The sequence below is a fragment of the Mangrovibrevibacter kandeliae genome (assembly GCF_024519155.1).
Lineage (GTDB): Bacteria > Pseudomonadota > Alphaproteobacteria > Rhizobiales > Rhizobiaceae > Mangrovibrevibacter > Mangrovibrevibacter kandeliae.
Genome location: NZ_JANIFJ010000002.1, coordinates 395,529 through 452,299 on the forward strand (window position 1 = coordinate 395,529; position 56,771 = coordinate 452,299).

The 56,771-nt window shown below is 67.4% G+C and carries 51 protein-coding genes, 1 tRNA gene and 3 pseudogenes (2 of these 55 cut by a window edge); 15 read left to right on the top strand and 40 right to left on the bottom strand.

Features of this window, described 5'->3' with window-relative positions; genetic code table 11:
* From NPA30_RS08150 to NPA30_RS08165, 5 genes and pseudogenes are all read left to right on the top strand, one after another.
* Positions 1-229, top strand: the 3' portion of a protein-coding gene (locus tag NPA30_RS08150; RefSeq protein ID WP_372338769.1) for a HigA family addiction module antitoxin. It extends 116 nt beyond the left edge of the window; only the last 229 of its 345 coding nucleotides appear in the window; its start codon lies beyond the left edge, outside the window; it ends in the stop codon at positions 227-229.
* Between the two features lie 327 nt (positions 230-556).
* Positions 557-1,180, top strand: a complete 624-nt coding sequence (locus NPA30_RS19605) for a zinc ribbon domain-containing protein (RefSeq protein ID WP_372338770.1) — start codon at positions 557-559, stop codon at positions 1,178-1,180.
* Positions 1,173-2,533: pseudogene (locus NPA30_RS08155) on the top strand (tyrosine-type recombinase/integrase). The gene NPA30_RS19605 and the pseudogene NPA30_RS08155 overlap by 8 nt, the downstream one beginning before the upstream one ends.
* A 113-nt stretch (positions 2,534-2,646) precedes the next feature.
* A complete protein-coding gene (locus NPA30_RS08160) occupies positions 2,647-3,240 on the top strand; it encodes a DUF6088 family protein (RefSeq protein ID WP_256802120.1) in 594 nt (197 codons plus the stop codon).
* 127 nt (positions 3,241-3,367) lie between these two features.
* Positions 3,368-4,270 (top strand): annotated as a pseudogene (locus tag NPA30_RS08165) (nucleotidyl transferase AbiEii/AbiGii toxin family protein).
* A gap of 461 nt (positions 4,271-4,731) precedes the next feature.
* Here NPA30_RS08165 and NPA30_RS08170 read toward each other — a convergent pair.
* From NPA30_RS08170 to NPA30_RS08295, 26 genes and pseudogenes are all read right to left on the bottom strand, one after another.
* Positions 4,732-8,007, bottom strand: coding sequence for a hypothetical protein (locus tag NPA30_RS08170; RefSeq protein ID WP_256802121.1), 3,276 nt, complete (start codon positions 8,005-8,007; stop codon positions 4,732-4,734).
* Positions 8,004-8,837: a hypothetical protein gene (locus NPA30_RS08175; RefSeq protein ID WP_256802122.1), complete on the bottom strand. Its 834-nt coding sequence runs from the start codon at positions 8,835-8,837 to the stop codon at positions 8,004-8,006. The genes NPA30_RS08170 and NPA30_RS08175 overlap by 4 nt, the downstream gene beginning before the upstream one ends.
* 16 nt (positions 8,838-8,853) lie before the next feature.
* Positions 8,854-10,932, bottom strand: coding sequence for an AIPR family protein (locus NPA30_RS08180; RefSeq protein ID WP_256802123.1), 2,079 nt, complete (start codon positions 10,930-10,932; stop codon positions 8,854-8,856).
* Positions 10,929-11,906: a PD-(D/E)XK motif protein gene (locus tag NPA30_RS08185; protein WP_256802124.1), complete on the bottom strand. Its 978-nt coding sequence runs from the start codon at positions 11,904-11,906 to the stop codon at positions 10,929-10,931. Before NPA30_RS08185 ends, NPA30_RS08180 begins: the two co-directional genes overlap by 4 nt.
* A complete protein-coding gene (locus tag NPA30_RS08190) occupies positions 11,903-14,623 on the bottom strand; it encodes a Z1 domain-containing protein (protein ID WP_256802126.1) in 2,721 nt (906 codons plus the stop codon). Before NPA30_RS08190 ends, NPA30_RS08185 begins: the two co-directional genes overlap by 4 nt.
* 29 nt (positions 14,624-14,652) lie before the next feature.
* Positions 14,653-16,137, bottom strand: coding sequence for an ATP-binding protein (locus NPA30_RS08195; RefSeq protein ID WP_256802127.1), 1,485 nt, complete (start codon positions 16,135-16,137; stop codon positions 14,653-14,655).
* 45 nt (positions 16,138-16,182) lie between these two features.
* Positions 16,183-17,661, bottom strand: a complete 1,479-nt coding sequence (locus NPA30_RS08200) for a DNA cytosine methyltransferase (protein WP_256802128.1) — start codon at positions 17,659-17,661, stop codon at positions 16,183-16,185.
* A 5-nt stretch (positions 17,662-17,666) separates the two neighbouring features.
* A complete protein-coding gene (locus tag NPA30_RS08205) occupies positions 17,667-18,074 on the bottom strand; it encodes a very short patch repair endonuclease (RefSeq protein WP_256802130.1) in 408 nt (135 codons plus the stop codon).
* Between the two features lie 151 nt (positions 18,075-18,225).
* Positions 18,226-19,395, bottom strand: a pseudogene (locus NPA30_RS08210) (IS3 family transposase).
* 104 nt (positions 19,396-19,499) lie between these two features.
* Positions 19,500-19,576, bottom strand: a tRNA-Arg gene (locus NPA30_RS08215).
* Positions 19,577-19,890: 314 nt separating this feature from the next.
* Entirely contained in the window at positions 19,891-20,586 is a 696-nt protein-coding gene (gene trmB / locus NPA30_RS08220) for a tRNA (guanine(46)-N(7))-methyltransferase TrmB (protein WP_372338782.1), read from the bottom strand.
* A gap of 19 nt (positions 20,587-20,605) precedes the next feature.
* Positions 20,606-21,814 carry a methionine adenosyltransferase gene (gene metK, locus NPA30_RS08225; RefSeq protein WP_256802133.1) on the bottom strand — a complete coding sequence of 403 codons (1,209 nt, stop codon included), beginning with the start codon at positions 21,812-21,814 and terminating at the stop codon, positions 20,606-20,608.
* Between the two features lie 189 nt (positions 21,815-22,003).
* Positions 22,004-22,432 carry a helix-turn-helix domain-containing protein gene (locus tag NPA30_RS08230; protein WP_256802134.1) on the bottom strand — a complete coding sequence of 143 codons (429 nt, stop codon included), beginning with the start codon at positions 22,430-22,432 and terminating at the stop codon, positions 22,004-22,006.
* 136 nt (positions 22,433-22,568) lie between these two features.
* A complete protein-coding gene (gene lnt, locus NPA30_RS08235; protein WP_372338771.1) occupies positions 22,569-24,173 on the bottom strand; it encodes an apolipoprotein N-acyltransferase in 1,605 nt (534 codons plus the stop codon).
* Positions 24,174-24,373: 200 nt separating this feature from the next.
* The gene (locus tag NPA30_RS08240; RefSeq protein WP_256802135.1) at positions 24,374-24,508 is read right to left on the bottom strand and encodes a hypothetical protein; all 135 of its coding nucleotides are present in this window, start codon (positions 24,506-24,508) and stop codon (positions 24,374-24,376) included.
* Positions 24,505-24,840: an MmyB family transcriptional regulator gene (locus tag NPA30_RS08245; protein ID WP_256802136.1), complete on the bottom strand. Its 336-nt coding sequence runs from the start codon at positions 24,838-24,840 to the stop codon at positions 24,505-24,507. Before NPA30_RS08245 ends, NPA30_RS08240 begins: the two co-directional genes overlap by 4 nt.
* A gap of 104 nt (positions 24,841-24,944) precedes the next feature.
* Entirely contained in the window at positions 24,945-26,015 is a 1,071-nt protein-coding gene (locus NPA30_RS08250; RefSeq protein ID WP_372338783.1) for a hemolysin family protein, read from the bottom strand.
* A gap of 23 nt (positions 26,016-26,038) precedes the next feature.
* Positions 26,039-26,572, bottom strand: a complete 534-nt coding sequence (ybeY, locus tag NPA30_RS08255) for an rRNA maturation RNase YbeY (RefSeq protein ID WP_256802142.1) — start codon at positions 26,570-26,572, stop codon at positions 26,039-26,041.
* Positions 26,569-27,570, bottom strand: a complete 1,002-nt coding sequence (locus tag NPA30_RS08260; protein WP_256802413.1) for a PhoH family protein — start codon at positions 27,568-27,570, stop codon at positions 26,569-26,571. The genes ybeY and NPA30_RS08260 overlap by 4 nt, the downstream gene beginning before the upstream one ends.
* A 41-nt stretch (positions 27,571-27,611) precedes the next feature.
* Entirely contained in the window at positions 27,612-29,030 is a 1,419-nt protein-coding gene (miaB, locus tag NPA30_RS08265; protein WP_256802143.1) for a tRNA (N6-isopentenyl adenosine(37)-C2)-methylthiotransferase MiaB, read from the bottom strand.
* A complete protein-coding gene (locus tag NPA30_RS08270) occupies positions 29,027-29,926 on the bottom strand; it encodes a lysophospholipid acyltransferase family protein (protein WP_256802146.1) in 900 nt (299 codons plus the stop codon). The genes miaB and NPA30_RS08270 overlap by 4 nt, the downstream gene beginning before the upstream one ends.
* The gene (gene rimI / locus NPA30_RS08275; RefSeq protein ID WP_306228831.1) at positions 29,923-30,411 is read right to left on the bottom strand and encodes a ribosomal protein S18-alanine N-acetyltransferase; all 489 of its coding nucleotides are present in this window, start codon (positions 30,409-30,411) and stop codon (positions 29,923-29,925) included. The genes NPA30_RS08270 and rimI overlap by 4 nt, the downstream gene beginning before the upstream one ends.
* 152 nt (positions 30,412-30,563) lie before the next feature.
* Positions 30,564-30,821: a ribonuclease toxin HepT-like protein gene (locus NPA30_RS08280; protein ID WP_256802149.1), complete on the bottom strand. Its 258-nt coding sequence runs from the start codon at positions 30,819-30,821 to the stop codon at positions 30,564-30,566.
* Positions 30,808-31,173: a nucleotidyltransferase domain-containing protein gene (locus tag NPA30_RS08285; RefSeq protein ID WP_256802150.1), complete on the bottom strand. Its 366-nt coding sequence runs from the start codon at positions 31,171-31,173 to the stop codon at positions 30,808-30,810. Before NPA30_RS08285 ends, NPA30_RS08280 begins: the two co-directional genes overlap by 14 nt.
* Before the next feature lie 42 nt (positions 31,174-31,215).
* A complete protein-coding gene (tsaB, locus tag NPA30_RS08290) occupies positions 31,216-31,905 on the bottom strand; it encodes a tRNA (adenosine(37)-N6)-threonylcarbamoyltransferase complex dimerization subunit type 1 TsaB (protein WP_256802153.1) in 690 nt (229 codons plus the stop codon).
* A gap of 57 nt (positions 31,906-31,962) precedes the next feature.
* Positions 31,963-32,532 carry a NifU family protein gene (locus tag NPA30_RS08295; protein WP_256802154.1) on the bottom strand — a complete coding sequence of 190 codons (570 nt, stop codon included), beginning with the start codon at positions 32,530-32,532 and terminating at the stop codon, positions 31,963-31,965.
* Between the two features lie 180 nt (positions 32,533-32,712).
* Here NPA30_RS08295 and NPA30_RS08300 point away from each other — a divergent pair, with 180 nt between their 5' ends.
* Both NPA30_RS08300 and NPA30_RS08305 read left to right on the top strand, forming a co-directional pair.
* The gene (locus NPA30_RS08300; protein ID WP_256802155.1) at positions 32,713-33,009 is read left to right on the top strand and encodes a ribbon-helix-helix domain-containing protein; all 297 of its coding nucleotides are present in this window, start codon (positions 32,713-32,715) and stop codon (positions 33,007-33,009) included.
* Positions 33,006-33,317 (top strand): type II toxin-antitoxin system RelE/ParE family toxin, encoded by a 312-nt coding sequence (locus NPA30_RS08305; RefSeq protein ID WP_256802156.1) that lies wholly within the window; start codon positions 33,006-33,008, stop codon positions 33,315-33,317. The genes NPA30_RS08300 and NPA30_RS08305 overlap by 4 nt, the downstream gene beginning before the upstream one ends.
* A 26-nt stretch (positions 33,318-33,343) precedes the next feature.
* Here the strand turns inward: NPA30_RS08305 and NPA30_RS08310 are convergent, their stop codons facing one another.
* The 5 genes from NPA30_RS08310 to NPA30_RS08330 form a co-directional block, all read right to left on the bottom strand.
* Complete coding sequence (locus NPA30_RS08310) at positions 33,344-33,835, bottom strand: universal stress protein (RefSeq protein WP_256802157.1); 492 nt, start codon at positions 33,833-33,835, stop codon at positions 33,344-33,346.
* A gap of 72 nt (positions 33,836-33,907) precedes the next feature.
* Positions 33,908-34,969 carry a tryptophan--tRNA ligase gene (gene trpS, locus NPA30_RS08315; protein WP_256802158.1) on the bottom strand — a complete coding sequence of 354 codons (1,062 nt, stop codon included), beginning with the start codon at positions 34,967-34,969 and terminating at the stop codon, positions 33,908-33,910.
* Between the two features lie 87 nt (positions 34,970-35,056).
* Entirely contained in the window at positions 35,057-35,452 is a 396-nt protein-coding gene (locus NPA30_RS08320; RefSeq protein WP_256802159.1) for a VOC family protein, read from the bottom strand.
* Positions 35,449-37,056 carry a murein biosynthesis integral membrane protein MurJ gene (gene murJ, locus NPA30_RS08325; RefSeq protein ID WP_256802162.1) on the bottom strand — a complete coding sequence of 536 codons (1,608 nt, stop codon included), beginning with the start codon at positions 37,054-37,056 and terminating at the stop codon, positions 35,449-35,451. The genes NPA30_RS08320 and murJ overlap by 4 nt, the downstream gene beginning before the upstream one ends.
* The gene (locus NPA30_RS08330) at positions 37,053-39,923 is read right to left on the bottom strand and encodes a [protein-PII] uridylyltransferase (protein WP_256802163.1); all 2,871 of its coding nucleotides are present in this window, start codon (positions 39,921-39,923) and stop codon (positions 37,053-37,055) included. The genes murJ and NPA30_RS08330 overlap by 4 nt, the downstream gene beginning before the upstream one ends.
* A gap of 313 nt (positions 39,924-40,236) precedes the next feature.
* Here NPA30_RS08330 and NPA30_RS08335 point away from each other — a divergent pair, with 313 nt between their 5' ends.
* Together NPA30_RS08335 and NPA30_RS08340 are read left to right on the top strand one after the other, a co-directional pair.
* Positions 40,237-40,542 carry a hypothetical protein gene (locus tag NPA30_RS08335; protein WP_256802164.1) on the top strand — a complete coding sequence of 102 codons (306 nt, stop codon included), beginning with the start codon at positions 40,237-40,239 and terminating at the stop codon, positions 40,540-40,542.
* Positions 40,543-40,580: 38 nt separating this feature from the next.
* Positions 40,581-42,263, top strand: coding sequence for a methyl-accepting chemotaxis protein (locus NPA30_RS08340; protein WP_256802165.1), 1,683 nt, complete (start codon positions 40,581-40,583; stop codon positions 42,261-42,263).
* A 4-nt stretch (positions 42,264-42,267) separates the two neighbouring features.
* Here NPA30_RS08340 and mutS read toward each other — a convergent pair whose 3' ends face one another.
* Positions 42,268-44,970 (bottom strand): DNA mismatch repair protein MutS, encoded by a 2,703-nt coding sequence (mutS, locus tag NPA30_RS08345; protein ID WP_256802166.1) that lies wholly within the window; start codon positions 44,968-44,970, stop codon positions 42,268-42,270.
* Between the two features lie 296 nt (positions 44,971-45,266).
* Between mutS and NPA30_RS08350 the strand changes: the two genes are divergently transcribed.
* Positions 45,267-45,539: a DUF1236 domain-containing protein gene (locus tag NPA30_RS08350; RefSeq protein ID WP_256802167.1), complete on the top strand. Its 273-nt coding sequence runs from the start codon at positions 45,267-45,269 to the stop codon at positions 45,537-45,539.
* Between the two features lie 43 nt (positions 45,540-45,582).
* On the opposite strand, the gene NPA30_RS08355 is transcribed toward NPA30_RS08350, so the two are convergent.
* The 5 genes from NPA30_RS08355 to NPA30_RS08375 form a co-directional block, all read right to left on the bottom strand.
* Positions 45,583-46,512, bottom strand: coding sequence for a GNAT family N-acetyltransferase (locus NPA30_RS08355; protein WP_372338772.1), 930 nt, complete (start codon positions 46,510-46,512; stop codon positions 45,583-45,585).
* A gap of 119 nt (positions 46,513-46,631) precedes the next feature.
* Positions 46,632-47,642, bottom strand: a complete 1,011-nt coding sequence (gene acuI, locus NPA30_RS08360) for an acrylyl-CoA reductase (NADPH) (protein ID WP_256802168.1) — start codon at positions 47,640-47,642, stop codon at positions 46,632-46,634.
* Positions 47,643-47,694: 52 nt separating this feature from the next.
* A complete protein-coding gene (gene lspA / locus NPA30_RS08365; protein WP_256802169.1) occupies positions 47,695-48,204 on the bottom strand; it encodes a signal peptidase II in 510 nt (169 codons plus the stop codon).
* An 86-nt stretch (positions 48,205-48,290) separates the two neighbouring features.
* Positions 48,291-49,163, bottom strand: coding sequence for a TrmH family RNA methyltransferase (locus NPA30_RS08370; protein WP_256802170.1), 873 nt, complete (start codon positions 49,161-49,163; stop codon positions 48,291-48,293).
* On the bottom strand, positions 49,156-50,289 hold the full coding sequence (locus tag NPA30_RS08375) for a class I SAM-dependent methyltransferase (RefSeq protein WP_372338773.1): 1,134 nt from the start codon (positions 50,287-50,289) through the stop codon (positions 49,156-49,158). Before NPA30_RS08375 ends, NPA30_RS08370 begins: the two co-directional genes overlap by 8 nt.
* A gap of 114 nt (positions 50,290-50,403) precedes the next feature.
* On the opposite strand from NPA30_RS08375, the gene NPA30_RS08380 reads away from it, so the two are divergent.
* Positions 50,404-50,874, top strand: a complete 471-nt coding sequence (locus tag NPA30_RS08380) for an SRPBCC family protein (RefSeq protein ID WP_256802172.1) — start codon at positions 50,404-50,406, stop codon at positions 50,872-50,874.
* A gap of 7 nt (positions 50,875-50,881) precedes the next feature.
* Here NPA30_RS08380 and NPA30_RS08385 read toward each other — a convergent pair whose 3' ends face one another.
* From NPA30_RS08385 to sppA, 3 genes are all read right to left on the bottom strand, one after another.
* Entirely contained in the window at positions 50,882-51,250 is a 369-nt protein-coding gene (locus NPA30_RS08385; protein ID WP_256802173.1) for a lipopolysaccharide assembly protein LapA domain-containing protein, read from the bottom strand.
* A gap of 160 nt (positions 51,251-51,410) precedes the next feature.
* Positions 51,411-51,692 (bottom strand): integration host factor subunit beta, encoded by a 282-nt coding sequence (locus NPA30_RS08390; RefSeq protein ID WP_444875219.1) that lies wholly within the window; start codon positions 51,690-51,692, stop codon positions 51,411-51,413.
* 96 nt (positions 51,693-51,788) lie between these two features.
* Positions 51,789-52,745 (bottom strand): signal peptide peptidase SppA, encoded by a 957-nt coding sequence (gene sppA, locus NPA30_RS08395; RefSeq protein WP_256802174.1) that lies wholly within the window; start codon positions 52,743-52,745, stop codon positions 51,789-51,791.
* Between the two features lie 361 nt (positions 52,746-53,106).
* Here sppA and lptC point away from each other — a divergent pair, with 361 nt between their 5' ends.
* From lptC to rpoN, 4 genes are all read left to right on the top strand, one after another.
* Positions 53,107-53,679, top strand: a complete 573-nt coding sequence (gene lptC, locus NPA30_RS08400) for an LPS export ABC transporter periplasmic protein LptC (RefSeq protein ID WP_256802175.1) — start codon at positions 53,107-53,109, stop codon at positions 53,677-53,679.
* Positions 53,676-54,293, top strand: a complete 618-nt coding sequence (locus NPA30_RS08405; RefSeq protein ID WP_256802176.1) for an LptA/OstA family protein — start codon at positions 53,676-53,678, stop codon at positions 54,291-54,293. Before lptC ends, NPA30_RS08405 begins: the two co-directional genes overlap by 4 nt.
* A gap of 85 nt (positions 54,294-54,378) precedes the next feature.
* Positions 54,379-55,137: an LPS export ABC transporter ATP-binding protein gene (gene lptB / locus NPA30_RS08410; RefSeq protein ID WP_256802416.1), complete on the top strand. Its 759-nt coding sequence runs from the start codon at positions 54,379-54,381 to the stop codon at positions 55,135-55,137.
* 239 nt (positions 55,138-55,376) lie between these two features.
* Positions 55,377-56,771, top strand: partial view of an RNA polymerase factor sigma-54 gene (gene rpoN, locus NPA30_RS08415; RefSeq protein WP_256802177.1) — the 5' portion only. It continues 48 nt past the right edge of the window; only the first 1,395 of its 1,443 coding nucleotides appear in the window; it begins with the start codon at positions 55,377-55,379; its stop codon lies beyond the right edge, outside the window.

The window sequence follows — 56,771 nt, forward strand, 5'->3', positions numbered from 1 at the left end:
GCCCATGGGGCTGACCAAGAACGCGCTGGCCACAGCCATTGGTGTGCCGGCTACGCGTATCGGTGAGCTGGTCCGCGGGCGCCGTTCCATCACTGCGGACACCGACCTGCGCCTGTCCCGCTACTTCGGCACGTCGGAGGGCTTCTGGCTGCGCCTGCAGAACGCCTATGACCTGATGGAGGCTCGGCGCTCCGGGCACTATCAGGAGATCGAGCCGCGAGCAGCGTGATCCATCGCTGAGGACTGACACCCGCCAGCCCACCACGGTACGTGAACTGCTGAGCGCCGAATACCTTGAATCGCTGGCGATGGGGCGTGAAGAGCTCGTCGCTAGAATAGGGATAGGGACCGCCGTTGTTGATGGCCTCATCCCCGGTGAGCGTGGACCTCGCGGATAGGCTGACGGCAATGCTCGCTGGCTCGGGTGCCTTCTGGTTCGATGCGCAGGCTGCCAGCGATGGGTGGGCGGATCGGGTCAGGAAAACGAAAATCTCGCTCTTTCACTGGCCGCACTAGACCGTGAGGGCCGAACTATCGCTCGCTGCGGTCGGAATTGATGCCGGCAAGTGGCACGAGCTCGATTACAGGATGGCGAGGATACTCCGCTCCCCATATCTCATCTCCCGGCTCCGCCACTGGTGTCATACGAAACCTGGTACCGCGTGCAGGACCGGATCAACGGCATCAACCTGCGCTGGAGCGCCATAACCTCAACCAGGACTTTCCGCTGCGCGGGTTCGTCGTCTGCGCGGAGTGCGACACGCCGCTCACGGGATGCTGGTCGGCGGGCTCCCATGCCCGCTATCGGTACGACCTCTGCCACAAGCGCGGCTGCAGCAGCTATGGCAAGTCCATCGAGCGCGAGGATCTGCAAGGCGAGTTCGAAGCGATGCTCCGCTCGATCCAGCCGCCCGAGACGCTGTTCAAAGGTGCTGACAGAAAAGGATTGGCGCACCCGACAGGATTCGAACCTGTGACCTCTGCCTTCGGAGGGAATATCGCTGGCTCCGCCAAAAAGCGCACGGAGCCGCCAATGACCGCCTATCCTACTGTAAAACCTAAACAATTTGCATTCGGCCTCCGCCGAACTTACTCTTCTGTTCGCCACAGTTTTCGCCCGCGTGCTTACGTGGTGCTTACGCGAGAGGAAGCAGTAGGGTCGGAGGAAGCCCATGTCTAAGCTCACAAAACGCGTCGTAGACGCCGCAGAAAGTCGCACCAAAGATTACGTCATATGGACGACGAACTGCCCGGCTTCGGCCTCCGCGTGTTCGCGTCCGGCAAGCGCAGCTACGTGATCCAGTATCGGCTCGGTAAGCGGTCACGGCGCTTCACAATCGGATTGCACGGAGTCTGGACACCTGAGCGCGCGCGCCAGGAGGCAAAGGTGCAGTTGGGACGGATCGCGCAGGGCGAAGATCCGGCCGAAGAGAAGCAGCTCGACAGCAAGGCGATCACCGTCAAGGAGCTGTGTGAGCTCTACGTTGCTGATCTGAAAGCCGGCCTCATCCTCGGCAAGGGAGGTCGCCCCAAGAAAGCCAGCACCATCCTCTCCGACACGGGGCGCATCGAGCGTCACATCATTCCCTTGCTTGGTACGCGCAGGGTCAAGGATCTGGTGAAGGCGGATATCACCAAGGCCCTGAAGGACATCATGGCTGGCAAGACTCGTTGCAGCGTCAAGACGAAGAAGCTTCGCGGTCGTGCCATCGTGCGTGGTGGAGCGGGGACAGCGACGCGCACGATAGGGCTCTTTGGCGGAATACTGACCTACGCAGTCGAGGCTGGCATCATCGATCAGAATCCGGCGCACGGTGTCAGGCGGCCGAAGGACAACGTCCGGGCGCGGCGTCTGACCGAAGCAGAGTATCGGTTGCTCGGCGAGATATTGGATAAGGCAGCCAAGACAGAGAAATACGAGCTATCAGTTGAAATCATACGCCAGCTAGCGCTCACCGGATGCCGGCGGACTGAGATGGTGACGCTCGCGTGGGCGGAGGCGGACACGAGCGCGAGTTGCTTGCGTCTGGTCGACAGTAAGGAGGGAAGCTCCATCCGCCCGATCGGACTCCCTGTCGTCGAATACCTCGAAGCAAGTCGGAAAGCTCGCACAGGCACGTACGTGTTTCCCGGACACGGAGACGACAACGCGTTCGGAAGCCTTCCGAACCACTGGGAGCAGATATTCAGAGATACGCCGCTGGCCGACATCACACCCCATGTCTTGCGGCACAGCTTTGCCAGCATTGCAAACGATCTCGGCTTCACAGAGGTGACGATCGCTGCTCTGGTTGGTCACTCAAAGGGCTCAGTCACCAGCAACTACATACACACGCTCGATACAGCGCTTATCATGGCCGCCGACACGATCGCCGGTTACATCCAGGGCTTGCTCGACGGCATCGAGTTCAAGCAAACGGCCTACGCCGTGGACCGCGACTCTCGCCGCGCTGCACTCGCTCGCTTCCTTCAAAAAGCCTCGGCGCCGGATGCCGCTGAGGCGGCAAACGAGCAGCAACGCGCCGCTGCATAGCAGACAAGGTGGCGGCGCTGCCAACCTAGGCAAGCCGCTACTTGCATGTCAGAAAAACATACCTTATTTTCTGACATATGAAGACGGTAAGCGCCTCAGTTCCGGATCGGGTCATGAAACGCGTTCGCGCTAGCGGACGCGGCAGTGTCTTCACGCCCAGCGACTTCCTCTCTGTCGCCACTCGATCCTCGGTTGATCAGGCCCTTTCGCGGCTGGTAAAGGGCGGACAGCTCCGTCGGCTTGCGCGCGGGCTCTACGACTTTCCAAAGCTGCATCCGACGCTCGGGCCACTGTCGCCCGCGCCGGACGATGTAGCACATGCGCTTGCTAGGGAGACCGGCTCCCAGGTGCAGATCGCCGGCGCGCGGGCAGCGAACGCGCTCGGTCTTTCGACGCAGGTCCCGGCCCAAAGCACCTATCTCACCGATGGTCCCTCGCGGCGCGTCGTGCTGGGAAAGCGCGTCGTGGATCTTCGCCACGCTTCGCCCAAGCATCTGATCGCGCCGGGTAGCCCCGCCGGCACGGTGGTTCAGGCCCTTCGCCATGTCGGCCCCGTTCGGGCGGCTGACGTCGCGCAGGTTGCGGCGCGCCAGCTGTCGGCCAACGACAAGAAGACATTGGCCTCAACCGCCCTTCAAGCGCCTGCCTGGATGAGGCCAACGCTCGTCTCGATCGCCAACGCATCGATGGCCAATATCGATGGATGATGTCGCCCGCCTTCCCAGCGCCGATCGCGCAGCTCTCTTCGGGGAGACCGGCGCCGGCCGAGGCGTCGCCGACACGATCATCGAAAAGGACTTCTGGGTCTGCTGGAGCCTGAAACGCCTGTTCGGCATGCCGAAGGGCACCACGGCAACCCTCGTCTTTAAGGGCGGCACATCGCTCTCCAAGGCGTTCAACGCCATCCGCCGGTTCTCCGAGGACATCGACCTATCATTCGACCGGGCCGAACTCGGATACACCGGCGAGCGCGACCCCGAGAAGGAGGGGATCAGCAGGAAGCAGGCGGCTCGACTTATCGACGACCTGGTCGGCGACGTCGAGCGGCACATCGCCGGGAAACTTCTCCCGGCGCTGCGCGCCGCGATCGTGGAACAACTCGGCGAGCCAACCCACGGCGAGTGGTCGCTGGAGATAGACGCGAGCGACGCCCAAACCGTCAACTTCCACTATCCGACCGCGCTGCCTGCCGCCGAATACGAAGGCATGGCCTACATCACCCCGCGGGTAAAATTCGAGCTGGGCGCACGCGGCGATCCCTGGCCGACCGAGGAGAAAGTCATCCGTCCCTACGCGGCCGACGACTATCCGGACTTCTTCGCCGATCCCGAAACCAGTGTCACAGTGCTTTCAGCGCGGCGGACCTTTTGGGAGAAGGCGACCGCGCTCCATGCGGAAGCGCATCGCCCTACTGAGTCACCTACGCCGCCGTAGTTCTCCCGGCATTACTACGACCTCGCCATGCTCCTCGACACGGACGAGGGTCAAGCCGCCATCGCCGATCTCAGTCTGCTGGCGCAGGTGGCGCATCACAAAGCCACTTTCTTCCGTTCGGGCTGGGCCAGCTACGAAACGGCTCGGCCAGGCGCGCTCCGGCTGATGCCCAACGACGCACGGGTTAAAGACCTCCGAGCCGACTATCGGGCTATGGCGCCGATGACGTTTGACCAGACGCCGCCGTCATTCGACGACATACTTGCGAAAATTGCCGCGCTTGAAGAAACGATCAACAGCTAGCTCAAGGCTGTCTGCTGGGGAAGACGAATATCAGTTCAATTTCGATCGATAAACCTATGCCTCATCTACGACCTGATCGACTTCGTTCGGGGCCCCGCCACTACCACGTCGAGTGCCCGGCGATTTGGTCAGCCGTTGCTGCTGCGGTCCCTGCGTAGAAGACGGTGGCAATCGGCGGTATTTGGCGCCCGCCCTGGATAAACATAACGAATATAAGTCGCTGTTTGCACTACGCCAGAACTGCCTCTGCGCGCCAATTGCCGACGCGCCTGGCTGCGGCGCCGCTGATTGTTCGATGGGTGCTGATCGGTTCCGCAAGGGCGGCTTGGCTCCTGACCCGACGCAAGCTGATGTCGGCGGCCGCCGACATAGCCGCCATTCGAACAACAAATCTGGCTAACCAAAAGCTGCCCGACATTCATCGCCCTGCACACGGCATCTGAGCGCGCTCACTCCTGAGTTCAGGATGGGGGTAGCTTTTCCAGCGTCACGCCGAGTGCGTCGCCAACCCACTTGGCGAATTCCTCATTGGACGTGAGGACTTCATCGAGATTTGCATGCCCGGAAAAACGTCGCATCGCCTTGGCGCGGACGCCGGTCGCTGGCATGGCCAGGGCGTAATCTGTCGGGCAGCAGGCTTCGAGCCAATCTTCCATGTTCGGGGAGATCAGCACGAGATAGCCGCCGCGATCATCGATCAGCATCCGCACTTCATCGATCAGGCGCTGCGATGCGTCCTCGCGGTCCAGCAGCACAGCGAGATTTTCATGGCCGGCGTCGCGGAGGTTGCGCAGCATGCTGGGAATGCTGCTGCTCCCGCCGGCCGACCAAATGCGGATCTGATCGGTGCGATGCGAGCTAAGCCGTTCGATGATACCGCGCAGGCCGATCTCATCATTGGGACCTTCGACGACCACGTCCCAGGTTTCGGTGTCCGCTCGCGGTCGATCGGACAGCCAGCGGTCCGAAAATCCCTCGCCAGCCCGGTAGTCATCGGCTCCAGCATTTCGGTTCATGTCGACCAAGCGTTCCAGAAGATCGAGATCAGAAACATCCGGCGGGAGACCGATCATGTCGAGCAGGCTGGCTTCCACCTCGCTGAAATAATCGCGTCGATCGCTCGCAAGATCAGATGTCCGTCCTACCTGCGAATATTCCATACGCAGCATGTCCGGATCGTAATTCTTCAGCAGCGCGGAAAGCGACTTCGACCTCGGGCTGGCGCGCAGACTCGCGCGATCGCCTTCGCCGTCGTTCAGGACCATGAACTGATCGGGCAGCGGAAATGTCTCGTAGGTCCGGGTGATTGAGAAGCGCGATGACCAGCTCGGCGAACGGGTCAACGTCGCGCGCGCCCACACGCGAAAGAGGCGCGAGGAGAAGAGCAGCGGCACGCTCGCATCACCGTCGATCGTGAAGAACTTCTGTGCAGCGACCTCATGATGGTCGACAGGCCCGAAGTGGACAGGCAGCTTTCCATCTTCGAACATGAACCTCGCGGCGCCCTTGGCAGGTTCCGACCAGGACGCCCTGAGATCAGCCGTCCGCTTCGCGCGCACGCCCGCGGCGACGACATCGGCATGATCGCGCAAAAAGGTAGCTGCGGGTTCGTTCTGCATCTCGCCTTGAAAAAAGAGCTCGGCCGGAACCGCTGCAACGCCCGCCGCCTCCGGGGGATCATCATAACGGTTGATTATACTGCGATACCATCGAAACGAGGCCACGAGATCCGATCCACTGAAGCGCTTGCGCCAATCCTCCAGAACGTGGATCGGCATGCGCACGACATCGCGTGGATCGACTCCTCTGATCGCCAGCCCGCGGTTGCGCCCGAGCCGATTGAGATCGGGCATCGCAATGTCTGCGGGCAGGTCGGCGGTCCGTCTGCGGCGGTCAGAGGCCAGCGAGCGCAGACTTTCCTCGTCGGAATAGCGGATCACCGACCAGCCAATCTTCGCGGCTGCGCGCAAGGCCTTCAGTCCGGGTGCCTCGGCGGCGACGACGCAGATTCTGTCACCCCGCTTCGATTCGGCTCGGAAAGCTGCAGCGAGGTAAGGATAGATGAGAGCGTTCGCGATGGGATCGGGCACTTCGCCGAGAAGCTTGCTGTCGCGCTGCAGGGGCCTCGACGAGGGCATATGCTTCGTCACGGCCTCGGCAAAGGGCTGGAAATCGGGTTGGTGGCGGCGCACGACCGCCATGCCCTGCAGCTCCTTCGACCTTTCACCGCCGCGCGGGATCTCGCTCCAGGTAAATTCTTCGACTTCGCGGCGTCGCCGGCCTTCCGCGAAGACCCCGGCCGAGGATACCTCGGAGAACAGTCCAGATGAATCCCGGCTCTGTCGGATGCCGGAGGCTATGGATAGGAGCAGCGGTTCGTAGCGGGGCCGATCCTCAGTCAGCCACGCGTGGAGCGGCGAACGGGGCGCGGCAAGCAGCGCGGTGGCAGACACTAGGTCCGCAACTCGACGATCGATCGAGCGCCGTGAATTGCCGGGCCAGAAGGGCGACCGAACCACCGCCGTGTCGAGAATGGTGTCGAACAGCGGCAAGTCGGAGGCCGCTGACCGGTCGGCAAGGATCGCCGGCGGCTGCTGGGCCGGCAGCATGGGTGCGATGATGCACAACGGCATGGCGCCATGTCCCAGCGCGGCCTGGAGCTGCGCGCCCGTGACACGACCCTGATCGTTCAGGAAGGCCTCGTCATCGACCAGCCAGATGATGACCTCGTAAGGGCTGAGATCAGGAAGGCCGTTCAGGTCATCCACCACATCGACGCGCGCGAAATCTGGATCGAGCCGGCCTGACGATTGGCGACCGCGCCGCGGGCGCGGCGCATCCTCCCAGTGAGGCTGCCAATCAGGTCGCTGGATGTGGCGCAGCAGCAGTCGTGCCCGGGCACCCGATGCCAGCACCAGCACGTTCGCCGCCCGCGCATCGGCTGAGCTGGAAGGACCGGGCGCCTCATCAGCGAGCGGCTCTGCGGCATCTGCAGCGTCATCCGATACTGGGTCACGCTCGGCGGCCGGGCCGCCCGGTTCGGGGACCGGTGCGAGAGGAAGATGGGTCTCCTGCGCCAGAGTGGCCACACGCGCGGCGAAGCGGGGGAAGATGCCATGCTCCTGGAGCAGCTGGACAAGTGCCGCCGGAATGTCTGCCATAAGCCCGGAACCGGTGCGTTCGACCTCGATCCCCCGGACGACGCCGGCACCCTCTGCGCCGGCGGCTGCAAGCAGCCGACGGGCTTCGAGCATGAGCTGCTGCCGCGCAAACCCATCGGACTGCCAGCGGTCTGCTTCGGCTTCGCCCCACTGGGCGCGGACATGGGCGTAGGCGGTCGCCGCCAGCGCCGCACGATCAAGCCCCTCGCCTGCCATGGCGAGATCGAGCAGCGTCAGCGGCGCTTCTGCCGCCAGCTCCGCCGCCGTCTCGCCCAGCTGGGCGATGATGATCGCCGGCGTGCCGACGTAGAACTCTTCCTTCCACAGCAGCACGTCATGCCACGGATCACCGATGGAGACGGTGCGGGCGGCGGCGGCAGGCAGCCGGATGATGTCGTCGGACTCGAAGGGTTCGAACCCGATTACCGTGCCGGTGTGATCGCCATCGATCGAGCAGACCGCGCAGTACCACGCGTTCGAGAGCGGCCCGGAGGCATAGCATGGAAGAGCAAGGCCCTGGGCGCGCAGCGGCACGAAGCCGGCCAGCAGCAGCTCCGGAATGTCTTCGTCCATCATATCAGCAGCCCGGTGTCGGCGAAGTAGCGGCGGACGATCCTGGCAATATCCTCCTGCAGTTCGTTGGGCACCATGTTGGGTGCCCATTCATAAGTCCGCCATTCGATCTTCAGCGCCTTCAGCTGGTTGATGAAGGCCGTGTTCTCCGTGCCGTTGTCATCCAGATACTGGCGCGGGATGACCGCCAGCAGGACATTGTCCTTCAGCGGCACGTTCCGGGACGTGGCGATCTCGATGGCCGACGCGCGCTTGTCCGGCTGATTACTGCCAGAGCGGGCCATCCCGGCAATTGCGTGATAGCCTAGCGTGACCGTCTCATGCGCGGGGACATCGGCGACGAGGTCGTTGCGCAGGCTTCCGTCAAAATAGTCGTGGAGCGTGCCAAATGCCCAGCCGATCTGGCCGGCAGCAGCCGCATGGCTGGTGTCCAGCTCGAAATCCTCCAGACACACGAATTCGTCCGCCTGATCGGCGAAAACGCCGGCATCGGCGCCGCCGGTGTCAAACGGATAGACATGGAACGGCGCCACTGCATCTGGCGACACGATGAAGACGAATGGAAACCGGTTGATCTTCTCGGATTTGGCATCGCCGCCCTTCTGGCGATAGGCGGGCCTCATCACGAAGAAATAGACCAAGTCGCGGTTGAACACCTTGCAGCGGCGCACCTCGAACTGACCGCTCTCGACGATTTCTCGCGCGAACCCGGTCGCCGTGACATGCACCAGCGGCAGCTTTTCCGGGAGAGCGCCGCGACTGGCACGAGGCCGCAGTTGGCGCTGCGGCGGCAGGCCCTTGCGCCGCCGCATCTTCTGAGGCGCCTTGCTCATCTGTGGCGCCCCGCCGTCATGCCTCGGGCTCCGCTTCGACTTCCAGAGCGCCGGAAGCCTCCATGGTCGCCAGCGCCTCCAGGCCATAGCGCGCCTGCTTGGGCGATGGCCGCTTTTCCCAGCCGCCTGCGGCGTAACCTGCCAGCGTCCGGCAGATGCCGACCGACGTGCGGTGGAGGAGGCGGCGATTCTGCCCGATCTCCGCCGCGCGGAGCCAGTCGCTCGCATCGATCTCCATGCACCGAGTGATGCGGTTGAAGTCCTCGACCGAAAGCTGGGCTGCGGGCGCATCGGCGCTTCCATCACCGAGCGTCAGGGCACCGGCGCTGGCGACCTCCGGTGGCAGTGGATCGGAGAGCGGCGGCAGCTGATCGCGCAGCTCCTTCCAGCAATCCTCCTTCTTGAACCACTCGCCAGGATTGCGCTGGCCCGCCGTGGTGCGCAGCAGGCGGTCGATTTCGGGAGCCCAGGCCCGCAGCAGCTGTTCGAGTTCGCTAGAAATGGCCTGCCGCTTCCAGATCGCCTCGAAATCGAGCCGGCCGCCGGTGCGCTGCGCGAGCGCGGCGACCAGATAGGCGGCAATCTGTGCCCGGAAGGCCTGGAATCCCATCTGGCGAACGATTCGTTCGGCGGCGCGGAAAATGAGCCCGATGGCGATGAGCCGGCGAAACCACGCATCGTCCGGCGCAGACGGCGGGGTTTCCTTCATTTTCTGCATGAAATGCTGGAAGTTCTTCTGGCCTCCGAGGCAGACCCGGTAAGGTAGGCCGCCCCAGGCGTTCAGATAGCGGGCGAGGTCGAGTTTGCTGAGCCGCCGGGTCTTGGGGGTATGCAGCCGGAAGCTCTGCGTGTCCGACGCGCGATAGGATGCCTTCTGTTCGGCGGCCAGATAGGACCCGCGGGCGCGCTCGTAGAACCAGCGCCCTTTGCCAGTGTCGAGCCAGCTGTTGTTGGCAAGCTCCTCGACCGCCTGATGGAAGGGGTCGTTCGCCGAAAAATCGGCCTGCTGCACGGTATTCTGCCGATTGGCTGCGCGAGACACCGAACCGACCATGGTGGCCAGATCGCCATCGGTGACGTGAATGATCTTAATTGGCACCTCGACGGCATCCAGCCTGATGCTCTCCTTGAAGCGTGCCCGGTGCAGCGATGCGGTCGTCTGCCCCCCATTCACGATCTGGAGGCCTCGCAGCTCCGCGATCATGTCGCGTCCGAGCGCATCCTTCTCGAGCACGATGTCGTCGACCGTGGCGACGATGCCGTTGTTGAAGGCCAGAAACATCGAGGGCTGGTCGACGATGGTGCGGCGAAGTTCGGCGTTGACGCTCTTCCTGCCCTGGATGCCGAGGAAGGCGCGAACGTTGAGTTCGAGCAGCCGCACACCGTAGCGATGATAGATGCGGGAGAGCAGATCCCCGGGCACGACCGCGAGATAGGCCTGATACCCGCCGCTCTCAGGCTTGAGGTGAAGACATGGCAGGGCGCCGCCGGTCATCTGGCGCAGATCGACGCTGATGTCCGATCGCGTCTCACCTTCGCCAAGGACGCGGTGCAGGCGATCCATGTCAAAGGCGTCGTGCTCGATCAGCCTGCCCGACCAGCTGTCGTCAGCAGGAAGCGCCGCCGGTGCGATGGCGTCTGTCAGGAGGGTCAGCCGGATCGCCGTGATCCGGGAGGCCTCGCGCTCGATCCGCCGGGCGAGGTCGCTGGCGTCGGTGTTGGACGGCTCAAGCTTGTCCGCCAAGCCATCGACTGAAGCCCTGGCGAAGCGCAGGGCGCGCTCGTAGGCTGTTCGCACTTCGGCCGGCGTCAGGCGGCGCGGCGGCAGCTCCCCAGTGTGGATCGTCGTGAAAAGTTCGAGCGAGCCGCGCTCTTCATCGATGCCATAGCCATCGATCCGGTAGCTGGCGCGACCCGAATATCCCTCCTGAAACAGATCGAAGGCACCCTCGATGCGTCCCGCTTCCTCCAGCCGTTCCAGAACGAGATGCGTGAACATCACCCCGGAATAGGGGGTGAAGGCGTCGGGGCTGGCGACCGCCTCCTCGACATCGTTGGCCAGTTCCTGAGCAAACAGGTCACGTGGTTCGCTCATCCGCCTCCGCCTCCGAAACCGTCCAGTGTCATCGCCGCGGGGCCGGCCGCGCCCTGAAGCTGGGCGAGGTCGATTACATATTGCAGATCGACAATGGCGCCTGCGATGTCCGCCCGGCCCATGCGGGGAAAGTCTTCGTCGATGGCATAGCGCGTCATCTGCTGCAGGGCGGTACGCAGACCGCTGCGCGCTGCCCGATCGTCAGGGGCAAGCCCGCGCTGAAGAAGCGCGTTCGAAAACGCTCGCCGGTCGCCGTCGTCGGATAGCAGAGCCGCAATGCGGTCGATCAGCTCGTCGAGCGAACTGCCCGCCGGCGTCTCGAACAACCGCACATGGATGAGGTCAAGCTGGGCGAGGCCAGCAGGATCGAGCTGTTCGATGGTCGATATGGTCACGCGCCATCCAGGGCCGAGGGTCGTCTTCACCTCGATCGCATGGCCTGCATTCTCAAAGTCATGAAGCCCGCCTTCGGGCGCGCGCCAAGCCGGCAGAAGAGCAGTGTCCCGGACGAGAACCTCCGCGAGAACGTGCAGTTCGCCGATCAGTCCTATCGTCTCCTGGCGGCTCATCCCGCCAGAGAGTGATCGCAGGAACTGGCGCCAGGCCTCGAGCCGTTCCATCACGAGGCGGAGCGCGCGGTCTGGCTCGTCGGCATCGGCGAAGGTGATCACGTCAGCGCATATCGTCGTGAACAGGTCGCTGCGCGCGGCATCCTCAAGCAGCAGTGCGAAGGCGATGCTGTCATCCACGGGCACCCGCGTCAGGCGCAGACCGCCGGTCTCGAAGCCGGCATCGTCATTCCCCGCAACGGGCATGTCGAACAGCAGGCAGCGCGCGCCATCAAGCGTGCGCACCGCGACATGAACATCGAGCGCGCCAGCGTCTGGCGCGCGCAGGCTGCGATACTGACGCTGGCTGGTGCCGGCGGAGGCAAGGCGCCGCCAGAGATCGTCGAGCTGACCGGGGCTGGTCATTGGCGAGCTCGCTCCTTCTGCAGCACCGTATTTTCGACATAGATGCGCCGGTTCGCGGTCGCGCTCTCCGGAAAGCTGATGACTGTGCCAATGATGGCGCCCGGCCATTCGACGAAGTCGTCCGTCTTCGGGTCGAGCGGGTAGAGGATCAGCAATCCGTCTTCTGGCCGGCGACCGCGGACGCCGCGGATATCGACGCCGGAAGGGCGATCGGGCGGAGGATCGCCCGCCAGAGCGCGGGCTTCGGACGTTCGTCGCATCGCCTCGGCATATTCGGCATCGCAGAGATCGATGGCTTCGTCCGGCGGGTTCAGGATCGACTTGACCACGTAGCGACCAGCTTCGCGCTGCTTGGCCAGCGGCCGGCGGATGACGCTTGCGATCGGGCGGCCCCCGAGATCGGCCGGACGCCCCTCGCCGGTCGCGACGAAGACGGTCCAGTTCGTCAGTTCGGCATGTTCGATCTGATCACGGACATAGCCTGCCAGCGCGGCAGCCTCGATCTCGACATTCTCCGGCGGATAATCGAGCGATCCGAGATAATCGGCGACATGCCGTCCTTCGACGCCACGCCAGAGCAGACCCGCGGCGCGGCCGGTGCCGCCCGGTCGCGACGGATTGATCTCAGGCGCACCCAGCAGCTCGAGAAACTGATCAGTCACGCCGGCATTATGTTCGAGTGGACGGCGCGCAGTGTGCATGACCGTCTGCACCTTGCCTTCGCCGGCGAAACCTGTCCGCCGTTCGACCGCGTGGCGGCGCTTGTTTGCAGCCGTGACGCCCATGATGCTGTGGGCTTCGACCCGCAGCCCGTAATCCTTCGGGGTCTGCAGCATGATCCGCATGCGCGCGAGTTCGGCGCGCAGATCCTGGCTGGCGGTCGCGACATGACGGAACCAGACTTCCATGTCGGCTGTCGTGTAGAGCCGACAGATGTCGGCAAAGCCGCGACGGTAGCCGAACCAGCGACCCATCTGGAGCAGGCTGTCATACTGCTTTGAGACGCGCAGGAAGTAGCTGACGATCAGCCCTTCGAGCGTCAGGCCGCGCGACAGCTTGTCGCCCCCGATTGCAATCACCGACAGACCGGTCTCGCGATACCGGTCATAGTCGAGGCCGGCCTTGGTGCGCCCGTTGGAGACGACCACCTGGATGCGGTCGCTGCTGTCGGCGAGGATGGCGAGCACGTCGTTCCATGTGATGTCGGTGATGCCACGATCGAAGACGGTGCCGCCGATCGCGTCGCGGGTCGGCACAAAATCGCTGTCCCAGAGCGCTTTCAGATCCGCAAGCGTGCCGGCATCCCGCCCCGAGATGCGGGCGCGGACATCATCGAGATAGCGTTCGACCTGAGCGTGGATGCGGTCGTGGACGTCCACGAAGCGCGAAACGTGGATGAGCATCGAATTATGCGCTGTCGGGCGGCCGCGTGCGGTCCGCACCGCGCACCCGATGAGAAAGGCGCGGACGGCCTCCCGGAGTGACGGCGGCAGTTCGTCCTGAAACTCGAAGCGCGGGCGCAGGGTCTTGTCATGGACCTCGGGGACCCAGGCTTCTTCATCGCGCGGCACGTGGCGAATGACCGGAAGGCCGCCGCCGGGGCCATCGGAGGTCGTCCCGAACACGGCGGCCGGTCCAAAATAGTCATCGGGCGGAGTCAGGGAGAAGATGAACGTCGACGGGAAGAGGTCCGCGCCATAGTTCGCCGCGCCGCGTTCGTCATGGATGAGAATGTTGGCGAAGGGCGTCGCGGTGTAGGCGACATAAGCGGAGCGGGCGAAGGACTTTAGCAGCTTGCGGATTTCGCCGTTGATCCGCGTGGGGTCATAGTCCTCATCGAACGCGCCGTCGGAGAGGAGAGGCTGGTCCTTGGTGTCGATCGACGCCTGGTCGGCTTCATCGTCGATCAGGAGCAGCGGGGCCGCACGAAACTCCCTCGGCAGCTTGCCGATCCAGGCGTTGAGGTTGCGCAGGATCGTTGCGTTCTTCTTCACGACGAAGAGACAGGGCGTGTCGAGCGGCGCGAAGTTGGCCTGACGCGCGAAGGCGACGCTGAAATCCCCGGTCGACGACGCCAGCGTGAGGCTGCCGACATTCAGCGTTGGCGGCATCATGCCGACGCCGATGGCGCGCATCTGCCCGAGCTCCTGGCGTTCAGGGCTGGTATCGAACCCGAGAAAGTCGAGTTCGAGGCGCTGCTGGGTCTGGAGGCGCAGCAGGTTGTGCATCCCGGCGAGCACGATCACGACCCGGTAGCCGGCGTCGACGGAGCGGTTGATCACACCGGCATAGTGCGCGGTCTTACCCGACTGCACGTCTCCGACCACCAGCCCGCGCCAGTTCCAGGGGCCTTCGCGCGCGGGATTGTCGAGCAGCTCGACGACGCGCGCTGTGCTGTCTCGCAGCTCCTCCACGGACCGGACCGGCCAACCATCCTCGGCGAGCTTCTGCAGATAGCGGGCCATGAACGGACCAGGCCGGCGTAGGTCGCCGACATACCAGTCGGGAGGCACGTCGCGATCCACGATCGCGATCGCCGGTCCCTGCTGGACCACATAGGCCATTTCGAGGTCGCGGATCGCCTCCTCGATTTCCGACACGGCGAAGACATGCCCCGTGCGCCGCTCGACCATGGGCCGCACTGTTTCGACCATTTCGCGGATCGCTGCGCGATCGGCGGTCTGATCGTCGGCAGAGGTCAGAAGCTGACGCGCCATGTTGAGCATCGTCTGCCGAGGGGTCAGGCTCATTCGGTGCCCCCCACGGCCGCGAGGACGGTCTTGCGAAGCGCCGGATCGACGATGCGCATCCCGCGCAGCAGTCCGTCGAGGATCTCGCTGGCGGGCAGGTCCGACCGCGAACTGCGCACGGCGGTGATAAGGTCTTCGATCAGGCCTGCGCCGCCATCCGCGCCGCCGCTCGGCACTTCGACATCCTCCGACACGTCAAGCCAGATGCGCTCGATCGGAACGGTCCTTTCGATCAGGCTGATGGCGGCACGCGCGAGCCGCGTGGTCTCGCTGCCCTGCTCAAACAGAGCCTGGATGACCGGATGGTCTCTATCGACCCGGTAGCGCCGCCGACCCGAGACATGCTCTTCCTGCCAGAGCGGTGATGCCTGGCGGGTGTCCGATCTCGGCCTGACCTGTCCGCCGCGCCAGGCAAATACTTCCCTGGCCCGGTCGCGGCATTCAATCCCGGTTCTGACGAGACGGGACCGCAGGGCGGCGGGAGGGCGGGCACGCGCCTTGATCACGTCGATCCGCCATGCCGGATCGCAGGCGGTCGGCAGGTCGATCGCGATGCGGGCAAGGCGGCTGCTTTCATCCTTGGTCCATTCGCGCCGCTCGCCGAGGCCGAGCCAGCTTCCAGCGACGACAAGACGGTCGCCGCGATAGACGTAGAAGCCCTGACGCTCGGCCCATCCACCCGGACCGCCCGCCGCCTGAAACTCCTGATCGTTCGCAAACATGTCGCGGTGTGGCAGGACATAGGATGTGGCCCGGATCGCCTGTGGCCCCGTGCCGATCTGACCAGACCCCAGCATCCGCGTCGCGGTATGTGTCCGCAGCATCGGATCCCATGCCGCCACGTCGCGGCCATTGATCGAAATCCGGACACGCCGGGCGTCGCCCGAGATGAAGCGGTGAAAGACCATCGCGAAATGCGCGCGGATGTCCGCAAGACGGGCGTAGAAGCGTTCGCTGTCGAGACCGAACAGGCCGCCCAGCTCGTCCATCGCTTCGAGCACCACCATGGTTCCGACATCGCTTGGCCCGATCGGCTGCACATGCTCGAAGATTGGAATGTCGGCATCGACCAGCGCTGTCCATTTTCGGGTTTCGCTGACGACGGCGATGTCCCAGCTCAGGCAGGCGCACCCGGAGCCCTGGGCGCTCGCGACGGTCATCCGCCGGCACTGCGACAGGGCCGCGGTCTTGAGACCGAGGCCAAATCGGCCGAGATCATCCGCGACGCGCGGCGCATCGGGACCCTCGCCGCCAAAGCGCATAGCGTCGGTGAGCTGATTGAGGGACATGCCCCGGCCATCATCGCGGACGGCGATGCGCGGGTCACCCTCATTCCAGTCGATGCTGAGCGCGATGGTCTTCGCGCCAGCGGTGATGCTGTTGTCGATGAGATCGGCCAGCGCGGTCTCGGGCGTATAGCCAAGCCCGCGGAGAGATTTCAGAAGCGCCGATGCCGTCGGCGCAATGTCTAGTGTCTCCACCTCATGCGCCCCCTGGTCTCCCCCGATGATTCTGTCGTCTCCGGCTCAGGCTGCCCTCCTGCGAGCCCGGTCGAGCTTCATTCTGCTTGTGGCCGCGCCGGTGATCTCGCTCCGCAGATGCTCGCCGACAGCCTTGGCCAGCAGCGGCGGCACGGCATTGCCGATCTGCCTGAAGGCTGCGTTCATGGCACCGGAGAATTTGAAGCCGTCAGGAAAGGACTGGAGCCGGGCGGCCTCCCGGACTGAAATCATCCGCTGCTGCCGGCTGTCCCAGTGAATATGGGAATAGCTGTCCTTCCCAAGATGCGCCGTCAGCGTCCGTGACGGCGACGTCGGATCAAGCTTCCACCATTTGTTCGGGAACTTGCCGGGATCATAGGGCGGAACGCACGCTTTTCGCACGGCCTTCCAGTCGTCGCTTTCTTCCGTCGGCCGCGGCGTCAGCTCAGCAAGCCGCACCGTGAACATTTCCTCGGCGATGCGCAGCGCGCGCGGATAGTCGTCGCCGACCGCCATGCGGCGGAAGATGGGAAAGTCACGCGGCGTCAGGCGCACGACATGGCCATCGACATCGCCGCCGGTCTCATAGCTCTTCCAGCCCCGCATCAGCTTTGCGTAGGCGCTCAGGCCGGTGAACTCCCGATAGGCGAGCCTGTCGGCCACCTTGCGCCGTCGCATTTCGATGGGCTTGCGCCAATGCTCGGAGATGAACGGCAGGTCCGACAGGGCGGCCTTGACCGACACGGCGCCAGGCAGACCATCCGCTGGCACGGGGATCGGACTAAAATGCGATCCAGTCTCGGGGATGAATTTCAACGCGACGGTGCGCGCTGCTTCATAGCCGGAAGGCAGATCTGCCGCGTGGCTGGGGGCCGGAAAGCTTGGCGTGAGGCCGAGACCCTTGTCATAGGCGACCAGGAAGAGCCGCTCACGCATCTGCGGCACGCCGTAGAAGGCGGCGTTGAGCAGAGTGTAGCTGCAGCTGTAGCCCAGGGCGTCGAGCGTTTCGCAAATCTCTTCGGGGATGTTGTGGCCACCGAAGTTGAGGATGTCCGGGACGTTCTCAATGACGATCGCGATTGGCTGGACCGCCGCGACATATTCGAGAAACCGCCGATACAGCTTTGCCCGCGGATCATTGCGGTAGGCATCGTCGTCGCCGGTGAGAGAGCGAAGCTTGGACCGGCCGATGCGGGCGAATGCCTGACAGGGCAGCCCGGCCGCGAGGACGTCAAACCCGTCAGCGATGCTGGGTATGCCCAGTTCGGATGCTAGATCGTCTGGACCGTGCTTCTCCATGTCGCGGGCACCGCGCCAGACATCAGCCGATACCCCATCGGGCGCGCGGAAGTTCAGTGCGTAACTGGCTGCCGCCGTGCTGTCCTGCTCGACATGGCCGAGCATCTCAAGGCCGGCGGACTGCAGCCCCAAAGACATGCCGCCGCAGCCGGAACAGAGTTCGAGAACGCGCAGCCGGGAGCCGGTCGTGATCCGGGCGATCTTGGCGAGGCGGGGGCCCGTCACGCCGCCTACTCGCCCAGCAGCGCCCGGAGGCGAACGGAGACAATCTCGGGTCGCCGGGTTTCACACTCCCAGATGATATCGGCCTTCCACCCCGCCGCCTGCAGGTCGGCAAGCGCATCCGCATCACGAGCGACGTTGCGATCGAACTTAGCCTGCCAGAAATCGACGTTCGATTTTGGCGAGTACGCAAGGCGGCAGCCCGGATGACGGTGCCAGTAGCAGCCATGAACGAATAGGACGCGGCGACGGCTCGGAAATACCAAATCGGGCGAGCCGGGCAGGTCTCGACGATGCAACCGAAAGCGCAGCCCAAGCGCGTGCGCAGCGCGTCGGACCACCATTTCTGGCTTCGTGTCGCTTCCACGGATTCGCGCCATGTGCGCGGAACGCTGCGCGCTGGTCAGAATGTCCATAGGCGTTCCTTTATTGTTCCGGTTTTCAATAGCCACACCGCGCGCAAGGCGCCAGTCAATATATTCGTGTCGACAGATTTTGGAGAAAAACAAGTTAAGCGCAAGTACAAACGAGTGCTGGCCTGCCCCCATTAGGTGGCCCAGTTCAAAACTAATGCATGGTGGGCTTGTCGGCGACGTTTGAGGTGGCAGGCGAAGCGGGTTGGGGTGGCGCAGCCGGCCACAGCACGGCGTTGGGCGCTGGAGGGCGGTAGCCGAGCGAGGAGTGCGGGCGCCGGGTGTTGTAGTGCCGGCGCCAACTCTCGATGACGATGCGGGCCTCGGCGAGGCTGTAGAAGATCTCGCCGTTCAGGAGCTCGTCGCGAAGCTTCGAGTTGAAGCTCTCGCAGTAGCCGTTCTCCCACGGGCTGCCAGGTTCGATGAAGGCGGTCTTCGCGCCGACGGCTGCAAATCCACTCCCGCACCGCCCTGGCGATGAACTCGGGACCGTTGTCAGAGCGAACATGCCCCGGCACACCGCGCAGGATGAAGAGGTCGGATAGGACGTCGATGACGTCGGTGGACTTGAGCTTCCGGTCGATCCTGATCGCGATGCATTCCCGGGTGAACTCGTCGATCACGTTCAGCATGCGGAACTTTCGGCCGTTGTGGGTGCGATCCTCGACGAAGTCGTAGGACCAGACGTGGTTGGGATGCTCCGGTCGAAGCCGGACGCACGAACCGTCGTTCAACCAGATCCGGCCTCTCTTCGGCTGCCTGATCGGAACCTTCAGACCTTCCTGGCGCCAGATCCGCTCGACCCGCTTCACGTTGACCATCCATCCGGCTTCCCGCAGCAAGGCCGCAATCCGACGATAGCCGTAGCGGCCATACTGGGTGGCAAGTTCGACGATGTCGGCCGTCAGCGCCGCATCGTCGGCCCGGCCCCTGGGCACCTTGCGCTGTGTCGATCGGTGCTGCCCCAAGACCCGACACGCCAGCCGCTCCGACACGCCGAACTTCAGGACGGCGTGGTCGATGCAGCGGCGACGCCGGGAGGGGCTCACCAGTTTCCCGAGGCGGCTTCTTTGAGGATCAGCTTCTCGAGGGTGAGATCGGAGACAGCCTTGCGCAGCCGCTCATTCTCCTTCTCCAGGTCCTTCAGCCGTTTCACTTGGTCGGACTTCAGACCGCCAAACTCCTTGCGCCACCGATAATAGGTGAACGGCGTCACGCTGATTGTGCGGATCGCTTCCGACACCGATCGGCCCTGCGTCAACAGCACATCGACCTGTCTCAGCTTGGCGACGATCTCTTCAGGCTGGTGCTTCTTCCTCGGCATTTCTGACATCCTCCAAAGGCTCAAAAGCCTACTTCAGGGAGGACCACTTTTCAGGGGGCAGACCATAAACGGCGGCGTTCTGCGCTGAGAGTTCTGTATGGAAATGGCGCACCCATCAGGATTCGAACCTGAGACCTCTACCTTCGGAGGGTAGCGCTCTATCCAGCTGAGCTATGGGTGCCTGTTGCTTACGCGGTGCTTACGCGAAAAATCCGTGAGTTGGAAGCTCTACCGATCTGCCCTGCAAGCCCTTGTTAACAAACTCTTTTTCTTCGCATTTTCCTAACCGTCTCCCGTTGACAGCAGCCTTCGGAGGGCAGCACTCTATCCAGCTGAGCTACGGGTGCAGGGCGCGCAAGACGCCAGTGCCCGCTCGTCACGGGCCCGACGTTCGTATCCGATCGGGCGGGCGGCGGCAAGGGTGCGCGCGCAAGCCGATCCCGCAAAGCCGGCGGCGGAGCACAGGATCGCGGCGAGCGGCGAGCGGCTGCCGGGCTATCGTCTCAGGAAGGTGAGATAGGCGGGCGGACGGCCCTCCCGCAGGGCCTTTGCCTCGTAGCGCGTCCCGGGCCAGTCGGCGAAGGGCTCCGTCCAGTCGGCAGGGCGCCGCGCCGTCCAGTCGAAGGCCGGGTGGCGGGCGCAGTGCTGCAGAGTCCAGTCGACATAGGTGTCGATGTCCGAGGCGAAGCAGAAGCGGCCGCCGGGGGCGAGGACACGGGCGAAGCGGTCGAGGTTGCCCTCGCCGACGAACCGGCGCTTCCAGTGTCGCCGCTTCGGCCAGGGATCGGGATAGAGGAGGTCGATCTCCTCCAGGCTCGCGTCCGGCAGCCAGTCGAGAACCCGCACCGCGTCGTCGTCGAACAGCCGCAGATTGGCGAGCGGCTGCTCGGCGAGGCGCGCCAGGAGCTTGGCCATGCCGTTGACGAAGGGCTCGATGCCGATGAAGCCGACCTCCGGCCGGCGGGCGGCCTCGGCATGAAGATGCTCGCCGCCGCCGAAGCCGATCTCCAGCCGCACGGCGCGCACAGGCACACCGAACAGCGGGGCGAGATCGGCCGGCGCCGGCTCCGACAGATCGAGCCGCAGTCCCGGCAGCGCCTCTGCGAGGAGGGCCGCCTGCCCTGGCCGCAGTCTTGGACCCTTGAGGCGGCCGAAGAAGGCTTCGCGCGCGCGGGACGGGCGCTCCGCCACCTCCGTCACCCTTCTAGCCTCAGGCCTGCAGGGCGGCCTTCAGCTTCGGCGCGAGATCGGTCTTCTCCCACGAGAACGACCCGTCGCGGCCGGCCTTGCGGCCGAAATGGCCGTAGGCGGAGGTGCGCGCGTAGATCGGACGCGACAGCTGCAGATGCTCACGGATGCCGCGCGGCGTCAGATCCATCGCCTCCCGCAGCGCCTTCTCCAGATCGGCCTCATCGACCTTGCCGGTGCCGTGCAGGTCGACATAGATCGACAGGGGCTCGGCAACGCCGATGGCATAGGACAGCTGGATGGTGCAGCGCTCGGCCAGCTTGGCCGCCACCACGTTCTTGGCGAGATAGCGTGCGGCATAGGCGGCCGACCGGTCAACCTTGGTCGGATCCTTGCCCGAGAAGGCGCCGCCGCCGTGGGGGGCCGCGCCGCCATAGGTGTCGACGATGATCTTGCGGCCGGTCAGGCCGGCATCGCCGTCCGGGCCGCCGATCACGAACTTGCCGGTCGGATTGACGTGCCAGACGCAGGTCTCGGCGATCGTCAGGTCGCTCAGCACCTCGCGGATGTACGGCTCGACGATCCGGCGCACGTCCTCGGAGCTGAGGCCGGCATCCAGATGCTGCGTCGACAGGACGATCGAGGTGACCTCGCTCGGCTTGCCGTCCTTGTAGCGCACGGTGACCTGGCTCTTGGCGTCGGGACCGAGCTTGACCGCCTCGCCCTCGCCCGCCTTGCGCGCCTGGGCCAGGCGCTCGAGGATCTTGTGGGCGTAGTAGATCGGCGCCGGCATCAGCTCCGGCGTCTCGCGGCAGGCATAGCCGAACATGATGCCCTGGTCGCCGGCGCCCTCGTCCTTGTTGCCGCTGGCGTCGACGCCCTGCGCGATGTCGGCCGACTGGGCGTGCAGGAGGACGTCGATCTTGGCGGTCTTCCAGTGGAAGCCGTCCTGTTCGTAGCCGATCGCCTTCACCGCCTTGCGCGCGGCCGACTTCACCTTGCTCTTGATCTTCTTCTCGTCGAGCGAGCAGCGGACTTCGCCGGCGATCACGATCCGGTTCGTGGTGGCGAGGGTCTCGCAGGCGACGCGCACCTTTGCGGGATCCATTTCGGCACGCTTGGCCTCGCGATAGAAGAGATCGACGATCTCGTCGGAGATGCGGTCGCAGACCTTGTCCGGATGACCTTCCGAAACGCTCTCACTCGTGAACAGATATTCGCTACGCGCCATTAACTTCTCGCCCTCTAAACGACCGGCTGGTGACGTCGGGCGCCGACCCGCGCCGCGGGAAGAGCCCGGTTTTCGCTCGGAATGCGAAGACCCGGCGCGCGAAGGCGGAGTTTGGTCCGCACACGCGCCGAAGCGCGGTTTGGCGGTCCACGGCGCAAAAAGCAAGCGAGATGTCGTTTTGAGCGCTTCTTACTGCTCCGGCGTGTCGGAATCGGCACTGTCGGCGAGCGAGCGCACGAGGTCGATGATCTTGCGCCGGACCTTCGGGTCGGCGATCCGCACGAAGGCCCGGTTCAGCTGGAGACCTTCGGAGCTGGAGAGGAAATCGACGACATAGTCCGAGCCCGGCGCCTCCTGCAGCCCCTCGCGGGCGGCGGCACCGCCCGGAACGTCCTCGAAGAAATAGGCGACCGGAACATTGAGGACTTCCGACATCCGCTGCAGCCGGCTCGCGCCGATGCGATTGGAGCCCTTTTCGTACTTCTGGATCTGCTGGAAGGTGATACCGAGGCTCTCGCCGAGCTTCTCTTGGCTCATGCCCAGCATGGTGCGACGAAGCCGGACGCGCGAACCGACATGCACGTCGATGGGATTCGGCTTCTTCTTGTTCTCGAGCATCGTTGCAACCTATACTGCCGGACGAGCATCCAGAGGTTGCGCCGCGTCGCGAGCGCTGAGGATTGCCGCCGGATACTTCCTGACGTCAGGAATTCCACATGATCAGAAGCTGCCTATGCGTTGCCTGATGGACGAGTCAATCAATCAGGGCGCGCATCGAAAATCTCCGTACACACGCGAGCATCCATGTTATTGCCAAGAAACACAAAAATGGCAGGTTACGGCATTTCGAAAATATTGTGGCGGCAGAAAGATCCGTAAGTTCCGTATCGATCACTCCGGCCGAACCTAGCGATAGACCCTGAAGTGGGCGCCCGTACGCATCCTCCACTAACGAGATGCCGGTGTTGGCGCTGCGGATCAGCGGAAGCCCGTACGCAATCGAAGTAAGTTGGGCCTGCCGCACATGTTGATAGGGGCCTGGAGTATGTCCGAACCAGGCGTCGTTTGTCACGTTGACGATGACATCCGCCGCGGACCGGTCGAGGTGGTCGGCGACCTCGTCCTGAAAGATGATCTCGTAGCAGATCAGCGGCAGAAACTTCACGACGTCAAGCGCGATGGTGCCCTGCGACGCGCCGGCGGAGAACCCGCCAGGCAGTTCGCCGAGATCCCCGAAGCCCCACCGACGCAGCAGACCCTCGAACGGGATGTATTCTCCGAACGGAACCAGATGAACCTTGTCGCGCGCGTCGAGGATCTCGCCGGTGTCGCTGATCACGTCGATCGAATTGTATATGCGCGGGTCGGCCGGATCGGTGCCCTCCTCCAGCCGGGTCAGCCCGGCGATCAGGGTGTCGCCCGGGGACAGCGCCTCGGCGATGCGGGCAAGGGCGTCCGGCCGTTCGGTCAGGATGAAGGGGACCGAGGATTCCGGCCAGATCACCAGCCGGCGCGCTCCCTCGGGCCGCGGTGTCGCGGCGGGCACCTTGGTCAGTGCCAGCAGCTTGGTGAAGATGCTCTCCGCTTCGGCCGCATCCCATTTGCGCGACTGCGCGATGTCCGGCTGGACGACGCGCACGGCCACCGTGGCAGCGGAGCCCTGCGGGGCACTCCACAGGCGGTAGGCCCCGTACCCCACATGCAGAAACACCAGCAAGACCGCGAGTCCGATGGCTGCGGTGCGGCTGCGGTCCGGCCGGTCCACCACGAGCGCGGGCGCGGCGAAGACCAGGACGGCGGCAAGGGTCAGGCCGTGCAGGCCGACGACGGCCACCGACTGCATCAGCAGCGGCACCGGCGCGACCATGATGCCGATCTCGTTCCAGGGAAAGCCGGTGAACAGGATGCCGCGCAGATACTCCACCAGCGCAAAGGCGCCCGCGAGCGCGAAGATCCGCCCCGGACCGTCGCTCCAGACGAGGCGGGCGAGCGTTGCGGCAAGCGCCCAGTAGATCGCCAGGATCGCCGGCAGCACGAGCACGGCGATCGGGATCGCCCAGACGAACAGGCCGGCGTCGACGAGCATCGCCGCGCCCAGCCACCAAAGTCCGGCCACGAAATAGCCGAAGCCGAACAGCCAGCCGATGCGGAAGGCCGGCATCGCGCGCGCCACCAGGTTCCGGCCCGGGTCGCCAGCGGCCCCGTCGAGCATCCAGACGAGCAGCGTGAAGCTGACGAAGCCGGCGGCGGGAACGTTGTAGGGCGGCAGGGCGAGGGTCGCGAAGGCGCCGGCGCCGACGGCCAGTAACGCACGCCGCCATCCGTCCGACAGCATCACCCAGGCGGCGAGTCTCTTCATCGACGTCCTTCGTTCGAGGGCTGGCTCACACGCAGCCGGCGTCGCGCCCGGGGCGGCCTATAATGCGCACGAAGCTTTCGCAAGCCTCGCTCCCCGTCAGGGGTGGTGGGAGCGGCCTCGTGCCCGGCCCAAACGGCGGACGACTGAACGCTCCGACCCGCCGCGTCCCAGCTCCATGATTTTCTCTGAACTCGCCTCGATCAGGCGCCGATCAAGGCAAGGTGGTGGCGCTCGCTCGCCTCGTCCGCCGGAAACATGAACTCCAGCCGAACCTCCTCGGTCAGGATCGTCTGCGGCGTGCCGATCGTGCAGACAACCGAGAAGCAGCGGATCACGGTGCCCTCGTGAACCAGCCCCAGGGGCACCAGCGGCGCGCTGCTCGCAAGGTCCGCGCTACGCCAGGCGGGCCGACGTCCCGATAGGCGAGGAGCTCGCGCAACAGCGCCTGCGCCCGCTCGTCGAGAAGGCGGCCGAAGGCTTTGCGGTGCACCCGCCCCATCATCGCGGCCCCGAACGCTTCCCAGTCCGCCAGATGTGGCCGCAGCCCGGCGTGATCGAACAGCAGTCGGAGCAGGTTTCGCGGCGGCGCGATCGCCTCCTTCCCGCGTGCCGGCTTCGAGCTCGAGCACCTGCTCGAGGTCGTCGCGGTCGTCGCCGCCTCGACCATGACCAACTACGCCGCAAGCATCGCCCGGCCGCCGCTGGAGGACCCCTCCACCGCCCTGACCTGGCAGCACCGCTGACCCTTCGAGCGCCCGGGCCGGGCGCAGTTCAGGGCGCCTCGGCCAGTCCCTGAACGATGCGCCGCCGCTTGTCGCCCTGCTGAAAGCGCACGATCCGCACCCGCCGCACCCGGCGCGGGTCGGCGTCGAGCACGTGGAACTCGAAGCCGGGTACGGCCTGGATCACCTCGCCGCGCGCCGGCACGCGACCGAGTTCGGAAAACAGGAGGCCGCCGATCGTGTCGGCCTCCTCGCGATATTCCGAGACGTCGAAATCGCTGCCGATCACCTTCTGCACGTCCTCGAGGTCGGCGCGGGCGTCGGCATAGAAGATGCCGTCGCCGCTCTCCACGATCATCGCCTCTTCGGTGTCGTGCTCGTCCTCGATGTCGCCGACCACCATCTCGATGATGTCCTCGAGCGACACCAGGCCGTCGGTGCCGCCATACTCGTCGATCACGAGTGCCATCTGGGTGCGCGTCGCCTGCATGCGCGCCATCAGGTCGGAGGCGAGCATCGAGGGCGGCACGAACAGCACCTTGCGGATCAGCCCGAGCTCGGCGACCTTGGCCGAGAGGTTGATCTGGCCGAGCTGCAGGCCGGTCGAGACGCCGGTCGGAGTGCCGTTGGCGCGGGCCCGGGCGGCCGAACTGGCGCGGGCGGCCCGCGTGATATGTCCGACGACGTCGCGGATGTGGATCATCCCGCGCGGATCGTCGAGGCTCTCGCCATACACCGGCATGCGGGAATGGCCGCTCGCCTCGAACTGGGTCAGGAGGTCACCGAGCGTCGTGGTGATCTCGATGGCCTCGATGTCGGCGCGCGGCACCATCACGTCCTCGACCCGGAGCTCGCGCAGCCCGAGGATGTTGTTCAGCATCGCCCGCTCAGCCGGGGAAAAAGCATCCGGATGGGCGCCCTGCAGGAGCAGCGCGTCCTCCAGGTGCTGGCGCTGCAGGCCTGGCATGCGCGGCTTCAGGCGGTCGAACAGGCGGCCGAAGAAGCCGCGCTCGCCCTCCTCGCTCGGACGGTGCGGACTTCGGTCCCCGTCGGCTTCGCTCGCCGGCCGATCCTCGGACACGAGGTCCGTGGGGCGGGAGGTTTCGTCGCTTCGCATCATCATCGAAATTGGCTTCTCGTGCCTCAAGCCGCGGAGGAGGCGACGCCGCCGTCGAGCGCGCCGTCCGCATAGGGATCCGGTATGTCCAGCCGGTGCAGGATTGCGATCTCCAGCGCTTCCATCCGTTCCGCCTCGGCGTCGTCCTGATGGTCGAAGCCCGCAAGATGAAGGAAGCCGTGGACAAGAAGATGACAGATGTGGTGCTCGACCGCCTTCGCCTCGGAGCGTGCCTCGGCAAGCACCGTCTCGCGCGCGAGGATCAGGTCACCCATCATCGGCGCCGGGCGGTCGCCGGGCGCGAGTTCGACGAGCGGGAAGGAGAGGATGTTGGTCGGCTTATCTTTGCCGCGCCACTCGGCGTTCAACGCCTGCACGGCCGCGTCGTTCGAGAAGGTGATGCCGACCTCGGTGGCGAGATCGACTCCATAGGGCACGCCCGCGGCTGCCGCTTCCAGCGACCGGCGCACCAGCCGCTCGAGATCGAGCCCGAGCCGCTCCCACGCAGGATCCTCCACCGCGAGGCTGAGACCGAGGCCGGGATAGCGGCTCGTGCTCATGCCGGACCTCCCCGGGAGAACGGCGCGCGCTGATGCGTTGCGTCGCTCTCGTAGGCCTCCACGATCGCGGCCACCAGCGGATGACGCACCACGTCCTTCGCCTCGAAGCGCACCGTGACGATGCTCTTGACCCCGTCCAGCACCCGCAGGGCCTCCACCAGACCCGAGGTCTGGCCGGGCGGCAGGTCGACCTGCGACGGATCGCCGGTCACCACCATGCGCGCGTTCTCGCCGAGGCGGGTGAGGAACATCTTCATCTGCATCGAGGTCGTGTTCTGCGCCTCGTCGAGGATCACCGCCGCATTGGCGAGCGTGCGGCCGCGCATGAAGGCGAGCGGCGCGATCTCGATCGCGCCGGCGGCGAGCGCCCGCTCGACCTTCTCCGCAGGGATCATGTCGTAGAGCGCGTCGTAGAGCGGCCGCAGATAGGGATCGACCTTCTCCTTCATGTCGCCCGGCAGGAAACCCAGCCGCTCGCCGGCCTCTACGGCAGGGCGCGAGAGGACGATCCGGTCGACCTGCCCGCGCTCGAGCAGCATCGCCGCATGGGCGACCGCCAGATAGGTCTTGCCCGTGCCGGCCGGCCCGACGCCGAAGACCAGCTCTGAGCGCTCCATCGCCCGCATGTACTGGTCCTGCGTCGGGGTGCGCGCGTGGATGGTCTTCTTGCGGGTGGAGATCTGGGCGAGCGACATGCGCCCCTTCTTTTCGAGCGTCGGCAGCACGAGCTGGTCGTCCTGGGCGATCGCCATGCGGATGGCACCCTCGACGTCCGAGGGCTGGACCTCGTGGCCACGCTGCAGTCTCTCGTACAGATAGTCCATCGAGCGGCGTGCCTGCTCGCAGGCCGACGCCTCGCCGCGCAGCTCGACCTTGTTGCCTCGCGCGCGGGCGTCGACGCCAAGCCGCTGCTCCAGCAAGGCCAGATGCTCGTCGAACTGGCCGAACAGCGCGCTCGCCAGGCGGTTGTCGTCGAAGCTGAGGACGACATGGGCCATGTCGGAGGCGCCCGCGACCGGGGCGGAGGTTCTCGAGGGGCTCACGCCCGCAGTCTCATGGCTTCGGGCATGGCCTCGGCACCTTCTGCCATCAGCGAGTTCGGCCGCACCGACTCGATGCGCACCTCGGCCACCGCCCCGATGGCCCCGGCCGAGGCCGGCAGAACCACCGGGATCAGGAAGGGCGAACGCCCGATCATCTGCCCGGGATGGCGCCCGTGCTTTTCGATCAGGACAGGCATGCGGCGCCCGACTTGTGCGCGCGCGAAGGCCGCCTGCTGATCGCGCAGGAGCGCCTGGAGATGCTGGAGACGCTCGTCCTTCACGCCTTCGTCCACGTGGCCCTCCATCGTCGCCCCGGGGGTGCCGGGGCGCGGCGAGTACTTGAAGGAGAAGGCCGACGCGTAGCCGACCTCACGGATCAGCGTCAGCGTATCCTCGAAGTCGGCGTCGGTCTCGCCCGGGAAACCGACGATGAAGTCTCCGGACAGTGCGATATCCGGCCTCGCCGCGCGGATGCGGTCGAGCAGACGCAGATAGTCCGCTGCGGTGTGCCGCCGGTTCATCGCCTTGAGAATGCGATCCGAGCCGGACTGCACCGGCAGATGCAGATAGGGCATCAGCGCCGGCAGGTCGCGGTGCGCCGCGATCAGCGCGTCGTCCATGTCGCGCGGATGCGAGGTCGTGTAGCGCAGCCGCAGGAGGTTCGGGATCTCGGCGAGCTGGCGCACGAGGCCGCCGAGCCCGATGGCACGGCCCTGCGCATCGCTGCTCTCCCACGCATTGACGTTCTGGCCGAGAAGCGTGATTTCGCGCACCCCCGCAGCGACGAGCCGCCGGGCCTCCTCGAGGATCTGCGCGAGCGGGCGCGAAACTTCGGCGCCGCGCGTGTAGGGCACCACGCAGAAGGTGCAGAACTTGTCGCAGCCCTCCTGAACGGTCAGGAACGCGGCGACGCCACGCCCGCGGATCTGCCCTGCCTGCGAGGCCGGCAGATGGTCGAACTTGTCCTCGACCGCATGATCGATGTCGACGACGCGCTCGCCCCGCGCGACCTTCGCAAGGGCCTGCGGCAGGCGGTGATAGGTCTGCGGTCCGATGACGAGATCGACGGCCGGCGCGCGGGCGATGATCTCGTGCCCTTCGGCCTGCGCCACGCAGCCCGCGACCCCGACGCGCAGTTCACGGCCCTCGTTGGCGCGCTCGGCCTTCAGGAGGCGGATGCGGCCGAGCTCGGAGTAGATCTTCTCCGCCGCCTTCTCGCGGATGTGGCAGGTGTTGAGCAGGATGAGGTCGGCGTCTTCCATCGTCTCGGTCGGCTGATAGCCATCCGAACCCAGCGCATCGCCCATGCGCTGCGAGTCATAGACGTTCATCTGGCAGCCATAGGTCTTGATGAAGACCTTCCGGGCGTTGCTTCCCGTCTGCGCCACGCCCCGATCGTCCCGTCCTTCGGTCATGCACCCTTCTGAAAAGACCGCTCCGTCTCACTCCCTATATCAGATTGCCCCGTAGCCCGCGCAAGCGCCGAATCGTCGGGGCTCGCGACGGACTGCAAGCGCCCGTGGCAGTTCGGGCCGCGCAGGCTCGCCGCGAGCATCCGGCGCACCTCCGATTCCACTTGCCGCGCCAGCCGCTTGCGGTCGCCGCCGGCGTCGAAGGGTATCGGCGTGCCGAACGACACCTCGACGTCGATCGCCCCCTCCCGCAGAAAAGCCAGGAGGTGTGGCAGCAGCGGCACGTCCCCCGGCCAGGCGGCGAGCGGCCGGCCGTAGCGCCCGAGCGGCAGCCCGTGTGCGCCGCGATAGGCGACGGCGACCGGCTGCACCAGCACGGCGCCGCCCGCCTGGCGCAACGCGGCCTGCGCCGCGCCGAACAGTGCGGTCTTGAAGGGCAGCACCTCGTTGCCGTCCGACGTCGTGCCTTCGGCGAAGAGCACCATCGCATCGCCCTCCACCAGCCGCTCCGCAATGGCGTCCGCCTGCTCGCCGGTGCGGTGCCGCTCCCCACGCTCGACGAAGACCGTGCGCTGCAGGCGCGCCAGCGTGCCGAAGGCGGGCCAGCTTCGCACCTCGGCCTTGGCGATGAAGGACAGCTCGGTGACCCGGCCGAGCACCGTGATGTCGGCCCAGGACTGGTGATTGGCGACGATCAGCAGCGGGCGCTCCGTGGCCGGCCGCCCGTTCAGCGTCACACGGATGCCGATCAGCCGGCAGGCGATGCGGTGCCAGAGAAAAGGCAGCCGGCGTGCCAGCCGCCACTTGCGGGCGATCGCAAGGTTCTGGAGCGGCATCTGCACGAGGGTCATCAGCGTCAGCGTTGAAGCAATCAGGCCGACGCGGAGCCAGGCGATCATGGCACCCGCTGCCGCAGTTCGCGCTTCAGGACGAGCGCCGCGGTCTTCCGCCCGTCGGGCGCGGTGTAATAGGCCGGACGCCGCCCGACCTCCTGGAAGCGCAGCCGGCGATACAGCGAAAGCGCGGCAGCGTTTTCCTCGTCCACCTCCAGGAACAGCTCCGGGCAGCGGATGGCATGGAGATGCTGCAGGACGTGGTCCATCAGCAGCCGGCCGATGCCCTGCCGGCGCGCCTTCCGGTCGACCGCAATGGTCAGGATCTCGGCTTCACCCGCGCTCGCGCGCGCCAGCACGACGCCGATCGCTTCCTCACGCGGCTGACCGATCCGCCGGACCAGAAAGCCGAACGCGCCGTCCTGGGCGAGCAGCGAGGCGAACTCGTCGGCGGACCAGGCGCGGGAAAAGGCCTCGCTGTGAAGCTCGGCCGCCCGCTCGAGGTCGTCCGGCTCGAGCGGTGTCGGCACGACGCCGGCCTCACCGAACATCCAGTCCCAATAGGACAGCGTCCACAGCCAGGGCAGATACCAGTACACGTCCGCCGCCACCTCGTTCGCGCGACTCGTTCCTCTCGGTGCCGTCTTAGCATTTCGCCCGGCTGGGCCAACCACGGCGTCACCGCAGGCTCGGTTCGCCGGGCTCAGCGTGCGAAGCGCTGCTCCAGCGTGACGACCGCCTCGACGAAGGCCGGGAAGGTGGATCGGACGCGCTGGACATTCTCGGCCACGCGGACCGGGTCGAGCTCCAGCCCATACCGATGGCGCAGCAGATGCCGGAACCCCTTGAGTTCCGTCAGGGAGCGATAGAGACCCGGATCGAGCACGGCCGGACGCTCGTTCGCAGCCCGATCGAGCTTCAGCGAAAGGCGAACGAAGATCGGATGGCTAAACGCGATCATCGAGGAACTCGCGCGCACGCTCGGGCAAAAGATCACCCTCGTAGACGATGTCGTAGGGCAGCATCGTGTCGCGCAACGCATCCGCGACCAGACGTTCGACGGCCATCCGCTTGTCGGTGTCGATCGGGCCGTGGACGAACAGGTCGACATCCGAATGCAGCCGGAACCGCGGAGTGCCCAGGGAGCCGATGATGCTGATCCTCAGCCCCTGGCGCTCGGCACGCTCGAGGATCTGCGCGGCGCGCGCTTCCGCAAGCCGCCGGCGCTCGGTCGTGCGCGTCTCGATCACCCGGTCCAACAGGCTCGTGGTCATGGTGCCACCCGCTCGTCGTTCATAGCTCTCATAGCGCATCCGCGAGCCGGACGACACGGCGCACCGACATGAGCGGGTGCCTCAGGCCCCGCCGACCGCCGCGCGCAGCCCGCTGGCCGCCTGCGGCTTGGCGTCGGCACCCCGCAGGTAGAGCGGGCGCGGCGGCGCCGATGCCTCCCGGACCGCTCCGATGCGGGCGACGTCGGCGATGGCGACGCGGGCCTGTGCATCGACGAACGCGACGCCCTCCGGTCCGAGCCTCTCGAACGCGATCGCCGCGCCACTGCCGACGATCCGAAGCCTTTCGCCGGCGGGATCCACGAAGGCCGCGAGGGCGTCCGGCGTCAGAGCGGCCGGCGCGCGGACCTCGGCGCCGTCTCGATCGTAGAGCGCGGCATAGATCTCGCCGCGCTTGGCATCCTGGACGGCGAGGACCGGCGCCGCACCGGCATGCGGCGCGGCGAGAGCCTCGAGCGTCGTCACCCCGACACTGGGGGCGCCGAGCGCCAGACCCAGCGCCCGCGCTGCGGCGACGCCGACGCGCAGGCCGGTGAAGGAGCCGGGGCCGACCGTCACCGCAATGCGGCCGATCGCACCGTAGGATGTGCCGGCCTCTGCGAGCACCTCGTCGATGAGCGGCATCAGCCGCTCGGCATGGCCGCGGCCGATCTCCGGCGCGCGTGCGGCGCGAACCACGTCGCGCGTCGCGTCGTAGAGGCAGACGGCGCAGGAGGCGCCGGACGTGTCGATGGCGAGAAGCAGCGGGATCATCCGGACGAGGGGCGCGCTCGGGCCGCCCCGCTAGAGCGGGGTCGCCGCGACTTCAGGTCAGACGGCCTCGACCGTCTCGACCTGCGGCACGAAGTGGCGCAACAGGTTCTGGATGCCGTGCTTCAGCGTGGCCGTCGACGACGGGCAGCCGGCGCAGGAGCCGCGCATGTTAAGGTAGACCGTGCCGCCCCTGTAGCCGCGGAAGGTGATGTCGCCACCGTCCTGGGCCACCGCCGGGCGCACCCGCGTCTCCAGCAGCTCCTTGATGGTCTCGACGACCTCCTCGTCGTCGGCGTCGAAGAACTCCTCGCCGTCCGCCGCCTCGGAAGCCGGCGCCGAAGCGGCCATCACGGGGGCGCCCGACATGAAGTGCTCCATGATGCCCGCGAGAACCGCCGGCTTCAGGTGCTGCCATTCGCTCGCCTCGTCCTTGGTGACGGTGACGAAGTCGAAGCCGAAGAAGACGCCGGTGACGCCGTCGACCGCCAGCAGCCGGCCCGCCAGCGGAGACGCGGCCTCCGCCTCGACGGGCGAGCGGAACTCGGCGGTTCCCTCCTCGAGCACGACGCGGCCCGGCAGGAACTTCAGCGTCGAGGGGTTCGGGGTCGTCTCGGTCTGGATGAACATGGCGTTCCCTTTCGGCGGCCGGTCGGCCGAGGCCGCCGCGAAAATGCGTTGCGCCCGCGACATATGCGTCCGGACGGTCGAGGGTGCAAGGCGCGAGGGCAGACAAGCGAGAGCTGGGCCTGGCTGCGCTGTTCCGCATGGACGGCGCCCGTGTTAGAAAGGAACATGTGGAGTTCGTTCATGGCCAAGCCGCTGCCGATGACCCTGACGCTGGAGCCGGACCTTGCGGAACGCGTCCGGGAGAAGCTGACGACCGGTGGTTACTCCTCCGAAGCGGACGTCATCCGTGAGGGTCTCGAGGCGCTCGAAGCCAACGACACGGAGATCGATGCCTGGCTTCGCACCGAAGTCGGGCCGACGGTCGACGCAGTCACGTTGGGCACGATGAAAACCATTTCGATCGACGACGTGCGCGACGCGCTGCATGCCCATATCGACGAACTGACGACGACACCCCGCCCGGCAACCAAGCGGTGAAACCGACGCACCGCGTCGTCTTCAGCCAGAGTTTGCTCGCGGACATACAGGATTTCCTCGTCGAGCTCGCACCGAAAGCCGGAGCAACCGCGGCACGGCGGTATGTGGATCGTCTCATCGACCACTGCCGAGGATTCGAGAGATTTCCCGAACGCGGCGCACGGCGGGACGAGATCCGTCCCGGATTGCGTGTCGTGGGCTGGCGGCGCGCCACAATCGCCTTTCGGATCGACCACGACGTCGTGATCATCGTGCGCATCCTGTTTCGCGGCCGAAACCTGAGAGACGCCGAAGACATCGAGCGATGACCGCAGGCCGGAGGCCTTGGCACCCGTCACACCAGCGTCTGGATGTCCTCTTCGGTCAGCGTCGCCGGTACGATCGTCACCGGGATGGGAAACGCCGAGCCACGCCCGGCGACCGACGACACCAGCGGTCCCGGCCCTTCCGACGATTCGCCGGCGGCCAGGACCAGGATCGCGATCTCGCGGTCCGCCTCGATCAGCGCCGCGATCTCACCCGGCGTCTCGCCTTCGCGTACGACCAGTTCCGGCTCGATGCCGATGGCGGTGCGCAGGTCCTCGGCGACCTTGCCAAGCTTGGACTGCGCTTCCTCCTCGGCCTCGGCGCGCATGATCTTCTCGACGCCCAGCCAGTGCTGGAAGTCGCCGGGCTGGATCACGTAGAGGAGCACCACCCCGCCGCTGCTCGCCTTGGCACGGCGCGCTGCGTAGGAGGCGGCGAGACGGCACTCGGGGGTGTCGTCGATGATCGCCAGAAACTTGCGTTTGCCGCCGGCGTCCCGGCCGATGCGCTGTGAAACCATGGCGGGAAAATGGCAGTTCGCCTGGAGCGCCGCAAGAGTGGGCAGAGGCTGCCCACATGTGGTGCAAGGCGATCAGAGCAGCCCGACGATCCGCTTGACGTCGGCGAGGATCGGCCGGGCGATGGCGTCCGCCCGCTCGGCGCCCTTGGCGAGCAGCCGGTCGACCTCGGCCGGATCGGCGAGCACCCGGCGCATCTCGCCGGCGATCGGGGACAGCTTCTCGACCGCCAGATCGGCAAGCGCCGGCTTGAAGGCGGAGAACTGCTGGCCGCCGAACTCCGACAGGATCTCGGCCTTCGAGCGGTCGGCGAGCGCGGCATAGATGCCGACGAGGTTGTCGGCCTCCGGGCGGCTCGCTAGACCCGCCGTCTCGCTCGGCAGCGCGTCCGGATCGGTCTTGGCCTTGCGGATCTTCCTGGAGATCGCGTCGGCATCGTCGGTCAGGTTGATGCGCGAGAGGTCCGACGGGTCGGACTTCGACATCTTCTTGGTGCCGTCGCGCAGGCTCATGACGCGGGTCGCCGGGCCCTCGATCATCGGCTCGGTCAGCGGGAAGTAGCCGTTGACGGTCTCCGCGCCGGCGTCCATCGGGACGCCGAGGCCGAGCGCGGCGATGCGCGCCGAGAAGTCGTTGTTGAACTTCTGGGCGATGTCGCGCGTCAGCTCCAGATGCTGCTTCTGGTCCTCCCCGACGGGCACGTGCGTGGCGCGGTAGAGCAGGATGTCCGCCGCCATCAGGTCGGGATAGGTGAAGAGGCCGACCGAGGCATTCTCGCGGTCCTTGCCGGCCTTCTCCTTGAACTGCGTCATGCGGTTCAGCCAGCCCATGCGGGCGACGCAGTTGAAGATCCAGGCGAGTTCGGCATGGCCGGAGACCCGGCTCTGGTTGAAGACGATGTGCTTGTCGGTGTCGATGCCCGCGGCGATGAAGGCCGCGGCGATCTCGCGGATCTGGCCCGGCAGGTCGTCATGCACCAGCTGCGCGGTGATCGCATGCAGGTCGACCACGCAGTAGATGCACTCGTGGCTCGCCTGCAGCGCCACCCAGCGCTTGATCGCACCGAGATAGTTGCCGAGGTGGAGGTTGCCCGTCGGCTGGACGCCGGAAAAGACTCGCGGCTTGATCTCGGTCATCGGTCGGAAGCGCTCCATCGGCCCGGTTACGGGCGGTGCCCGGTCGCGCGGACGGTTAGGGCCGAGCGGGGCGGCGCGTCAAGCGCCCTAGCGGGCCGGCTCGATCAGGTCCCAGAGATTGCCGTAGAGATCGGCAAAGACGGCAACGGTGCCGTAGGGCTCGTGGCGCGGCGTCTCGATGAAGCGGACGCCCCTGCCGCGCATCGTCGCGTGGTCGCGGGCGAAGTCGTCGGTGTGGAGGAAGAACGCGACGCGCCCGGCGACCTGGTCGCCGATCCGCGCCTGCTCCGAAGCGTCTGCCGCCTTCGCCAGAAGCAGTGCAGCGCCCTCCTGCGGCCCGATCGTGACCCAGCGCTTGCCGCCGCCGAGCGGATCGTCGCTGAACAGCGTGAAGCCGAGCACGTCCCGGAACCAGGCGATCGCCTCGTCGTAGTCGCGCACGATGAGCGTCGCGAGCGCGAGCCGGCGCCGCGGCGCGCTCATGCCCGCCGCCGGCGCTTCAGCGCGCCCGTCACCATGCGCCGATCGACCGCGCCCGTGAGGAAAGCGGCGACGAAATAGACCGCCATCGCGACGGCGACGATGATCGCCAGGCCCAGCGCCTGGTGCAGAACGCCGGAGCCGGTCTGCAGCCAGGGTCGGAACTCGATCAGCAGCCCGACGAGCGCCGCGCCCATCAGCAGCGAGGAGACCCCGACGAGCGCCGAGCGCTTCACCAGCGCCCGGTCGACCTCCCACAGGCTCTTGCGCCGCAGCCCTTCGAAGAGAAGCAGCGCGTTCAGCCATCCCGCCAGCGTCGTCGCCAGCGCGATCCCCCGTTCGGCCATGACGTAGAACAGGCCGAGCGACAGGACGATGTTGGCGATCGCCGACAGGCCGGTGACGAGCATCGGCGTCCTGGTGTCCTCCCGCGCGAAATAGCCGGGCGAGAACACCTTGATCAGCACGAAGGCCGGCAGCCCGAGCGCATAGAGCCCGAGCACGTCGGCGACGGCACGGGTGCTGGTCGGCAGGAAGGCGCCGCGCTCGTAGATCAGGCGGATGATCGGCTCGGGGATGATGAACAGCGCCACCGCCGCCGGCACGGTGAGGAACAGCGCGAATTCGAGGCTGCGGTTCTGGGTGTGCTGCGCCTCGCCGAGGCGGCCCGCCTTCAGCGCCCGGGCGAGTTCGGGCAGGAGCACGACCCCGATCGCGACGCCCACCATGCCGAGCGGCAGCTGGTAGGGCCGGTCGGCATATTGCAGGATCGAGACGGCGCCCGGCTTGTAGGAGGCGATGGCCTGGCCGACGAAGAGGTTGATCTGGGTGATGCCGCCGATCAGTGCCGCCGGTGCGGCAAGGGCCAGCAGGCGCCTGAGCCCCTTCGTCCAGCGCGGCCGCTTCAGCCGCACCGAGAAGCCGGCGATGCGCATCGCGACCGTCACCATCAGGAGCTGGCCGACGCCGGCGACGAGCACGCCCCAGCTCATGAAGAAGCCGATGGTCTGCTGGTCGGCTCTCTTCCACCAGCACCAGGCGAGGACGCCGATCAGCACGAAGTTGAGAATGGAGGGCGCCACCGCGGCGGCGAAGAAGCGGCGGAAGGCGTTGAGGATGCCCGACACCATCGCCAGCAGCGACATGCAGGCGAGGTAGGGGAACATGATGCGCGAGAAGGCGATCGTGATCTCGTAGCGGTCGGCGCAGGGGATGAAGTGCGCGCTCGCCGCCGGGTCGTCGACGCAGGCCGACAGGCCCGGCGCGATGATCGTCTGCACCAGCGCCGGCATGAAGACCATCGCGAGCGCCGTCAGCACGAAGAGGACGGTGAACAGCGTCGAGAAGATCTCGGAGGCGAACTCCTTGGCGGCGTCCTCCCCGTCCTCCTCGAGCGACCGGGCGAAGAGCGGGATGAAGGCGGCGTTGAACGCGCCCTCCGCGAACAGGCGCCGGAAGAGGTTCGGAAAGCGGAAGGCGAGGTTGAAGGCATCCGCCACCGGCCCGACGCCGAGCGCCGAGGCCATCATCATCTCGCGGGCGAAGCCGAAGACGCGGCTGAAGAGGGTCGCGCCGCCGACGGTGGCGAACTTGCCGACGAGGCTCATTTGGCGGGAATGCCGAAGGCGCGCGGCGAGGGCATGACGGCGGGTGAGGAGAGCTCGCCCTCCGGCTCCTCGAAGACCTGGATCAGCCGCCGCTCGATCCGCTCGCCGCGGCTTTCGCTGGTGATCTTCATGCCGGTGAGGTCGGTGACGTAGAAGCTGTCGATCACCTTCTCGCCGTAGGTCGAGATGTGGGCCGAGCGGATGTCGAGGTTGAGGTCGGAGATCGCGCCTGTCAGATCGGACAGGAGGCCCGGCCGGTCGAGCCCCTCGACCTCGAGCACCGTGAGCTGGTTGGACAGGGCGTTGTCGATCGTCACCCGCGGCTTGATCGAGAAGGCGCTCGCGCTGCGCGCCGTCTTGCGCTTGGCGAGGAGCTGCGGCATCGCCTCCTTGCCCTGGATCAGGTCGCAGATGTTGCGCACGATCCGCTCGGCCCGGCGCAGCTCGTCCTCGTCGCGCTCGAAGGCGCGGTTGAGCGTGATGATGTCGAGTGCCCGTCCGTCGGTCATCGTGAAGATCTGGGCGTCGGCAATGTTGGCGCCGGCCGCCGCGCAGCCGCCGGTGATCAGCGACAGGAGGCGCGGATGGTCGGGCGCCAGCACCGTCAGCTCGGTCATCGCCTGGTAGCCGTCGGTGCGCACGCTGGTGGCGAGCTCCTTGCCCTCGGCCGCGGCGGACCGCAGGAACTCGGCCTGGCGGCGCTGGTCCTCCAGCGGCACGGTCAGGAAGTAGTTGGGATAGTGCAGCTCGATATAGGCATTGCGCTCGCCCTCCGGCCACTCGGCCAGTTCCGCGGCGAGCCGCGCCTTGGCATGGGTGTAACGCTGCTGGCGCGACACCTGCGAGAAGCCGCCGGTGAGGATCGGCTCGCTCTCCCAGTACAGGTTGCGCAGGAGCTGGCCCTTCCAGCCGTTCCATACGCCCGGCCCCACGGCCCGGATGTCGCACACCGTCAGGACGGTGAGGAGCTTCAGCCGGTCGAGGGTCTGAACCCGCTCGGCGAAGTCGAGGATGGTCTTGCGGTCGTTGAGGTCGCGCTGCTGGGCGGTCATCGACATCAGGAGGTGATCCTGGACCAGCCACGCGGTCAGCTCGCTCTCGCGCTCGTCGAGCCCGAGCCGCGGGCAGAGGTCACGCGCGATACGGGCGCCGGCGGTCGAGTGATCCTCCGGCCGGCCCTTCGCGATGTCGTGGAGCAGGAGCGCCACGTAGAGGACGCGCCGGTCGCGCGTGCCCTGCATGATGTCGGAGGAGACCGGCATCTCCTCCCTGAACAGCCCGCGCTCGATCTGCGACAGCACCGCGATCGAGCGCAGCAGATGCTCGTCCACGGTATAGTGGTGGTACATGTTGAACTGCATCATCGCGACGATCTTGCCGAACTCGCGGATGAAGCGGCCCAGCACCCCCGCCTCGTTCATCCGGCGCAGATGCAGCTCGGGATCGTTGCGATCGGTGAGGACGTCGAGGAACAGCGCGTTCGCCTCGCGGTTCTCGCGCAAAGCCTTGTCGACGAGGCGCAGCGAACGGCGGATCAGCTTCAGGGCGTCCGGGTGGTATTCGAGCCGATGCGCCGCCGCGAGCTTGAAGATGCGAATGAGGTTGACCGGATCCTTGGCGAAGACATCCGGCGCGCTGACGGTGATGCGGTTGTTGTCGACCAGGAAGTCGAGGGTGCCGGGGATCTTGCGCGAGCGCGGCCGCAGGCTGCGCACGAGGTTGCGCAGGCCGGGTGCCTCCTTCGCCTGCTGCTCCTCCAGCGTCGCGCAGAAGATGCGGGTGAGATCGCCGACGTCCTTGGCGATCAGGAAGTAGTGCTTCATGAAGCGCTCGACGCCGCGCAGGCCCGGATGCGCGGTGTAGCCGAGGCGCTCGGCGATCTCCGGCTGCAGGTCGAAGGAGAGCCGCTCCTCGGCCTTGCCGGTCAGGAAGTGCATGTGGCAGCGCACCGCCCAGAGGAAGTCGTCCGCCTTGCGGAACAGGCCGGCCTCGCGGCGCGAGAAAACGCCGGCGGCCACCAGCGCCTCGCTGGTCTCCACCCGGTAGTGATACTTGGCGATCCAGAACAGGCTGTTGAGGTCGCGCAGCCCGCCCTTGCCCTCCTTCACGTTCGGCTCGACGAGATAGCGCGTGTCGCCGAGCTTGGCATGGCGGGCGTCGCGCTCGGCGAGCTTGGCGGCGATGAACTCGGCGCTGGTGCCCTCCACCACCTCCGCGTCGAAGCGCCGGTCGAGCTCCTCGAACAGCGCCGCGTCGCCCACCACGAGCCGCCGCTCGAGGATCGAGGTGCGGATCGTCATGTCGGCCCGCGCCTGGCGGATGCACTCGTCGACGGTGCGGGTCGCGTGGCCGACCTTGAAGCCGAGATCCCACAAGAGATACAGCAGGAACTCGGCGATCTGCTCGCCGAGCGCGGTCTGCTTGTAGGGCAGGAGAAACAACAGATCGATGTCGGAGCCCGGCGCCAGCGTGCCCCGGCCGTAGCCGCCGACGGCGACCACCGCCATGTGCTCCCCGGCCGACAGGTTGGCGGCGTTGAACACCTCGTGGCGCGCGAAGTCGAAGATCGCCCCGATCATCGCGTCCTGCGCCGCCGACAGGCGCGCCGCGCAGCCGAGACCGCTCCCGTCGGCAAACAGCAGCGCCTCGGCTCGTGCCCGCGCGCCTTCGATGGCGCGGCGCAGCAGCGAGAGCACCTGCGTGCGCCCCTCCGCCGACAATCCGCGCCCCTCCGCGACGGCCGCAATGACCGAGAGGTCGCGGCGCAAAGCGGAGGCGTCGATGCCGGCCTCCGTCGCCGCGGCGTCGCGGTCCGCACGGGAATCGGTGGAGGCTGCTGGCGGCGAAGCGCGCCGGACTTGCGACATGAACGAGATCCACGGTCGAGAGACGACGCGCTATAGCGGCTTTCGAAGCCGGGAGAAACGCCTGCCCCGGATGCAACGCCGCAGGCCTGCGGCCACCGCGGGTGAGCACGAAGCTAACGATGGCGTCTTGCACCAGCCTGTCGACGTGCGATGGCAAGGGCCCTGCGTCGTCCGTCACGGTGACAGTATGGAAAGCATCGCAAGCGCTCGTTTGTAATCGTCGTGCCCCTCTTGCTTTTGCGAGGGGCGCTAAGACTTCAGTGACTCTCGAGGCTTATTGTCGCCTGGAAGTGAGTTCGGAACAGGACACGAGATGTGGAAGCGCCGCGCCACCTTGTCTTGGAGCCTCGGTGTCGCCATCGCCGGGCTGGGCCTCCTTGCAGCGCTGCCCCGTCCGGTCTTCGCCCGCAGCCAGACCGTCGCAGCGTTCTTTCCACCCTGGTGGACTCCGGGCGAGGTCGTCAGCGCTGCGGCGGCGGCCGGGGACTTCATCGGCAATGGCAGCCTCGGCTCCGTCGCCGTCCTGCGCTTTGCGGATGCCGAACTGCCGGATCGGCTGCGGCGGGCCGGGGCGTTTCTGGTGCTCGACGGCGCGGCGATCGGCTGCGTGCGCGAGTGAGTGAATGACCGGGTGACGGTCGAGCGAGGGTGCCGGACATGACCGCGGAAGAAAGACTGGCGTCGCACCGGGCGATGGTCGTCACCTGGACGGTGTCGATCCTGTGGGTCGCCGTGCCCATCATCCCCCTGATTGACTGGCTGAACGGCGCCGACTGGCTGTTTCCGACGCTCGTCAGCGGCGGCATCGCCACCCTTGCGACTTGGCTCTCGCGCCAGCCGGCGCTCGCCGCCTCGGCGCGCATGGTCAGCGCGGTCGGCCTCGTGGTGATCATCTCGCTGATCGTGGCGGCCCTTGCCGGCAATCCGTTGCAGGTCGACGTGCACATGGCCTACTTCGCCGCGATGGCGCTGATCGGCGCGACCTTCGACTGGCGCGTCATCGGCGCGGCCACCGCCGCGACCGCCGTCCACCATCTGGCGCTGAACTTCCTCCTGCCCGATCTGATCTATCCGGGCGGCGGCAATTTTCCGCGCGTGCTGCTGCACGCCGTGATCCTGCTCGTCGAATCCGGCACGCTGATGTGGGTCGCCGTGCGAGTCAGCGGCATGTTCGCCGAGATCGTTCGCTCGACGGAGGCCGCACAGGAGGAGCAGCGCCGGGCGACGGCGGCGGACGCACAGGCGAAGTCGCTTGCCGCCGAGGGCGAAGCCGAGCGGCGGCGCAACGAGGCGGACCGCGAAGCCGCCGCCCGTCTGCAGGCCGGTGTCGTGGCGGATCTCGCGACCGCGCTGGAGCGGCTGGCCTCCGGCGAACTCACCTTCCGCCTCGACGGCGAGTTCCCCGAGGCCTACGCCAAGCTGCGCGACGACTTCAACGGCGCGATCGCCCAGCTCCAGGACGCGATGCGGGAGGTCTCGGGCGCGTCCGGCGACATCCGCAGCAACGCCCAGGAGATCACCCAGGCGACCGGCGACCTCGCCACCCGCATCGAGGTGCAGGCCTCCAACCTCGAGGAAACGAACGCCTCGCTGAGCGAGATCGCCGAGGCGGTCGGCAAGACGGCCAGCGGGTCCCGCCACGCCTTCGATGTCGCCAACAAGGCGAAGTCGGGCGCCGAGGCGAGCGGCAAGATCGTGCGCAGCGCGGTGGAGGCGATGCGCCAGATCGAGACCTCCTCGCACGACATCAACAAGATCATCGGCGTCATCGACGAGATCGCCTTCCAGACCAACCTCCTGGCGCTGAACGCCGGGGTCGAGGCGGCGCGCGCCGGCGAAGCCGGCAAGGGCTTCGCGGTGGTCGCGCAGGAGGTGCGCGGTCTGGCGCAACGTTCGGCCGAGGCCGCCAAGGAGATCAAGGAGCTCATCAACGCCTCGGGCGACCACGTGGAAACCGGCGTGCGGCTCGTCGATCAGGCCGGCGCGGCGCTCGAACGGATCCTCACCGAGGTCGACAGCATCAACGGCATCGTGGCGGAAATCTCGCGCGCGGCCGGCGAACAGGCCTCGGGCATCACCGAGATCAAGCGCGCCGTCGGCGAGATGGACAAGATGACCCAGCAGAATGCCGGCATGGTCGAGGAGACGACAGCCGCGAGCCGGCTGCTCCTCGACAGCGCCCACCAGCTCGACGGCCTGATGGGGCGGTTCAAGACCGGCGGCGGCGAGCCGAAGCTGAAGGTCGTAGCGCGCGGTCCGGCAACTGCCCCCAAGGCGAGCCGCGCCCGCACCGCGCTCAAGCTCGTACCAGCGGCCGCCGCGGACTGGGAAGAGTTCTGATGCCTCAGCCGCCTCTGCCGGACAGCAAGCCCTTCAGCCGGTAGAGCACCTCGAGCGCCTCACGCGGCGCCAGCGCGTCCGGGTCGAGCGCCGCCAGCGCCTCCAGGGCCGGCGACGATGGACTCGTCTGCGTGGGCTCCGGCGCGTGGCGGCGCAGCACGGCCGAGAACAGCGGCAAGTCGTCGACGAAGGCCGCCGGGCGGCCGCCCTGGCCGTCGCCGCGCTCGAGTTCCGCCAGCACCTGGCGCGCCCGCTCGATCACCGCGCCGGGCAGGCCGGCGAGCCGGGCCACCTGGATGCCGTAGGAGCGGTCCGCGACGCCGGGCTTCACCTCGTGCAGGAAGACCACCTCGCCCTCCCACTCCTTGACGCGGATGGTGGCGTTCTTCAGCCGGCCGAGCCGCTTCGACAGCGCCGTCATCTCGTGGAAATGGGTGGCGAAGAGCGCCCGGCAGCCGTTCACCTCGTGCAGGTGCTCGACCGCGGCGAAGGCGATCGACAGACCGTCATAGGTGGCGGTGCCCCGCCCGATCTCGTCGAGGATGACGAGTGCACGCATCCCCGCCTGGTTGAGGATCGCGGCGGCCTCGACCATCTCGACCATGAAGGTCGAGCGCCCCTCGGCGAGATCGTCCGAGGCACCGACGCGCGAGAACAGGCGGTCGACGATGCCGATATGGGCCGATGTGGCCGGGACGAAGCAGCCGGCCTGCGCGAGCACCGCGATCAGCGCGTTCTGGCGCAGGAAGGTCGACTTGCCGCCCATGTTCGGCCCGGTCAGCAGCCAGATCGCCCCCGCCGTCTCGGCGCCCGGCGGCGACAGGTCGCAGTCGTTGGCGACGAAGGGGCCGGCATGGGCCGCCTTCAGCGCCGCCTCGACCACCGGATGGCGGCCGCATTCGACGAAGAAGGCGAGGCTGTCGTCGACCTGGGGCCGGCACCAGTTCTCGGCGACCGCGAGATCGGCGAGCGCCGCGCCGACGTCGAGTGCGGCGAGCGCGCCGGCCGCGGCCTGCAGCGCCTCCGACGCATCGACGACGCTCGCGCAGAGATCGTCGAAGGCTTCGAGCTCGAGCCGCAGCGCGTCGGACGCCGCTCCGGCGATGCGGCTTTCGAGATCGCCGAGCTCGACGGTGGAGAAGCGCATGCAGTTGGCAAGCGACTGGCGGTGGATGAAGCGCGCGCGCAGATCCTCGGTGCCGTTCAGCGCCGCAGCCTGGGCGTCGGTGACCTCGATGAAGTAGCCGAGCACGTTGTTGTGCTTGATCTTCAGCGACCGGACGCCGGTCTCCTCGGCATAGGTCGCCTGCAGGCCTGCGATCACCCGGCGCGACTGGTCGCGCAGCGCCCGTGCCTCGTCGAGCGCCGGGATGGCGCCCTCCCGCACGAAGCCGCCGTCGCGCTTCAGGAGCGGCACCTCGTCGGCGAGGACACGGTCGAGGTTGCGGGCGACCGCGGGCGGCAGGGCGCGGAGCCGGTCCCTCGCAACCGCGAGCTCGGCCGGCAGGTCGTCGCGGCCGTCGAGCAGCGCGCCGATCTCGGCGGCGACGTCGAGGCCGCTCGCGATGGCGAGGAGATCGCGGGGTCCACCCCGCCCGAGCGACAGGCGCGACAGGGCCCGCTCGATGTCCGGCAGGGTCTTGAAGCTCGCCCGGACCGCCCGCCGCAGCTCGCCCGCCTCGACCAGCGCGGCCACGGCGTCCTGCCGGCCCGCGATGGCGCCGACGTCGGTCAACGGCGCGGCGAGGCGGACGGCGAGGAGCCGCGACCCGGCGCCGGTGACGGTCCGGTCGATGGCCGCCAGCAGACTCCCCTGCCGCTTGCCGGCCGTGCTGCGGGTGATCTCCAGGCTGGCGCGGGTCGCGGGGTCGATCAGCATCACCGAGCCGGCGGCCATGCGCTGCGGCCGGGACAGCGCCGGCCGCGACGCGAGCTGGGTCTTGCCGACATAGGCGAGAAGGCCCGCCGCCGCCGCGAGCTCGACCCGCGAGAAGTCGCCGAAGCCGGCGAGCGTGGCGACGCCGTAGAACCGGCAGAGCCGCTCCTCCGCCGTCGTACCCTCGAACAGGCTTGCCGGCTCCGGCCGAACCAGCCGGCCGAGGCGGTCGAAGGCAGGCTTCAGCGCCGGATCGTGGAACACCGCATCGGCGACGACGAGTTCGCTCGGCTCCACCGCCAGGATGTCGGTCAGGAGGCGATCGGCGGCGGTCTCGGCGATCCGGAAGTCGCCCGTCGACAGGTCGGTCCAGGCGAGCGCCATCGCCCCTTGCGCGCCGCCGAGCCGCGCGAGGCCCATCAGCCAGTTCGGCCGGCCGGGCTCGAGCAGCGTCTCCTCGGTGATCGTGCCGGGGGTGACGAGCCGCACGACGTCGCGCCGCACCACCGACTTCGCGCCGCGCTTCTTCGCCTCCGCGGGATCTTCGATCTGCTCGCAGACCGCGACCCGGTGGCCGAGGCCGATCAGCTTCTGCAGATAGTCGTCGGCCGCGTGGATCGGCACGCCCGCCATCGGGATGTCGTCGCCCAGATGCTTGCCGCGCTTGGTGAGAGCGATCCCGAGCGCGCGCGAAGCCTCCACCGCGTCGTCGAAGAACAGCTCGTAGAAGTCGCCCATGCGGTAGAACAGCAGGCAATCGGGATTGGCCGCCTTGATCTCGATGTACTGCGCCATCATCGGCGTCGGGCTCGTGTCCTTGACCCCCGTCATTCCCGCGCTGCCGCTCTCCGTGCTCGCCGGCGCCCCGCGCCGCTGATGATGTTGTCCTCGGCTTTCTCGGACCGAATGGTCGCGCTGCCAAGCCGCAGCAGTGCGCAATCCCCAGAAGGACCGCCCATGGCAGGCGATCGCCGCGGAGTCGACGGCAGTGTTGCAGGCAAGCGATTGTACCGGGGCGGCTGCGACACCATCATCTTGCAATGCAAGCGGCGACAGGTATGACCGGTCGCAGGGACCTCGATCGAGACACGCGCGGTATCACGATGAACATGATCCGATCGGCAGCGATGGTTGCCGCTCTTGTTACGGCGTTTCCCGTCTGGGCCCAGACCCCCGGCAAGAACGCTGCGGATGGGGACGTGCGCGTCTTCGACTACGCGCTGTCCCATCCGGTCGACAACGCGCGGCTGACCTTCCTGCCCTCGATCGGCGAGTCGGTGCCGAAGAGCATCGACCTGCACCCCTTCGAGGGCAATTCCGACTACGCCTATTTCTATTATGCCGGCCAGCCGGTCATCGTCCATCTGAAGACACGCAGCGTCGTGCGCGTCGGGCACTGAGGATCGCGGCGGCCGGCGCGGACGACGCCCGGCCGCAGCCGGCTCAGGCGGCGAAGCGGCCGGAGTCGGCGCCGTAATAGTCGATGTAGCGCGGGTTGATGTTCTCGACCGGCAGCACGATCAGGACGTCCGTCGTGCCGAACTGGTGATCGACCACGGCGCCCTCCCCGACATACCCACCGAGTCGCAGATAGCCCTTGAGAAGGGGCGGCAGCGCCGCCAGCGCCCGCCGCGGATCGGCGCATTCGGCCGTGCCGCCCATCGCCACCGCCCGGCTGGGCAGCGCCTTCACGTTCCAGTCCTCGGGCGCCACCGCATTGGCGCGCAGGAAGGACAGCGGCAGCTCCAGCTCGGCGGGGTCGGTGCCCGCGAGCGAGGCGCAGCCGAACAGGACGTCGATCTTGTGCTGGATGACGTAGGCCCAGATGCCCTGCCACAGCAGCTCGACGGTGCGCTTGCCGCGATACTCCTTGAGCACGCAGGAGCGGCCGAGCTCGAGGAAGCGCTTGCCGGGGTGGCGCACGATCAGCGAGGCGATGTCGAACTCGTCCTCGGTGTAGAAGCCGCCGGCCCACTCGGCGGCGCTCTCGCGCATCAGCCTGTAGGTGCCGACGATCTGTTCGGCCAGCACGCGCCCCCGCGACCGGTCGATCACCAGGAGGTGGTCGCAGAAGCGGTCGAAGCCGTCCTTGTCGCGCCGCGTCACCTTCTGGAGGCGGGACGGCTGCGCCGACATCTCCTCGTAGAAGACGCGGTAGCGCAGGCGCTGCGCGGCCCGCACCTCGTCGCGCGAGCGGGCGAGCCGGACCTCCAGGGTGCCGAGCCGGCCGAGGACCGGTGCGGCGGGGTAGATTCGCGGCATCATTCCGCGCATCGGAGCCGGCACGAAGGCCTTCACGGCCGCGCCGAAGGGCACCACGATCCGGGCCGCGCGACCTGCGGCGTTCTGGTTGGCCACTCGAAACAAGCTCATCGCAGTTCTCCGAATTCGGCGTACAGCCGAGGCACCGACTATACCGTTTCTACACGATATAATGATGACGTTGGCCTCCGCCTGCGCGGTGTGCCGTCCCGTCGGTCGCCCGTAGAAGTTTAAGCATCGCCGGCCATGCGGTCCAATCCGACGACGATCCGGCCGCGCACATGGCCGTCGACGATGGCGCGGGCGGCGCCTGGAATGTCGTCGAAGCCGATCTCGGTGGTCAGCGCCGCGAGCTTCTGCGGGTCGAGGTCGGTCGCCAGACGCCGCCAGGCCGCCTCGCGCCGCTCGCGCGGCAGCATCACGGAATCGACCCCGAGCAGCGCCACGCCGCGCAGGATGAAGGGGGCGACGCTCGCCGGCAGATCCATCCCCTGGGCAAGGCCGCAGCAGGCCACCGCGCCGTCGCGCCGAGTCTGCGCGAGAACGTTCGCGAGCGTGTGGCTGCCGACCGCGTCGACGCCCGCCGCCCAGCGCTCTTTGCCGAGCGGCTTGCCGGGGGCGGACAGTTCGGCCCGATCGATGATCTCGGCGGCGCCGAGGTCGGACAGGAAGCCGGCCTCGTCCGGCCGCCCCGTCGAAGCGATCACGTGCCAGCCGAGCTTCGACAGGAGCGCCACCGCGACCGAGCCGACCCCGCCCGCCGCGCCGGTCACGACGACCGGCCCCTGATCCGGACTGCAGCCGAACCGCTCCAGCGCGAGGACGCAGAGCATCGCGGTGTAGCCGGCGGTGCCGATCGCCATCGCCTGGCGCGGCGAGAAGGCCTCGGGCAGCCGGATCAGCCAGTCGCCCTTCACCCGTGCGCGGCCGGCGAAGGCGCCGTAATGGGTCTCGCCGACACCCCAGCCGTTCAGGACGACGCGATCGCCGGGCATCCAGTCCGGATTGCGCGAGGCGATGACGGTGCCGGCGAAGTCCACCCCGGGAATCATCGGCCAGCGCCGCACGACCGGCGACTTGCCGGTGATCGCCAGGCCGTCCTTGTAGTTGATGGTGGTGGCCTCGAGCGCGACGTCGACGTCCCCGTCCATCAGCTCGTCCGGCGTCAGCTCGACCACCTCGACGCGCTGCGTGCCGGCCTCGTCCCGCGAGATCAGGACCGCCTTGAAGCTGTCGCTCACCCTGTCCCTCCCTGAGCGCCCGCCCACAGGTGGCAAGCTCGCGGCGCGAATGTCAATCGCCGGTCTCGCGCGCGTCGGTCGGAGGCGGGCGGCGGGAGCGGCCGACCAGCAGGAACTCGTCGAGCAGCACGAGTCCCGCGCCGACGGTGATGCAGGCATCGGCGAGGTTGAAGACGGCGAAGGACCAGACCGGCGTGTGGAACAGGATGTAGTCGACGACGTAGCCGAGCCGCACGCGGTCGATCAGGTTGCCGATGGCGCCGCCGACGATGACGGCGAAGCCGACATGGGTCAGCCGGCGCTCGGGGGGTGTCTTCCACCACAGCCAGGCGACGAAGCCGAGGACGAGGAGCGCGACGATGGACAGGCCGACGTCGCCGAAGCCGGCGAGCATCGAGAAGGCGATGCCGTCGTTGCGGGCGTGGTAGAGCGCCAGGAAGGGCAGCAGTTCGACTCCCTCGCCGACGGCGAGGAAGCGCACGATCAGAAGCTTCACCAACTGGTCGGCGACGATGGCGACGAGCGCGATGGCGGCGTTGTACAGGACCTGCTTCAGCCGCATGGGGTCATGAACTCGCAAAGGGCGCCGACAGGGCGCATGACGACTCGGGCCTCACCATGATCGACGTCCTCTGCGGGGGTCATGACCTAGAGCGTCAGCGCCTTGCGGCGCGCCTCGTAGAGCATGACGCCGGTGGCGATGGCGAGGTTCAGGCTGTCGGCCCGCCCGGCCTGCGGAATGCGCAGCAGCCGGTCGCAGCTTTCGGCGAGCGCCGGCGTCAGCCCGGCCTGCTCGTTGCCCATCAGCACGAGCACCGGCTGGGCCGCATAGTCCGGGGTGCGGTAGTCGACCGCGCCGCTCATGTGGGTGCCGACGACGAGCCCCTTGAAGCCCGCCCGCCACTTGAGGAAGTCGGCTTCGCTGGCGCGGGCGAGCGGCACGGAGAAGACCGACCCCATGGTGGCGCGCACGGCCTCCAGCGAGAACGGGTCGACCGTGTCGCCGATCAGGATGACGCCCCGCGCGCCGACCGCGTCGACGGTGCGCAGGATGGTGCCGAGATTGCCGGGATCGCGCACCCGGTCGAGCCCCACCACGACGCCGTCCTTGCCGAAGTCGAGCCGGCCGAGCGGCTGGACGTGCTGGCGGAAGATGCCGACCGCACTCTGCGGGTTGTCCTTGCGGGTGACCGCCTCGAGCACCTTGTTGTTCGCCTCGATCAGGTCGGCGCCGAGCGCCACCACGCGCGCGGCGGTCTTCGACAGAAGCTCCGAGTCGGCGAGACCGGCCTTCGAAACGATCAGCGTCTCGATGGTCCAGCCGGCGTCGAGCGCGTCGATGACGAGCTTCAGCCCTTCCGCCATGAACAGGCCGCTCTCCTCGCGGTGCCGCTTCTGGGCGAGCGCGCGGATGTCCTTGATGATCGGGTTGGAGACGCTGGTGATCTCCTTGACGCGGCCGGGCGCTGCGGTTGGCGCGCGCACCGCGTCGGCCGGGCTGGAGGATAGGCGTTCAGTCATTTGCGTCGGCGATCCAGCGCGAGAACAGGGAAGTGGAGAGATTGCGGGGCTCCTCGCCCGCCTCGCGGATGACCAGTTCGCCCGCCTCGATCCGCCCGCCGAGGCCGCGGAAGCTTTCCGCCATCAGCTCGGACAGGGCGTAGAAGGAGGACCGGATCGAATAGGCGGTGAGGATCACGAAGAGCGGACGGTCGGTGAGGATCTGACGGGTAAGGTCGAGGAGATAGGGCAGGTCCTCCAGGATCTGCCAGACTTCCCCCTTCGGGCCGCGGCCGAAGCGCGGCGGGTCGAGCAGGATCGCGTCGTAGCGACTGGCGCGCTTGGCCTCGCGCTCGACGTAGCGCACGGCGTCCTCGGTCAGCCAGCGGATCGGCCGGTCGCCGAGCCCGGCCACTTCGCCGTTCTCGCGCGCCCAGGCGATCGCCTTCCTGGAGGCGTCGACATGCGTCACCTCGGCGCCGGCGCGGGCCGCGAGCAGCGAGGCGAGGCCGGTGTAGCCGAAGAGGTTGAGGAGGCGCACCGGGCGCCGGGCGGCCTCCATCCGCTCGACCATGAAGCGCCAATGCGCGTCCTGTTCGGGAAACACGCCGACATGGCGGTAGGAGGTGAAGCGGCCGAGGAAGCTCATGCCGTCATAGCGCAGCGGCCAGGTTTCGCCGAGCGGCTCGCGCGGGAAGCGCCAGCGGCCGGTGCCCTCCTCGTCGGTGTCGCCGGTGAAGATCGCGTCGGCGCCGTCCCAGTCGACAGCCGGAAGCCGACGCGGCCAGATCGCCTGGTTTTCAGGCCGGCGCACGGTGAGCGGGCCGTAGCGCTCGAGCTTCTCGCCCTCGCCCGAATCGATCAGTGCGTAGTCCGCGGTCGGCTCGACCGCCAGCACCCGCGGCAGATGCTGCGTCGGACGCGCGCCGGGGCGGCGGGGCGGCATCGGCCGCGCACGCGTGGGCGCCTCGGCCAATGGGCCGGTCGCAGCGGAGTCACGCTCCTCCCGCCGGCTCGACGGCGTGCCCGACAGCGGCCGCTCGCGCATTTCGGCGCGCGGGCGCGAGACGGCCTCGTCCTCTCTGGACGGGCCGTTGGATCGGGTTCTGCGGGGCCGGCGCGAGTCGCGCAAGGCGCTCTCCTCCATTGCTCGAAGCAGCTGCTTAGCGCATGTTCCGGCGGACGGGAAACGTCCCGGCGTCACGGCACGCCGGAGACGGACGCCGGCGGAGGGAGCCGCCGGCAGCGTCGGGAGGACCAGATGGACCTGAAGGGCGAGTACCGGCTGGCGGCCCCCCGCCAGGCGGTGTGGGAGGCACTCAACGATCCGCAGGTGCTGCGCGCCTGCATCCCCGGCTGCACGGAACTCGAGAGGATCGACGCGACGCACATGACCGCGACGGTGGTGACGAAGATCGGACCGGTGAAGGCGACCTTCGCCGGCGAGGTCCGGCTGGAGAACATCCAGCCGCCGGAGCGCTACACCATCACCGGCGAGGGCAAGGGCGGCATCGCCGGCTTCGCCAAGGGGGGCGCCGACGTGCATCTCGCCGAGGATGGCGAGGGAACGGTGCTCAGCTACGACGTCAAGGCACAGGTCGGCGGCAAGATCGCCCAGCTCGGCAGCCGGCTGGTCGATTCGACCGCTCGCAAGCTGGCCGAGCAGTTCTTCGCCTGCCTCGCGGCCCGCTTCGACGAGGCGCCCGACCAGGTCGCCCCACCACCCGCCTGAACTGCGATCAGGCGGCGCGGCGCACGGTGAGCGCGGTCGAGCCGGTCTCGGCCTCCGGCGCGCGCAGCGGCGAGGCCGGCGGCGGCGGACGCAGCTCCTCGACCTCGCGGCGCAGGCGCTCGACCTCGTGCTTGCGCGTCCAGGCGTTGCGGCGGTGATGCGACTGGCCGAGCCAGGCTCCGATGCCGCCGAGCACGATGCCGATGCAGATCGAGCCGATCAAGAGCACGAAGAGCGGTGCCGCGAAGGCGAAATGCGGCATGGTGCCGATCGGATCGAGCGACACGGTCACCGCCTCGCGGTTGGCGACGCAGAACACCACGAGCAGGATCGCGAGCGGCACCAGGATGATGATGGAGAGAAGTTTCGCCAGCACGTCAGCTTCCGGATCGAGCAGTGAGACGCCGGCGGGATGAACCGGCCCGTCGCTCTAGTATGGGCGTCCGTGCGGACGGGTCAATCGTCGGCGACGCGACTGCGGGCGGAACACCGGCGCACCCTGGACGCCAGACCGGCATCAGGCAGCCGCGGCGGTCTCAGTCGGTGTTCAGCCGCTCCCGCAGCTCCTTGCCGGCCTTGAAGAAGGGCACCCACTTCTCCTCGACGTCCACCGCATCGCCGGTGCGCGGGTTGCGGCCGGAGCGCGGCGGCCGGTTCTTGACCGAAAAGGCGCCGAAACCGCGCAATTCGACCCGGTTCGAGTTGCACAGCGCATCGGTGATCTCGTCGAAGATCGCGTTGACGATGGTCTCGACGTCGCGCTGATAGAGATGCGGGTTGCGGTTGGCGATGATCTGGACGAGTTCGGACTTGATCACCTCGGTCTCCACGCGCTCCATGTCGGACGGTGCGGCGCACTCCAGCCCGACTGTGAGATTGTTCAACGATCTCCAGCGCTTCCCTATCGTCACGCCTTAGTGGGGAAGCTGCCAGAGCGACACGAGACCGTCAAGGCGCGGCGCCCCGAGGAGCGCTTCCGAGAGGGTTTTCGCCTCGGGATCGAGGCCGAGCGCGTGGAAGGCGAGGCTGCGGGCCGAGGCGAACAGCGAGAAGTGCTCCTCGTCCGCCGGCTTGCGGTCGACGATGTCGAGCCCCGTGGCGACGCCCCGGTCCTGCTCCAGCCAGCGCCGCACCTCGGCCTCGTCTCCGATCGCGTCGATCAGCTTGTTCTGAAGCCCCTGCTGCCCGGTGAAGATCGAGCCGTCCGCGAGCAGCCGCACCTGGTCCTCGCTCATGTTGCGGCGTTCCGCGACCAGCGCGACGAACCAGCCATAGGTGTCCATCACGAGCCGCTGGATCATCGCCTTGGCGGCCTCCGGCGCCGGCGCGAAAGGCGACGGCTCGGCCTTCAGCGGTGCCGACTTGATGGCGTTGACGTCGACGCCGATCTTGCCGAGCAGCTGCGAGGCGTCGACATACTGGAAGAGAACGCCGATCGAGCCGACGATCGAGGTGCGGTGGGCGACGACGTGGTCGGCAGCGACCGCGATCATGTAGCCGGCCGAGGCGGCGAGCGTGCCGACTTCGGTGGCGACCGGCTTGGCGGCGGCCAGCTCGCGGGCCGCCTCGTAGATCGTCTCGCCGCCCACCGTGGTGCCCCCGGGGGAGTCGACGCGCAGGATCACCGCCTTCACCCGGTCGTCGTCCTTGAGATCGTGGAGGAGGTCGAGAAGGTCCCGGTCTTCGGTGATCAGTCCCTCGATGGAGACGCGGGCGATGTGGTCGCGGACCTCGAAGCCGTTCGGATAATGCAGGGCCGCGGCAACGCCGAGGACGGCCACGGCCGCGGCAACGATGGCGGCCACGCGCCAGAAGCTCAGCCTGCGCCGCAGTCGGCGGCGGTCGATCAGATCCTGCGCATCGCCCGTCATCGGATTTCGCTCGCTTGGTGGTCGCACGGTCTCCCTGCGATAGCCGCTCGCGCGCCGCCTGCCAATCGCGTCGCGATCCGGCCCGGAGCCTGCGCGGCACGGAGTGCGACTGGTATCGCCAGAAAAAATCGCCATATTAACGGCCCGAGTGGGGTTCAGTGCCTCGGCCAGGAGCGCGTTCAAGCTGTTGCAGAAAGCCGCCGCAGATTCGGTCCGTCCCGCGCCCGTCGGGCCCGGACACCCCGCCGGACGGCGCCCGACGGGCGTTGACGCGCGTCCGCTTGCGCCGGCCAGCCGGAGCGAGCGCGAGTTTGCGCGCGCGCGCCGGCATTCCCGCCTGGTGCGGACGCTCAAGATCGGCATGCCCCTCCTGGCCCTCGCCATCGTGGCCGGGTTCGTGATCGTGACCTGGGTGGCCCGCAGCCTGCCCGGCGACGTGTCGGTTCAGTCGCTGCATCTCGACGACGGCCGCGTGGTGATGGAGGATCCACGCCTGTCGGGCTTCGACCGCAGCGGCCGGCCCTACACGATGGTCGCGGACCGCGCGATCCAGTCGCTGAACGGCGGCGGTGTCGATCTCGAGGGCGTGCGGGCCAACGTCACCGTGTCGAGCGACAGCACCGCCGACATCACCGCGGTGCGCGGCCACTACGACCAGGACGGCGACAAGCTGCGTCTGACCGACGGCATCACGGTCGAGACCTCCAACGGGATGACCATCGACCTGAAGGAAGCCTCGATCGATCTCAGCGCGGGTGACCTGAAGAGCACCCAGCCGGTCTCGATCAAGATGCCGAGCCAGACGATTCAATCCGGCACACTCAGCGTCGGCGGAGGCGGCAAGCGCTTGACCTTCGGCGACGGAGTCAAGATGACGCTGCTGCCGACGACGACGACGGCCGGCACCGCTTCGGGGAGAACCTCCAGCCCATGACCAGTTCGACGTTCCCGCGCAGGCTTCACCGCCTCGTCCTGCCCGCGATGATCGCGATGGCCGCAGCCTCCGGCTCTCCGGCGTTCTCGCAGGGGTTCGGAAACTCCTTCGGCGGCCTTCAGGTCAACGGCGGACAACCCATCTCAATCGACGCCGCGCAATTGGACGTCGACGACGCGAAGGCGACGGCCACCTTCACCGGCGACGTGTCGGTGGCGCAGGGCGACACGCTCCTGAAGACCAGCACGCTCGTCGTGCACTACATCAAGCCGAGCGGCGAGGACGGCAAGAAGCCCGGACCGGCCGGCGCCATGCCGGGCGGCTCCAACGACATCGATCGGCTCGAGGCGACGGGCAAGGTCTACGTCAAGTCGCAGGATCAGGTCGCCACCGCCGACAAGGCCACCTTCGACATGAAGAGCCAGCTCGTCGTGATGACCGGCGACGTCGTCCTCACGCAGGGCCCCAATGTCGCGACCGGGTGCCGCCTGACCATTCACATGGATACCAATCTCGCGCGTCTGGACAGCGACAGCTGTGCCGGCCGGTCGACGCCCTCGAAGCCGCCGCGCGTGAAGATGGTGCTCACCCCGCAGCAGAACGGCGCGCAGTAGCGTGGTGCAGGTGGACGACGCGCCGGTCGGTTCCAAGTCCGGTGCCGCGACACCCGAGGGTGCGCCGGCTGCGTCTGGCGAGGCCTTGAGGGCGGCCGGCGGGACGTCCGGCGCGTCGCGCACCGGCACCTTGATCGCCGCGGGCCTCACCAAGACCTACAGGGGCCGGCGCGTCGTCGACAATGTCGGGCTCGCGGTGCGGCGCGGCGAGGCGGTCGGGCTGCTCGGGCCGAACGGCGCCGGCAAGACAACCTGCTTCTACATGATCACCGGGCTGGTGCCGGTCGACAGCGGACGCATCGAGCTCGACGGTCACGACATCACGCAGGTGCCGATGTACCGCCGGGCGCGGCTCGGCATCGGCTACCTCCCCCAGGAGGCCTCGATCTTCCGCGGCCTGTCGGTGGAGGACAACATCCTCGCGGTTCTGGAGGTGGTCGAGAAGAACAAGTCGGCGCGGGAGGCGCAGCTGACCAGCCTCTTGCAGGAGTTTCACATCGAGCACCTGCGCAAGCAGCCGGCCACGGCCCTGTCGGGTGGCGAACGCCGGCGCTGCGAGATCGCCCGCGCCCTCGCCTCGCGTCCGGCCTTCATGCTGCTGGACGAGCCCTTCGCCGGCGTCGATCCGATCGCCGTCTCGGACATCCAGGGTCTCGTGCGGCATCTGACCCAGCGCGGCATCGGTGTCCTGATCACCGATCACAACGTGCGCGAAACGCTCGGCCTGATCGACCGTGCCTACATCATGCATGCCGGCGCCGTGCTGACGCATGGGCGCCCGAAGGAGATCGTCGACAATGTCGACGTGCGCCGCTTCTATCTCGGCGATCGCTTCACCTTCTGATCTCCGGCGTATGCACAGCCGGCCCGGCGCCGCCTGAAGCGCATGCGGTGCGCCACAACCGAAACGGGCACGGTCGTTCGCGGCCGTTGACAAGCAGTCGGCCGAACCGCTTTGATGCCTTGGTTTCCCCTCGTGGGTAGTCGGGATCGAGAGGGTTCGGTGCCTGCGGCGCGACGAGTGCGCCGCTTGGCTCGCTTCGGATCCCGAGCGGTCGGTCACGCGTGTATCCGCAGGTGAGAATGCTGTCACCGAGACTCCAGTTGCGCCAGAGCCAGTCGCTGGTGATGACTCCCCAGCTTCTGCAGTCCATCCGGCTGCTGCAGTTCAGTCACCTCGAATTGCAGTCCTTCGTCGCGGCCGAGGTCGAACGCAACCCGCTCCTCGATCTCGACGAGATGCCGCAGGAGCGGTCCGTGGGAGTGGCCGAGGCGGAGGCCGAGCCGGTTGGCGCGAGATCCGAAGCCGATCTGCACCCTTTCAGTGGACGCGAGGCGAAGCCGTCCCCCTCCTCGGCGGCCGGTCCGGGCGTCGGCACCGCCTCGGGGCGCTACGACGGTTCCGTGATCGAAGCCGTCGCTGACCGCAGACCCTCGCTGGTGGCCCACGCGGAGGCCGAGATCGGCCTTCTTCTGCGCGAGGCCAGCGACCGGGACTTCGCCCGCATGCTCCTCGCGCACGTCGACGAAGCCGGCTATCTCACGAGCGAGGTCGACGTCATCGCCGCGCAGGCGCAGGTCGCTCCCGCTCACGCCGCCGCCGTGCTGACGGCCCTGCAGGAGGAGATCGAGCCCGCCGGCCTCTTTGCCCGCAGCCTCACCGAGTGCCTCGCCCTGCAGCTGAAGCGGCGCGGTCGCCTCGACCCGGTGATCGGCGTGGTGCTCGACAATCTCGAGCTTCTGGCCAAGCGCGACTTCGCGGCCCTCCGCCGCCTCACCGGCGAGGACGAGCGCGAACTGATGGAGATCCTGGAGGAGATCCGCGGCCTCGACCCGAAGCCCGGCCATGGTTTCGCCGATGCGGAGAGCGAGCCGGTGGTGCCCGACGTGCTCGTCACGGCAGCGGCCGACGGGACCTGGCAGGTGGAGCTGAATCCGGCCACGCTGCCGCGCGTGCTCGTCCACAGGGACTATTGCGATCTCATCGGCCAGGGCCGGATAAGCAGTGCCGAACGCGGCTTCCTCACCGAGTGCCAGCAGTCGGCCAGCTGGCTGACGCGCTCGCTCGACCAGCGGGCCCGAACCATCCTCAAGGTGGCCGGCGAGATCATACGGCGCCAGGGCGGCTTCCTGGAGCACGGCATCGCGCATCTGAAACCGCTGACGCTGATGGCGGTCGCCGACGCCGTCGGCATGCACGAATCGACCATCAGCCGCGTCACGGCCAACAAGTACATGGCGACGCCCCGGGGCGTGTTCGAACTGAAATTCTTCTTCACCGTCGCGATCGCCTCGAGCCGCGGCGGCGAGGCGCACTCGGCCGAGAGCGTCAAGCACCGGATCCGCTGCCTGATCGACGCCGAGAGCGTCGACGCGGTCCTGTCGGACGACGACATCGCCGACCGGCTGAAGCGGGAGGGCGTCGACCTCGCGCGCCGCACCGTCGCGAAATACCGCGAGGCTCTCGGCATCCCCTCC

Coding starts and splice junctions, on each gene's coding strand:
- NPA30_RS19605 (WP_372338770.1), top strand. CDS start 557: ATGCCGGCAAGTGGCACGAGCTCGATTACAGGATGGCGAGGATACTCC.
- murJ (WP_256802162.1), bottom strand. CDS start 37,056: ATGAGCCTCGTCGGCAAGTTCGCCACCGTCGGCGGCGCGACCCTCTTC.
- NPA30_RS08300 (WP_256802155.1), top strand. CDS start 32,713: ATGGCCAAGCCGCTGCCGATGACCCTGACGCTGGAGCCGGACCTTGCG.
- lptC (WP_256802175.1), top strand. CDS start 53,107: ATGCCCCTCCTGGCCCTCGCCATCGTGGCCGGGTTCGTGATCGTGACC.
- NPA30_RS08310 (WP_256802157.1), bottom strand. CDS start 33,835: ATGGTTTCACAGCGCATCGGCCGGGACGCCGGCGGCAAACGCAAGTTT.
- NPA30_RS08285 (WP_256802150.1), bottom strand. CDS start 31,173: ATGCGCTATGAGAGCTATGAACGACGAGCGGGTGGCACCATGACCACG.
- NPA30_RS08355 (WP_372338772.1), bottom strand. CDS start 46,512: ATGAGCTTGTTTCGAGTGGCCAACCAGAACGCCGCAGGTCGCGCGGCC.
- NPA30_RS08260 (WP_256802413.1), bottom strand. CDS start 27,570: ATGGCCCATGTCGTCCTCAGCTTCGACGACAACCGCCTGGCGAGCGCG.
- NPA30_RS08160 (WP_256802120.1), top strand. CDS start 2,647: ATGAAACGCGTTCGCGCTAGCGGACGCGGCAGTGTCTTCACGCCCAGC.
- NPA30_RS08295 (WP_256802154.1), bottom strand. CDS start 32,532: ATGTTCATCCAGACCGAGACGACCCCGAACCCCTCGACGCTGAAGTTC.
- NPA30_RS08185 (WP_256802124.1), bottom strand. CDS start 11,906: ATGACCAGCCCCGGTCAGCTCGACGATCTCTGGCGGCGCCTTGCCTCC.
- NPA30_RS08170 (WP_256802121.1), bottom strand. CDS start 8,007: ATGATGGACGAAGACATTCCGGAGCTGCTGCTGGCCGGCTTCGTGCCG.
- NPA30_RS08205 (WP_256802130.1), bottom strand. CDS start 18,074: ATGGACATTCTGACCAGCGCGCAGCGTTCCGCGCACATGGCGCGAATC.
- NPA30_RS08230 (WP_256802134.1), bottom strand. CDS start 22,432: ATGCTCGAGAACAAGAAGAAGCCGAATCCCATCGACGTGCATGTCGGT.
- NPA30_RS08320 (WP_256802159.1), bottom strand. CDS start 35,452: ATGAGCGCGCCGCGGCGCCGGCTCGCGCTCGCGACGCTCATCGTGCGC.
- trpS (WP_256802158.1), bottom strand. CDS start 34,969: ATGACCGAGATCAAGCCGCGAGTCTTTTCCGGCGTCCAGCCGACGGGC.
- NPA30_RS08370 (WP_256802170.1), bottom strand. CDS start 49,163: ATGACTGAACGCCTATCCTCCAGCCCGGCCGACGCGGTGCGCGCGCCA.
- lspA (WP_256802169.1), bottom strand. CDS start 48,204: ATGCGGCTGAAGCAGGTCCTGTACAACGCCGCCATCGCGCTCGTCGCC.
- NPA30_RS08375 (WP_372338773.1), bottom strand. CDS start 50,289: ATGGAGGAGAGCGCCTTGCGCGACTCGCGCCGGCCCCGCAGAACCCGA.
- tsaB (WP_256802153.1), bottom strand. CDS start 31,905: ATGATCCCGCTGCTTCTCGCCATCGACACGTCCGGCGCCTCCTGCGCC.
- metK (WP_256802133.1), bottom strand. CDS start 21,814: ATGGCGCGTAGCGAATATCTGTTCACGAGTGAGAGCGTTTCGGAAGGT.
- NPA30_RS08175 (WP_256802122.1), bottom strand. CDS start 8,837: ATGAGCAAGGCGCCTCAGAAGATGCGGCGGCGCAAGGGCCTGCCGCCG.
- mutS (WP_256802166.1), bottom strand. CDS start 44,970: ATGACGGGGGTCAAGGACACGAGCCCGACGCCGATGATGGCGCAGTAC.
- NPA30_RS08405 (WP_256802176.1), top strand. CDS start 53,676: ATGACCAGTTCGACGTTCCCGCGCAGGCTTCACCGCCTCGTCCTGCCC.
- NPA30_RS08350 (WP_256802167.1), top strand. CDS start 45,267: ATGGTTGCCGCTCTTGTTACGGCGTTTCCCGTCTGGGCCCAGACCCCC.
- ybeY (WP_256802142.1), bottom strand. CDS start 26,572: ATGAGCACGAGCCGCTATCCCGGCCTCGGTCTCAGCCTCGCGGTGGAG.
- NPA30_RS08340 (WP_256802165.1), top strand. CDS start 40,581: ATGACCGCGGAAGAAAGACTGGCGTCGCACCGGGCGATGGTCGTCACC.
- NPA30_RS08280 (WP_256802149.1), bottom strand. CDS start 30,821: ATGATCGCGTTTAGCCATCCGATCTTCGTTCGCCTTTCGCTGAAGCTC.
- NPA30_RS08335 (WP_256802164.1), top strand. CDS start 40,237: ATGTGGAAGCGCCGCGCCACCTTGTCTTGGAGCCTCGGTGTCGCCATC.
- sppA (WP_256802174.1), bottom strand. CDS start 52,745: ATGACGGGCGATGCGCAGGATCTGATCGACCGCCGCCGACTGCGGCGC.
- NPA30_RS08330 (WP_256802163.1), bottom strand. CDS start 39,923: ATGTCGCAAGTCCGGCGCGCTTCGCCGCCAGCAGCCTCCACCGATTCC.
- NPA30_RS08180 (WP_256802123.1), bottom strand. CDS start 10,932: ATGAGCGAACCACGTGACCTGTTTGCTCAGGAACTGGCCAACGATGTC.
- miaB (WP_256802143.1), bottom strand. CDS start 29,030: ATGACCGAAGGACGGGACGATCGGGGCGTGGCGCAGACGGGAAGCAAC.
- NPA30_RS08190 (WP_256802126.1), bottom strand. CDS start 14,623: ATGGCGCGTCAGCTTCTGACCTCTGCCGACGATCAGACCGCCGATCGC.
- lnt (WP_372338771.1), bottom strand. CDS start 24,173: ATGAAGAGACTCGCCGCCTGGGTGATGCTGTCGGACGGATGGCGGCGT.
- NPA30_RS08250 (WP_372338783.1), bottom strand. CDS start 26,015: ATGATGCGAAGCGACGAAACCTCCCGCCCCACGGACCTCGTGTCCGAG.
- NPA30_RS08245 (WP_256802136.1), bottom strand. CDS start 24,840: ATGGTCGAGGCGGCGACGACCGCGACGACCTCGAGCAGGTGCTCGAGC.
- NPA30_RS08380 (WP_256802172.1), top strand. CDS start 50,404: ATGGACCTGAAGGGCGAGTACCGGCTGGCGGCCCCCCGCCAGGCGGTG.
- rimI (WP_306228831.1), bottom strand. CDS start 30,411: ATGTTCGGTGAGGCCGGCGTCGTGCCGACACCGCTCGAGCCGGACGAC.
- NPA30_RS08270 (WP_256802146.1), bottom strand. CDS start 29,926: ATGATCGCCTGGCTCCGCGTCGGCCTGATTGCTTCAACGCTGACGCTG.